This window comes from Pseudomonas sp. EU05-FHT14B02 (assembly GCF_058791055.1).
Genome location: NZ_JBYTDD010000008.1, coordinates 115,344 through 172,188 on the forward strand (window position 1 = coordinate 115,344; position 56,845 = coordinate 172,188).

A 56,845-nucleotide genomic window follows, 5' to 3' on the forward strand; every position below is an offset into this window, starting at 1 on the left:
ACACCGATCTGAGTGTTGATGATCTGGTTAAAGAAGCCCTCAATCGCGGTGAAGGCGAGCTTGCCGATACCGGCGCACTGGTTGTTCGTACCGGTCACCGTACCGGCCGTTCGCCAGTCGACCGTTTCATCGTTGAAGAACCAAGCACCCAGGCTGCCATCGCCTGGGGCCCGATCAACCGCAAGTTCCCGGCCGACAAGTTCGACGCCCTGTGGGCTCGCGTTGAGGCATTCAACAACGCGCAAGAGCATTTCGTTTCCCACGTGCATGTAGGTGCGGCTTCCGAGCACTACCTGGCCGTGAAGATGACCACCCAGACTGCCTGGCAGAACCTGTTCGGCCGTTGCCTGTTCATCAACCCGGCTCAGTACAACCCGGCGGGTCGTGACGAGTGGCAGGTCCTCAACGTTGCCAACTTCGAGTGCGTGCCAGAGCGTGACGGCACCAACTCCGACGGCTGCGTGATCATCAACTTCGCACAGAAGAAAGTGCTGATCGCCGGCATGCGTTACGCCGGTGAAATGAAGAAAGCCATGTTCTCGGTGCAGAACTTCCTGCTGCCGGCTGCCGACGTACTGCCAATGCACTGCGCCGCCAACATCGGCGAAGAAGGCGACGTGACCCTGTTCTTCGGCCTGTCCGGCACCGGTAAAACCACCCTGTCGGCCGACGAAAGCCGTTACCTGATCGGTGACGACGAGCACGGCTGGGGCGAAGGCGTTGTGTTCAACATCGAAGGTGGTTGCTATGCCAAGTGCATCGACCTGTCTGAGAAGAACGAGCCGGTTATCTGGAAAGCCATCAAGCACGGTGCGGTATTGGAAAACGTCGTTATCGACGACGCCAAGCACGCTGACTACGCCGATGTCAGCCTGACCCAGAACAGCCGCGCCGCCTACCCGCTGGAGCACGTTGCCAAGCGTTCCGAGAAGAACCTCGGTGGCGAGCCTAACGCTGTGATCTTCCTGACCTGCGACCTGACCGGCGTACTGCCGCCAGTGTCGATCCTCAACGAAGAGCAAGCGGCTTACCACTTCCTGTCCGGTTACACCGCCCTGGTCGGTTCGACCGAAATGGGTTCGGGCAGCGGCATCAAGTCGACCTTCTCCACCTGCTTCGGCGCGCCGTTCTTCCCGCGTCCAGCCGGCGAATATGCTGAGCTGCTGATCAAGCGCATCCGCGGCTTCGGCTCCAAGGTCTACCTGGTCAACACCGGCTGGACCGGTGGTGGCTACGGCGTCGGCAAACGCTTCAACATCCCGACCACTCGTGCCGTGATCGCAGCGATCCAGAGCGGCGCGCTGATCGGTACCGAGACTGAGCACCTGGACACCATCAACCTCGACGTGCCAGTGGCCGTACCGGGCGTTGAGACTGGCCTGCTGAACCCACGCAACACTTGGGCCGACGTAGCCGCCTACGACGAAGCCGCCAAAGCATTGGCCAGCCTGTTCATCGAGAACTTCAAGAAGTTCGAAGTGAGCGACGCGATCAAGGCTGCTGGTCCAAAGCTGTAAGCGCTGGATTGAGCTAACGAAGAAGCCGCCCCTCGGGGCGGCTTTTTTGTGCGCAAAATTCAGTTTTCCGCGGGCAAGTCAGAATGCGTCGGGCCGTTACAGGCCTTCGAGCTCATCCGTGTCCCAGCGTTGGGCCTTGATGGCCCGGTAGAGCATGCCGATGGTCAACGGTACCTTCTCGCCGCGACCCTTGGCTTTTCGCTTTAGATTCACGTCAAAGCCGTCGGGCTGGAAATAGCGATAACTGTCGAAATCCACGAAGTCGATGGCGAAGTAGTCCTCCAGGGTTTCGATCAAATGCCGGGCGTCTGCACCGTTGCAGCCCAGGTCGAAATTGATCGAGGTGCCGAGGCTGATGGTTTTGCGTTCGGGGAAGCCGAGTTCTTCACGCAATAGTTGCATGAGTTGCTGCATCAAGTGGTCGTCGGGGAGGTTGGGGGCGAGGTTCATTGCGTAGGCTTCGCTAATCGAAATGCAGGCGCCATATTATCCTTCTCACGTTTCGATAACCCCAAAGCCCCCGCTAGTGTTGGCCATTGGCTGACAACTTCTTTGAAGCTGTCGATGATGTTTTCTGCATCCGCACGACCGACCCGAAAATACTCCGCCACTTCTTGGGCCAGCTCCAGATCCAATGCGTTATCGGTATCGGTGATGTTGAGCTTCAAGCCGTCGGCGTGGGCCACCGGGTTCATGTCATAGGCGGCAGACAATCGCCACCCCCGACCCGGATCAAGGATAAAACCGTGGTTACGCAGGTGATCGTCGCTGTTGGAGACCAGGATGTTGAACACAATCCGAGACCACAACTCTCGAAGGTCAGCGTTGGTTTGCGAGCCGTGTTCCATGAGCACTTCGGCTAATTCAAGGTAGCTCGCACCGACGGAGGCATCGTCACCGTCCACGCGATCAGTCATGGTCATGGCCGAGGCAAAGTGCAGTCGGCCACCCCGTGCGGTGCGATCGAAGCGCTTGACCATGAAGCAGTGATGATCGCTGGCGTAGCGTCGGGCGATACCGGTCGCGACTCGCAGGCCACAATGATTGGCCAAGGCATTCACCACGAGTTCCCAGGCGCCAATGTCATAGTCGTCGCGGGTGCTGGGGAACTTGGCAATCCACAAGTGGCCGTGCTCGTCGGCAACGCTGGCCTTGGGGCGGGCACCACCCAGTGAGCCTCCGGGTGCGATCAGCATTCTCAGCCACTCGCGGCCGTCGAGTGAGGTGTTGTCCGGGTCGTTTTCCAGAGCTCGGCTTGCTTGCTCCAAAGCCCGCAGCTCAATGAACGGTGGAGCGGCCACGCCATTGCGATCATCGAGAAAGTTGCCTTGGTCATTGAGCTTGTAGCGGATCGCGCCAACCCGATAGAGATCATGTACGCCTAACAGGAAATCCGACTCGTAAAGCTTGCTGCCTTTGGCAGCCAGACCGTCGCGAATATCGCGCTCCAGTCGCCGCTTCATCAACAATTGACCCCATCGATCCGGGCTTGAGTCAGCGAACACACCAAATCGGCTTTGATGTTGCCCCGGGAACTGACGCCCTTCATAGAGCCCGATTCGAGGGTCCAGGGGTGTGAAGTTCAACTCAGGATCAGCCAGCGCAGCCGTGTCGTACTCAAACTCGAAGACTTCTGTGGAGCGGGCCTTTCGGGCATGCAGGAATCCGAGACGTCTGGGCCCATTCAAGGATTCCCAATCGGCATACACCGCAATCTGCGTCATTTCTCACCTGTCGTGGACTTGGTTTTTTTCTTGGTCAACAGATTGGAAAGTGAGTGGGTATTGAAGGGGAAGTCTGCGGATAGATCTGCTGTGGTGGCGCTTTCAATCACTCCAGTGCCTTTTTCAGGTATTGGATCATTTGTTTTCACTGCACTCATTCTGCGTGCTCGCTGGCTTGAGCCTGCGGTGGAGGTGGTCCTGGATTTCAGTTGTGCGTCCTGCAGTTGACGGCCCACTTCATCAGCTGCCGCGAGTTTGCTCAAGTCTTTTTCCAGCCCCAGAACCTGCATGACAGACAGGTAGGCGCCGATGGTCACCCCTGAGCCACCTGATTCCAGGGAGCGCAAGGTTGTCAGTGACATGCCCGCCCTCTCGGCGACTTGTTTGGCGGTGAGTTTGCGGCGCAGGCGAGCGAGTTTCAGCCGCTCGCCGAACTCGGAAAGTAGTCTGGAAGTGGCGGGCAAGAGTGGAGCTGTCTTCTTGGCCATGTGCCAATATTCCTTCATTAAGGCGCTATAACTGCCAGAATAATAGCACTTAAAGGAAAGGGTGAGCTGCGATTGGGGTATTGAAAAAGACACCATTCTCTTGACGCTGATTTCCTTAAGGATTGCCTTATAACTGCCATTATTCCAGCTGTTTTATATTGAAACAGCCAGAATAATTCCACTTTGGCGCTCTGATGATTGGCGTGAGGCTGGGGCTTTCCAGTTGAGCATGCGTTGCTGGGCGACTTTGAGCAGGTCGCAGCCGTCCTGGGTCAGCAGGTAGAGGGCGTGGGTGATGTGCGGGATGTCTTCGAAGGCGCCGTGTTTGAAGCATTGGCAGTGCAGGGTTTTGAGGAGTTCGCTGGAGGCCCGTATGTGCTGCAGGGCCGCTTCGAGGATATCTTGCGGGTTGGCTTCTGTATCGATGATCAGGGGTGGGGAGTCGGTGAGGTTGGTGTGGAGTGGTAGATAGCGTTCGTTGGTGAACGGATTCCATTTGTTCATTGTGAGAATTCTCAAGTGCTTTAGAAAAAACCGCCATTATCGTGACCAAGCGATGGGAGGCGGACTGTGTTCGGGTTGGTCAAACCGGTGAGAACTCACATTGCCGGTACGCCCGAAGACGTCCTGAACACAGCCACCATATAGCGTGCAGACACTTGAGGTGTCGCAGCATACATTGGAAGCGAAATGAGTTCCCTATTCGGGTGACCAAACCCGGTCGCTGATTTGGCAGCGACAGCTCGGACTATAGGGTTGAGTGACTGGTCATCGATAGCCGACAAGGTGTTTTCTTTTGTAGGACCTAGCCGAAGCTTTCATAGGTCGTTGCTGACGGAGTTATCCACAGTGCACCGCGTTATCGTTCATCGCTGGCAAGCCAGCTCCTACAGGGGGACATGGCGGGGTTTCAGTCGGTGAATTTCGGCAAGCGCTGCCGGGCGATGTCGAGCATGTCGTTGCCGTCCTGGGTCAGCAGGTACAGGGCGCTGACGATCTTGGGGATGTCGCTCGCTTGGGCCTGGTTGAAGCAGGTGCAATAAAGGGTTTCGAGGAGGTCGCTGGCGGCGCGGATGCGTTGTCGGGCAGCGTCGAGGATCTCGAAGGGGTCGGCCTCGGTATCGATGACCAGCACCGGGGTTTCGCTGTAGCGGGTCTTGAGCGGCTGGTAGCGGGCTGTCAGTGAGTCGGGGTTTTTCATTGAGTGGGTCCTGTGCGAAATCGGCAAGTGTTCCCGGCAGGCCGAGACACTGTTTTCAGCCGCGCTGGAAACTATAGGAGGGTATGGCGTTGCGGGACAAGACGGCTGAGATCGACAGGCTTTGTAAGGGTTTTGTCATAATTAGAGGAAGGGGACTACACGTTGGTGGTGGGTTTTCAACGTGAAATGGCCGGGGGTAAAAATGCTTACAGCGTTTTCAGTCGCTTCGCACTCAATCTCGGTAGAGGGGGCCTCGGACAATGTCAGGTGTTTCGAGTTTTGCGGTGGGTCTGTTGGCCTCTTCGCGAGCCGTCAGCTCCCCGATTCCTCAAGCCTTTCCAGCCATCCGCTGTATCATCCGGTATCGTTTTTGCCCCCGACCTTTTCTCGACTCGCTGCGATCGCCGGCCAGGCTTTTGACTCCGCAGCAGTCAACGGAGTGACAGCTTATGCACAACACCCTGGAACAGGTTTTCGGTTATCCACAATTTCGACCCGGTCAGGAGGCGGCCGTCAGTGCCGTGCTGGCCGGGCGCTCGGCGGCAGCGATTTTCCCCACCGGTTCCGGCAAATCCCTTTGCTACCAATTACCGGCGTTGTTGCTGCCGCACCTGACGCTGGTGGTCTCACCCTTGCTGGCGTTGATGCAGGATCAACTGGCGTTCCTGCAACGCCACGGCATCTCGGCGGGCAGCATCGATTCGGCCCAGAGCCGCGATGACGCCAGCGACGTCATGGCCCGGGCAAAATCCGGCGAACTGAAGATTTTGATGATCTCCGTGGAGCGTCTGAAGAACGAGCGCTTCCGGCATTTTTTGCAGCAAGTACCGATCTCGCTGCTGGTGGTAGACGAGGCGCACTGCATTTCCGAGTGGGGGCATAACTTTCGCCCGGACTACCTCAAGCTTCCCGACTATCAACGCCAGTTCAACATCCCGCAGGTGTTGCTGTTGACCGCAACGGCGACTCCCAAGGTCATCGCCGACATGCAGGCGAAATTCGCCATCGCCGTCGACGATGTGGTGACCACCGGTTTCTATCGCCCGAACCTCAATTTGCTGGTGGAGCCGGTTCGCGGAGAAGACAAGCGCCGACGCCTTGTCGAGTGGATGAGCCAGCGTCCGGACCAGCCGAGCATCGTCTATGTCACTTTGCAGAAAACCGCCGAGCATATCGCCGAACACCTGAACCGCAACGGCATTCAGGCCGAGGCTTATCATGCCGGGTTGCCCCATGAGCAACGGGAAGCGATCCAGCGTCGCTTCATGGGCGGGCAGTCCAATTGCATCGTCGCCACCATCGCTTTCGGCATGGGCATCGACAAAAGCGACATCCGCAACGTGGTGCATTTCGACCTGCCCAAATCCATCGAAAACTACAGCCAGGAAATCGGCCGCGCCGGGCGTGACGGGCAGCCGTCGGACTGCCTGGTGTTGGCCAACCGCGACAGCCTCAACGTGCTGGAGAACTTCGTCTACGGCGACACACCCGAGCTGGATGGCATCCGTTGCGTGCTTGACGAGATGCATGCCGCCGCAACCGACGGGCAGTGGGAGTTTCTGCTGGGGCCGTTGGCAGACCAGAGCAATATTCGCCAGTTGCCGCTCAAGACCTTGCTGGTGCAACTTGAATTGCGCGGGTTGATCGCCCCGCGCTACGCGTACTACGCCGAGTACCGTTTCAAGTATGTGGAGGAGCCCGAGGTGCTATTGGCGCGTTTCGAAGGCGAGCGCAGGGATTTTGTCGCTGCGATCATCCAGACCTCCAGCCGCGCCAGGACCTGGGCCACGGTGAATTTCGAGGCGCTGTACGAGCAGCATCAGGCCGAGCGCAGTCGGGTAGTCAAGGCGCTGGATTACTTCCAGGAGAAAGGTTGGGTGGAGCTCGAAAGCAAGCAGATGACCGAGGTCTACAGCGTGCTGCAAAGCGGGTTCGACAACGTTGCGTTGAGCGAGGAACTGCACGGCTATTTCACTCGGCATGAGCGCACCGAGATCGCGCGGATTCACGCGATGCTGGACCTGTTCGCCACCGACCGTTGCCTGGGTTATCGCTTGGCCGAGTATTTCGGTGACCACAATGCCCCGCAGCAATGCGGACATTGTTCGGTGTGTCATGGGCAGGTGGCACTGTTGCCCGCACCACCGGAGTTGCCGGCGCTTGTGGATAGAGACTTCGAGTCGTTGTGCGGCGAATTTATCCGCCGGCATGAGCAACACACGGGCGGCGTGCCTTCGGCTGAGCGGGTGACACGGTTTTTGTGTGGGATCAGTGTACCGCTGTTCACCAAACTCAAGGCCCGGACGATTTCGGGGTTTGCGGCGCTGGAGGATTATCCGTATGCCGAGGTGCGGGAGTGGCTGAGCCGTGTCTGACTGGGATTTCAGTGCCTGGCAGGGCTACATCCATCCGCTGAATGTTGCTCATCACAGGAATAAATTTCAAAAAATGCCGGTGGCTGACTATGGTGGTGGCTGTCTTCGGATCGTCAACAAGAGAACAAAAACATGAGCCAGACACCGTCGAATATTCAGCGCGCCGCCGTCATCGGCGCGGGCACCATGGGCCGTGGCATTGTCATGTGCCTGGCCAACGCCGGAGTGGCCGTGCAGTGGGTCGACAACAATCCGCAAATGCTGGAGCAAGCGCTGGCCACCGTGGCGGACACCTATGCCCACAGCGTACGTCAGTGCCGCATTGATCAGGGCGAAGCCGATGCCCGTATCGCGCGGGTTACGGTGGCGGATGGTTATGTGGCTATCCGCGATGTCGACCTGGTCATCGAAGCGGTGTACGAAAACCTTGAGCTCAAGCAGAAAATTTTCCGCGAGCTCGATGGCCTGCTCAAACCTGAGGCGATTCTGGCCAGCAATACTTCGGCGCTGGACATCGATGCCATCGCCGCGGTCACACGTCGGCCGCAGCAAGTGCTGGGCCTGCACTTCTTCAGCCCGGCGCATATCATGAAACTGCTGGAAATCGTCCGTGGCGCGCAGACTGCACCGGCGGTGCTCGACGCGGCACTGGCGCTCGGCCAACGCATGGGCAAGGTCAGTGTGGTGTCGGGCAATTGCGATGGTTTCATCGGCAACCGCATGCTCAATACCTATGTGCTCGAAGCGCGAAAAATGCTGCTCGAAGGCGCTTATCCCTACCAGGTGGACGCAGCGCTGCAAGCCTTCGGTTTTGCCATGGGGCCGTTCCGCATGTTCGACGTGGTGGGCGTCGACCTGCAATGGCGCTCGCGCCAGTTATCCGGGATTGGACAGGATGCTCCGGAGGTCCAGGTGGATAACCGTTTGTGTGAACAAGGGCGTTTCGGCCAGAAGAGTGGCAACGGCTTTTACCACTATGAACCGGGCAGTCGTCAGGCCGAACACGATCCGCAGGTCGACGCACTGGTGCTTCAAGTCAGTGAGGAGCTGGGGTTCCAGCGCCGCGAGATTGGCCCGGAGGAGATTCTCGAGCGCTGCTTGCTGGCACTGGTCAACGAAGGCGCGAAGATCCTTCAGGAAGGCATCGCCGGGTCGGCTCACGATATCGATCTGGTCTACCTCAACGGATACGGTTTCCCGGCGGACAAGGGCGGGCCGATGGTCTGGGCGGATCAGCAAGGGTTGGCGGACATTCACCGGCGCTTGATCGACCTTGAGACGCGTCAGGGTGATCACTGGAATCCGGCGCGGGTGATTGGGGAACTGGCGGTGGCTGGTAAGGGCTTTGCTGACAAGTGATTGATGAGGAGCCTGCAAAGGCTTGCTCGCGAAGAACGATAACGTGGTTTTCGCCTTAGACTGGCGAACCCACTCAGGAATCAACGCTGATGCCCCAACGCACCGACTACCCCCACTTTCAGCCCATCACCACCCGCTGGCACGACAACGATGCTTACGGGCACGTCAATAACGTTACCTACTACAGCTTCTTCGATACGGCGGTGAACACTTATCTGATCGAAGTCGGCGGCCTGGATATCCATGATGGTGACGTGGTGGGGTTCGTGGTGAGCTCCTCCTGTGATTACTTTGCTTCCATTGCTTTCCCGGACCGCATCGAGATCGGTCTGCGGGTGGGCAAGCTGGGCAACAGCTCGGTGCAATACGAACTGGCGGTGTTCAAGCAAGGGGAAGATGAAGCCTGTGCGGCGGGGCGCTTCGTGCATGTGTTTGTCGATCGCGCGTCGAATCAACCCGTGGCGATTCCTTCAGGGTTGCGTGGGGCGCTGGAGCATCTGGTGGTTGAATAGGGCAAAAAAAATCGCAGCCCTTGGGCTGCGATTCTTGATGTACTCACCAGCGAGGCGCTCGAGGCCTTAGTCGCGGTAGTACTTGTGGTGCTTCTTGCGGTGGCCATAGGCATGACCACGGCCCGGATGGCCGTCACGGTAGTAACGACGATCACCATGGCCGCGATACGAACGACGATCGTCGTCGTCATCATGATCGTACTCTTTGCCCATGTAGTTACCCAGCGCGCCACCGGCACCGCCGCCTGCTGCGGCGCCGATCAGGCTACCGGTGGTGCCGCCCATGCTGCGGCCGACCACGTTACCGCCTGCTGCGCCCAACGCACCGCCAAGGGCGGCTTCGCCACGGCTGTGTTTGTTTGCGCCGACGGCGCTACCACCCGCGCCACCCAGGGCCGCGCCGATGGTGGAACCTGTACTGCCGCCTAACGACTGACCGACGACCGAGCCTAGAACCCCGCCCAATGCGCCGCCTACACCGGCTTCGGTGGTGCCGCCAGCAGACGCGATACCGCTGACCAGGCCAAGGGACAACAAGAGAATCGAGGAGAACTTCATGGAGGAACCTCAAGGGGATGACGGCGCGATCCTGAGGCTCTGGAATGGACGTGACAATCGAAATCCGACGAATAACACGACCTGTATACAATATTGCAAGTTACTGTTTTTTGGACGGAACTTAACGTTTTTTTGCCGGTCTTTTACTACTTCACAAAGGCCGTTTTCATGAGGAAACGGCCTTTTTTGTGGGCGATTGGAAAGTGCTGGATCCGGAGTTTTTGGTGATTGGTCTGGCTTCATCGTCGGAACGCCGCCCGGAGCAAGCTCGCTCCCACAGGGATTTCAGTCGAACGCAGATTATGTGAACAACAGAAAAAAACTGTGGGAGCGAGCTTGCTCGCGATGGGGCCAGTTCAGACAACGTATTACGCCGACCTGGCCATGATCAACCCGGTCTCACTCGCCGCTTCCAACCGGATCGCCACGAATTTCGACGTCGGCGTATGGCTGTCATCGCCAGTGCTTTCCAGCGGCACCAACGGGTTCACTTCCGGATAGTAGGCCGCCGCTTGCCCGGCCGGGATATCAAACGCCAGCAACGTGAAACCTTTTACCCGACGTTCAACGCCATCGTCCCAGAGCGAAACGATGTCCGCCTTTTGCCCCGGCTTGAAGCCCAGGCGAATGAGGTCGGCTTCGTTGACGAACAGCACATCCCGCTGACCCTTCACGCCGCGATAACGGTCGTTGAGACCATAGATAGTGGTGTTGTACTGATCGTGGGAACGCATCGATTGCATGATCAGGTCCGGCAGCACACCGGTGGCGCGGGTGCGTTCGTGCACCAGGTCTTTGGGCAGCGCGTTCGAGCGGAAATTGGCCCGGCCCGAAGTGGTGCTCCACTTGCGGGCGCCGGCACTGTTACCCAGGTAGAAGCCGCCCGGGTTCTTGATCTTTTCGTTGAAGTCCTTGAAACCGGGAATGGTTTCGGCGATCAGGTCGCGGATGCGGCTGTAGTCGGCCACCAGCCAGTTCCAGTCCACCGGGTGGCTGCCCAGGGTCGCGGCAGCGATGCCGGCCAGGATCGCCGGTTCCGAGCGCATCTGGTTCGACAGCGGCTGCAACTGGCCATTGGAGGCGTGGACCATGCTGAACGAGTCTTCGACGGTGATCGCTTGCGGACCTTGGGTCTGGATATCGATGTCGGTGCGGCCCAGGCACGGCAGGATCAGCGCGTCCTTGCCGTGGGTCAAATGGCTGCGGTTGAGCTTGGTGCTGATCTGCACGGTCAGGTCGCAGTTTTGCAGGGCCTGGAATGTGCGCGGGCTGTCTGGCGTGGCCTGGGCAAAGTTGCCGCCGAGGCCGATGAAGACTTTAGCCCGGCCTTCAGCCATCGCATGAATCGCTTCGACCACGTTGTGGCCGTTGTCGCGTGGCACCTTGAACTGGAAGCGCCGCTCCAGGGCATCGAGGAACGCGACAGGAGGGCGTTCGTTGATGCCCATGGTCCGGTCACCCTGCACGTTGCTGTGGCCACGCACAGGGCACAGGCCGGCACCCGGCCGGCCGATGTTGCCGCGCAGCAGCATCAGGTTGGCGATTTCCTGGATGGTCGCCACCGAATGACGATGCTGGGTGATGCCCATGGCCCAGCACATGATGACGTTCTTGCCCTTGACGTACATGCGCGCCGCTTGCTCGATTTCTACCAGGCTCAGGCCGGACTGCTCGACGATCTGCTCCCACGGGGTGTCGTCGATGACGGCCAGGTAATCCAGCACGTTGACGCTGTGCTCGTTGAGGAAGTCGTGGTCGAACACCGCCGGGTCGCCGGTTTTCTGCGCGTCGCGCTCCCACAGCAGGAGGAATTTCGCCATGCCGCGCATGATCGCCATGTCGCCGCCCAGGGCCGGGCGGAAGAACGCGGTGTTGGTCGGCTTGTCGCCGTTGGTGAGCATTTCGATCGCGTGCTGCGGGTGCTGAAAACGCTCCAGGCCACGCTCCTTGAGCGGGTTGATGCACACCACTTGCGCGCCGCGCTTGACCGCTTCGCGCAGTGGTTCGAGCATCCGTGGGTGGTTGGTGCCGGGGTTCTGACCCCAGACGAAAATTGCATCGGCGTGTTCGAAGTCGTCGAATGTCACGGTGCCTTTGCCGACCCCGACGCTTTGCGACAACGCGACACCGCTGGCCTCGTGGCACATGTTCGAGCAGTCGGGGAAGTTGTTGGTGCCGTAGGCGCGCACGAACAGCTGATAGAGGTACGCCGCTTCGTTACTGGCCCGGCCCGAGGTGTAGAACTCGGCCTGATCGGGGCTCGACAGGCCGTTCAGATGCCTGGCGATCAGGGCGAATGCGTCGTCCCAACTGATCGGCTTGTAGCGATCAGTCTCGGCGTCGTAGCTCATCGGCTCGGTCAGGCGGCCCTGGTATTCGAGCCAATAGTCACTTTGTTCCAGCAGAGACGTGACGCTGTGTTTGGCGAAGAATTTGGCATCGACACGGCGTTTGGTCGCTTCCCAGTTCACCGCCTTGGCGCCGTTCTCGCAGAACATCACCATGCCTTTTTCCGGAGAATCGCCCCAGGCGCAACCCGGGCAGTCGAAGCCACCGTTCTGGTTGGTCTTGAGCATGATGCGCAGGTTTTTCAGCGCGTTGTCGCTGGTCAACCAGGCCTGGGCCACGCTGATCAGTGCCCCCCAGCCACCGGCCGGGCCTTTGTAAGGCTTGAAGCGAGGGACGGGTTTCTGGTCGGCTTGACGGTGTTGACTCACGCTTGATTCTCCAACGTTGGGCTGTAGACCCGCGGCGCATTCTTCTGTGGCAGATGGATGAGATTGAGGTTGTGGCGACGGGCCCATTGCACGGCAAGGCCCGTGGGCGACGACAGGCTGACCAGGGTCTGGATGCCTGCGCGCAATACTTTCTGGATCAATTCGAGGCTGCAGCGGCTGGTGACAATCGCCAGGCCACCAGTGGTAGGGATCTTCTGGCGGATCAATCCGCCGATCAGTTTGTCGAGGGCGTTGTGCCGGCCGATGTCTTCGCGGCCCAGCAACAACTCACCCTTGTCGTTCATGAACACTGCCGCATGCACGGCGCCGCAATGCTGGCCCAAGGGCTGGAAGGCGCCGATGCGTTCGCGCAGGCCATCAAGCCATTCGACCGGCGGCAACGGGGCGCCAGGCAATACCTGAAGGTCCGGCAATGCCTGCTCAACCGCTTCTACGCCGCACAACCCGCAACCGCTGGTGCCTGCCAGTTGTCGGCGCTGCTGCTTGAGGTTCCAGAACGCGCGGTTGGCGATGGTCACTTGCGCGTATTGCGCCGACCCCGAGCCGCTGAGTTGCAGGTCGTAGATGTCCGTGGCGTCCTGGATGATGCCGCTGCCCAGGCTGAAGCCGACGATGAAATCTTCCAGGTCCGTGGGCGTGACCAGCATGACCGCCTGGCTGATGCCGTTGAAGGCAATCGCCAGCGCGACTTCCTCGGCCAGCGCGGTGCTGGCTGATTCGGAGTAATCGAGATTGCTATAGCTGTACGTCTGGCTTGCGGCGGGCGCGGGCGTTTCGAAGGCAGGCGCCGCGCATGCAGGGCGCTTGGTGTTCATGGCATCACCGACGGTTTGATCAGCTTTAAGACTAGGCGTGACACCTTGTCGCGTCTAATCGCTAATACTGATCTACCGATAGATGCCGTCGATCAACCGCCAATCAGCGATTGCTGATAGAGGGCAAAACAGGCTTCTGCCAGCGCCGAGCGCGGCGCGCTGCGACGCATGATCAGCCCCAGGCGGCCAAGGGTCTGGGCGTTTTCAATCGGCTGCAGGCGCAAATGCTCGGTCAGACCTTCGAGGCCGCCCTCCAATGGCATCACGGCGCAGCACAAGCCACCGTGCACGGCTTGTAACAGTTGGTGCACGGCATCGGTCTGCAACAACGGCTGCGGGGTCAGGCCACGACTGTGGAAGTTATGGTCGATGGACTGGCGAAAGTGCATGCCACTGGTGAGCATGCCAAGCGGCAGTTCGATCAACGATTCCCAGCTCAATGGTGCTTCGCCAAAGGTGAAGAAGCGTTGGTCGTAGAGCAGACCCATGCGGGTTTCGCTGAAGGACAGAGAGTCGAAGTGTTCGGCATCCAGGCGTTCCAGGTATGACACGCCGAGATCCAGGCGATTGTTCGCCAGTTGCTCGAGGATCTGTTCGGAACTCAGGGCCGAGAGTTCGAAGCGCAGGTTCGGGTGTTCGGCATGCAAGCGTTGCATCAGTGGCAGCGGATCGAAGCTCGACAACGGCACTACGCCCAGGCGCAAGGTGCCAACCAGATTGCCGCGACAGGCGGCCGCCTCGGCGTACAAGCCGTCATAGGCAGCCAGTACGGTGCGCGCCCAGGCCAGCACCCGTTCGCCCGGTGCAGTGAAGCCTTCGAAGCGTTGGCCGCGATTGACCAGCGGCAGGTCGAGTTCTTCTTCGAGGCTGCGCAGGCGCATGGACAGGGTCGGCTGGGTGATGTGGCAGCGTGCGGCGGCCTGGCCGAAATGGCGGGTTTCGTCGAGCGCGATGAGGAATTTCAGCTGCTTGATGTCCATCTGCGCTCCAGGGGTTGGGAAGGTGCGGATTCTATCGCAAGCGGGGTCATTGGTCGGGTTGGATTCGTAGGTGACGACCGTGGTCTAGGCTCTGATGTCTGGAACCCGAAACCCAAGGAGAGTGCACCATGAGTCTTTTGAGCTTTGTGAAGGAAGCAGGCGAAAAATTGCTGAATTTGCTGACGCCAGGTAACGCCAATGCCAGTGTGCAGTTGAAGGAGCACATCAGCAAGGTCGGCCTGGGCAACCCGAATGTGCAGGCGACGGTCGATGGCGACAAGGTCACGGTGACCGGTGAAGTGGCGAGTCAGGAAGAGAAGGAAAAGATCCTGCTGGCGGTGGGCAACATCGCCGGGGTTGGCAGTGTGGATGATCAGATTACTGTGACCGGGCCGGTGGCCGTGGCCGCGAAGTTTGTGGTGGTCGAGAAGGGCGATACCCTAAGTGCGATTTCCTTGCGTGTGTATGGCAATGCCAACCTGTACAACAAGATCTTTGAGGCCAACAAGCCGATGCTCAAGGATGTGAACAAGATCTATCCGGGGCAGTCATTGCGGATTCCTGAGTAAGTCGTCAAACCGCGAGATGGCCATCGCGGGCAAGCCACGCTCCCACAGGATCTGAGTCGATCACGAAGGTTGCGAACGACGCAGATCCTGTGGGAGCGAGCTTGCTCGCGACAGCAGGAAACTCGGTCTAGAGCCCTGCAATCAAATCCCGATAATCCCCAACCGCCGCGAACTCCGCCGTATCCTTCGGTCCCTTGCGGCTGTCCGGCTCTCGCACTGCCAGCAAATGCGCCACGCCAAAGTCCCGTGCACTGCGCAGGATCGGCAAGGTGTCGTCAATGAACAGGCTGCGCACCGGATCGAAATCGATATCGGCTTGCAGCGCATCCCAGAACTGCGGATTTTCCTTGGGAAAGCCGTAGTCATGGGAGCTGATCAAACGCTCGAAGTAGGGCGCCAGTTCGATTTTTTCCAGCTTCAACGACAGCGCATCCCGATGGGCATTGGTGATCAGCACCACGCGCTTGCCGGCCCGTTTGATCGCCGACAGAAAGGTGTCGGCATCCGGGCGCAGGGCTATCAGATGCGCGGTTTCCAGTTTCAGGTCTCGCACCGACAGCTTCAGTTCGGTGCTCCAGAAGTCCAGGCAGTACCACTGCAACTGGCCGGCATTGCGCTCGAACAACGGCTGCAATTCCATCTCGGCCATGGCCCGGCTGACCCCGTGCAGTTCGGCGTAGCGCTGGGGCAGGTGCTCCATCCAGAAGTGGTTGTCGAAATGCAGGTCCAGCAGTGTGCCGTCCATGTCCAGCAGTACGGTATCGATGTCGGACCAGGGTAATGAAGGCATGGCAACGTCTCGGGCAGTAGAAAGATTTCTGGCGTAAACAATCGGGAAAGCCGCGTTATAGTAGCGCGTTCACGCCAAGGAGCTTTGCATGCGCCAGAAACCCACCATACTCGCCCGCGAAATTGTCGCCACCAGTCGATTGTTCTGCGTGGAAGAGCTGAAGCTGCGCTTTTCCAATGGCGTGGAGCGCACGTATGAACGCCTGGTCGGCAAGGGTGCCGGGTACGGCGCGGTGATGATCGTGGCGATGCTCGATGCCGAGCATGCGGTGCTGGTCGAGGAGTATTGCGGTGGCACGGATGAATATGAAATGTCATTGCCCAAGGGTTTGATCGAGCCGGGCGAAGACGTGCTGGCGGCGGCCGAGCGCGAGCTCAAGGAAGAGGCCGGTTTTGGCGCGCGGCAACTGGAGCACCTGACCGAGTTGTCGCTGTCCCCCGGATACATGAGCCAGAAGATTCAAGTAGTGCTGGCTACCGACCTCTACGAAGAGCGTCTGGAAGGCGACGAGCCAGAGCCGATGCGGGTGGACAGGGTCAATTTGCGTGAGCTCTCGGCGCTGGCGCAAAATCCGCAATTTACCGAAGGTCGCGCCTTGGCGGCGCTGTACCTGGCCCGAGACCTGTTAACTCAGCGCGGGGCGTTCCAGCCATGAATTTCCCGCATCCGTTGATGGCACCGGTCATTGGGCTGGCCTTGCAGGCCGGTGAGGCGATCCTGCCGTTCTGGCGCACAGGCACGGCCGTCACGGCGAAGGCTGATGACTCGCCGGTGACCGCTGCCGATCTGGCTGCGCACCACTTGATTCTGGCCGGGTTGACGGCGCTTGATCCGAGCATCCCGGTGCTTTCCGAGGAAGACGCCAACATTCCCCAAGACGTGCGGGCCGGATGGCAGCGCTGGTGGCTGGTCGATCCGCTGGATGGCACCAAGGAGTTCATCAGCGGCAGCGAAGAGTTCACCGTCAACATCGCCCTGATCGAAAACGGTCGGGTGGTGTTCGGTGTGGTGTCGATGCCGACCAACGGGCGTTTCTACGTCGGTGGTGCGGGACTCGGCGCCTGGCGTGGCGATAAAGGTGGCACGCCCGTGGCGATCAAGGTGCGTGATGCGCTAGCGCCCGGCGACTCGTTCACCGTGGTGGCCAGCCGTCGTCATTCGAGCCCGGAGCAAGAGCGATTGCTGGCCGGGTTGAGCGCCAGCCTTGGCGAGCTGCAACTGGCCAATATCGGCAGTTCGCTGAAATTTTGCCTGCTGGCCGAAGGGGCGGCGGATTGCTATCCGCGCCTGGCACCGACTTCCCAGTGGGACACGGCGGCGGCGCAAGGTGTGTTGGAAGGTGCAGGTGGGGAAGTGCTGGAATTGAGCGGCGAGCCGTTCAGCTATCCGGCGCGGACGTCGCTGTTGAATGCGTTCTTCCTGGCATTGCCGGCGAAGGCGGCCTGGCGGGAGAAACTGCTGGAATTGGCCCGCTCCTGAAATCACCTTCACTTTGTGGCGATGGGGCAAGCCTCCTCGCCACAGGTGTTGAGTCAACCAGTTTACCGGTGCAGCACGTACTGTCCGACAAACCTCACCGCATCCTCATCACGACCTTCGTTGACGACCCGCGTATGCAGCGTCAACCGAGCTCGGCTGTATCGCTGGAAGGTGGTCAGGAATTTCTTCCAGATCACCGGGTTCGGCGCCTGGCAGATGGCGTTGGCATCCCCCGTCACCGGCAGCGGATAGCTGATCTGGCCTTCCTGAATCACGATGTGCCCGTCGGTAATGCCTTCTTCCTTGAGGCGCAAATGCAGCCAGCCCCAACCGGCCAGGACCGCGCCGCAATACAGGCTGCCGCCGAACATGGTGCTCTTGTGGTTGACGTTGGCTTCCAGCGGCAAGTGCAGGCGCAGTTGCTGGTCATGCCAGTCGAGCACTTTGAGGCCCATGTCCCTGGTGAGGGGGATGTCGTGATGGAGAACGGATTCCAGTTGTCGACTGTCGCGGCTCATTCAGGGGCCTCTCGCTTGAAGTGGATGATTGGACGGTAGCTCAGTCGAGATCGTCGGGGTGGGCCGAGGCGCCACTGTCGGCGAAACTCAGACCGTGCTTGCGCAGTTTGTCGTGCAGGGTCTTGCGCGGAATGCCGAGGGCTTCGGCGACGCTGCGCACGGAGCTGTGCGAGCGTGCCAGTTCGGCGGCGATGAGTGTTTTTTCGAAGTTCTCCACTTGCTCGCTCAAACCGCCGTTGACGACTTCGACCCTGTTGCCAGCGCTGCCTTCCGGCGTGCTGCTGTCGAGGGCCAGTTCCAGCCCGAGGGCAAAACGTTCGGCCGCATTTTGCAGCTCGCGTACGTTGCCGGGCCAGGTGTGGCGTAGCAGCAGGGCACGTTGCCCCGGTTGCAGTTCATGGGGCGGCAAGCCGTGGCGGGCACTGGCTTCATCGGCAAAGTACTGGAACAGCATCAGCGCATCTTCGCCCCGTTCGCGCAGCGGTGGAATTCGCAGCGGCGCAACGTTCAGGCGGTAATACAGGTCGGCACGGAAACGCCCTTGATCCGCTGCCTGGCGCAGGTCTTCCTTGGTGGCGGCGATGATGCGGATGTCCAGTGGGATCAGTTGATTGCCGCCCAGGCGTTCGACCACTCGCTCTTGCAGCAAACGCAGCAATTTGACCTGCACATCCAGGCTCATGCTTTCGATTTCATCGAGGAACAGCGTGCCGCCATTGGCGAATTCGAACTTGCCGATGCGGCGTTTCTGCGCGCCGGTGAAGGCACCGGGCTCGTGGCCGAACAACTCGCTTTCGACCACTGATTCGGCCAGTGCACCGGCGTTGATCGCCACGAACGGACCATTGCGACGGCTGGATAAGTCGTGCAGCGCCCGGGCCACGACTTCTTTGCCTGCGCCAGTTTCGCCAAGGATCAGCACGTCGGCCCTGGTCGCCGCCAGGGCACCGATCTGCTCGCGCAGGCGCAGCATCGAAGGTGAGTGACCAACCAGCCGCGTGCTCAGCTCGTTGCGGTCGCTCAAGGCCAGCCGCAGGCTGCGGTTGTCCAGTACCAGCCTGCGCAGGGCCAATGCACGGCGCACGCTATCAAGCAGGGCATCGCTGGCGAAGGGTTTTTCCAGAAAGTCATAGGCCCCGGCGCGCATGGCCTGCACCGCCAGCGGCACATCGCCGTGGCCGGTGATCAACAGCACTGGTAGCTCAGGATCCTGGGCGTGCAGTTCGGTCAACAGCTCAAGACCGTCCATGCCTGGCATGCGGATGTCACTGACCACCACCCCTGGCCAATCACGTTCAAGTTGCGCGGCCAGGCCCTTGGCTTCGGCCAGCGGCAGGATTTTCAGGCCGGCCAGATCCAGTGTCTGGCTCAAGGCCTGGCGCAAATGAGGGTCGTCGTCGATCAACACGACCTGAATGCGGTTGTCGATGGTCATGCACTTCGGTCCTCGGACGGTTGCAGGCTCACGCCCGGTGCGCCTGCGCGCAGCTTAAGTGTAATCAGGGCGCCGCCCTCCTTGTGGTTGGCGAACGACAGTTCACCACCGAAGGCGCGCATCAGGGTTTCGCAAATCGCCAGCCCCAAGCCGAGGCCCTGGGTGCGGGTCTTGGTGGTGTAGAACGGCTCGCTGGCGCGCCCGAGGGCTTCCATGCAAAAACCGGGGCCGTTGTCGCGAATGTACAGGTTGACGCCATCGGCCGTGGATTGGGCACTGAGCCAGAGTTTACGTGGCGGGCCTTTTTCCGTCAGGGCATCCAGGGCGTTGGCCAGCAAATTGCCGAGTACCTGGCGCAGGCGTGTTTCCCCAGCTTCGACCCACAGGGTGGCGGCGGGCAAGTCGCGGATCAGCTCGACTTCCATGCTGCGTCGACGCTTGGCCAGCAAGGCCAGGGCATCGTCCAGCGCCGGTTGCAGGGCGACGCTTTCCGGGGCATGCCGGTCGCGCCGGGCAAAGGCGCGCAGGTGGGCGATGATCGACGCCATGCGACCGGTCAATTCGCTGATTAGCTTGAGGTTGCCACGGGCATCGTCGGTGCGCTGGTGATCGAGCAACACTTCGGCGTTTTCCGCGTAGCTGCGAATCGCTGCCAGCGGCTGATTGAGTTCGTGGCTGATACTTGCCGACATAGTGCCCAGTGCCGACAATTTGCCGGCCTGCACCAGATCATCCTGGGCGCGTACCAGCTCCTGCTGTGCATGTTCACGTTCCAGCACTTCCTGTTTCAGGCGCCGGTTCAGGCCTTCGAGATCGCTGGTGCGCTCGGCAACCCGGCCTTCCAGTTCGCGGCGGGCTTTGGCTTCGAAAGCAATGCGCTCAAGATAATGGCGGCGGCGCTGCATCATCAGGCCAAGCAGCAGCATCAACACCAGCAGTGCTGCGCCACCGATAGCCACCACCGTGCGTACCGGGCGGTCGATCAAGGTGCGCGGGGCGAGGATGCTGACGTCCCAGCCGGTTTCGGCGATCTGCTGGGTCTGGGTCAGCCAGGCGTCTGGGTTGAGCTTCAGTGGTTTTGGATCGCGGGTTGGATAGGGCTGGATCGCAGTGATGGCCTTGCTTTCGTCCTCGCTCAACGGGCGGGTCGAGCGGAATCGCCACTCCGGTCGCGAGGTGAGAATGACGACGCCGTTGTGGTCGGTCAGCAGCAGTTGTTCCGGGGTTTTGCCCCACAGGCTTTCGGTGTGGTCGAGGTCGACCTTGACCACCAGCACACCAACTATTTTTTCACCGTCACGCACGCCAGCGGCGAAGAAGTAACCGCGCTTGGCCGAGGTCGTGCCCAGGCCGAAAAAACGCCCGAGCCGCCCGGCCATGGCTTCGCTGAAATACGGCCGGAAGGAAAAATTGCGCCCGACAAAACTATCGTGTTTGTCCCAGTTGGAGGCGGCCAGGGTCTTGCCAGTGGTGTCCATCAGGTACATGACTTCGGCACCGGTCTGGGCGGCGATGTTTTTCAGCAGGCGGTTGGCGTTGCCTTGAGTGACGCCATCGTCCGGTGCGCCGAGCACGGCGCGCAGGGCCGGCAGGTCGCCGAGGATCTGCGGCAACACTTCATAGCGATGCAGGGTACCCAGCAGGTTGGCGACGTAGAGGTCGAGGGTCTGACGATTCTGACTGGCCAGCTCGCTGCGGTAGTAACGCTCGGCAAGATGTTCCAGCGGCCACAACAACGGCGCCAGGCACAGTGCCAGCAGGGCCAGGCTGCGCCAACGGGGTCTGGGAGGGAGGGTCGGTTTCATGAGCAGCATGCGCCTGTGGGTACAGACGCATTATGCCTAGGCTTGCCCGCCTTGGGTCAGCTGCATCTTGATCGGCGAGCTTCAGCCGACCTTTCAGGCAAAGACGTCGGCATTTTTGAAAAATACCCCGGCCTGATCTTTCGCCGACAGCTGCGGCGTGCCTTGCAGTTGCCAGTCGATTGCCAGGTCCGGGTCGTCCCAGCGAATGCTGCGCTCGGCAGAGGGCGTGTAGTAGTCGGTGGTTTTGTAAAGAAACTCGGCAAACTCGCTCAAGACCACGAACCCGTGGGCGAAACCTTCCGGAACCCAGAGTTGGCGATGATTGTCGGCAGACAGGCACACCGCGACCCATTTACCGAAGTGAGGTGAGCTGCGACGGATGTCTACGGCGACGTCCAGCACTTCACCGACCGTGACGCGAACCAGTTTTCCCTGGGTATTTTCCAGTTGGTAATGCAGACCGCGCAGCACGCCCTTCTGCGAACGGGAGTGGTTGTCTTGAACGAATTCAGTGTCCAGTCCGGTGGCCTCTTTGAAAGCCCTGGCGTTGAAGCTCTCATAAAAGAAACCACGTTCGTCACCAAAGACCTTGGGTTCGAGGATCAGAACACCGGGCAGGTCGGTGGTCACTACATTCATGGCGGCTCTCCAGCAGTGTGCGTTTAATGGCCGCCATTCTTGCGCAAAGCGCCGACTGGGGCGAGTGCCCAAGTAAAAATCTACCGGCCTGTTCCAGCCCCTGAAAATGACCATTACCGGTTCCGGGGGGTTGCGTATCGCCCGAACCAGTGGCGATATAGGCGCCTAATAAAATTTCAGGGGTTGTTGTATGCCGCTCGCCACGTTGATTCATCGCGCCAGTTTGCCCAGCCCGCAGGTGTCTGCGGAGCAAGCGCTAGAGCTGCTGGAAGAACATTACGGGTTCAGCGGCAGGTTGCAGGCTCTTGGCAGCCAGCAAGACCTGAACTACCGCGTCGACAGCGAGCGGGGACGTTTCGTCCTGAAAATCTGCCGTGGCGACTACTCGGTAGTGGAGCTTCAGGCACAGCATGCCGGCCTCAAGCACTTGGGCGAGCATCCCGATGTCCATGTGCCGCGTGTCATCCCGGCGAATAACGGTGCAGACCTGCTGTCGCTGGAGGTGGGTGGCCAGGCGGTGCACGTTCGCCTGCTCGATTACATTGAAGGCCAGCCACTGACGAGCCTCGGCCATTTCAACCCGACGGTGGTGTCCGGCTTCGGTCGCCTGTGCGGTGAAATGGACCTGGCCCTGGCGGATTTCGACCATCCGGGGCTGGTGCGAACCCTGCAGTGGGACGCCCGCCATGCCCATGCCCTGATCGCGCATTTGCTGCCGGTGATCAAGGATGAAGCCCAGCGCAAACTGATCGTCGAAGCGTCCGGGCAAGCCGAGCGGCATTTGCAGCCACTGCAGGACAAACTGCCGGTGCAGGCCATTCACATGGACATCACCGACGACAACGTGGTGTGGCAGCGCGATGCGCAGCGCCATTGGCAATTGCAAGGCGTGATCGATTTCGGCGACCTGGTGCGCACCTGGCGCATTACCGATCTGTCGGTGACCTGTGCCGCGCTGCTGCATCATGGCGAGGGCGATCCGTTCTGTATTTTGCCGGCAATCCAGGCGTATCACGCGGTCAACCCGTTACAACACGAAGAGCTACTGGCGTTGTGGCCGCTGATCGTCGCCCGCGCGGCGGTGTTGGTGCTCAGCGGCGAACAGCAGGTCAGCATCGATCCGGGCAATGCCTACAGCCGCGACAACCTTATCCATGAATGGGAAATCTTCCGTGTGGCCACGTCGGTGCCGTTGGCGCTGATGGAAGCAGCGATCCTTACCGCCGTTGGCCAGAACCTGCCCACCATCGGCAGCGAAGGCTTCGCGCCGCTGTTACCGAGCCTGGTGGGACGTGAGTTCGCCTTGATCGACCTCGGTGTGCTCAGCCCGCATTTCGAGGCCGGGAACTGGGAGAACGAGGGGGTCGATCAGCGCCTGCTGGATGAAGCGGCCGCAGCACATGGCCTGGCGGCCAGTCGTTATGGGCAATACCGTCTGTCCCACACCCGCCCGGACAGCGCCGCTGAACCGGACACCTGCCCGCTGCACGTCGAGTTGCGAGTGCCTCAGGGCACGGCGGTCGAAGCGCCGTTTGCCGGGGTGGTGCACCAGCCATCGGTGGGCGTGTTGCAACTGGATGGCCCGCAACTGAGTGTGCGGCTTTGGGGTGTCACGCCGTCGCTGCATAGCGGCGCGGCCCTGGTCAAAGGCCAGGTGCTGGGTTCGGTCAGCGGGCCATTGATCGTGCAGTTGTGCCGTGGCGCGTCGATCGATGCGCCATTGTTCTGCACGCCATCACGCGCCGCCGCCTGGCAGGCGTTGTGCCCGTCACCTGCGGCGCTGCTGGGGTTGGCGTGTGACGCCGAAGCCGAGCTCGACGGAGCGACTTTGCTGGCCCGGCGCGATGCTAGCTTCGCCCGCACACAAAAACACTATTACGTTGATCCACCGCGCATCGAACGCGGCTGGCGCAACCATTTGATCGACATGCAGGGCCGCTCCTACCTCGACATGCTGAACAACGTAGCGGTATTGGGCCACGGCCATCCACGCATGGCGGCAGTCGCCAGCCGCCAGTGGTCGTTGCTCAACACCAACTCGCGCTTCAACTACGCAGCCGTGGCCGAGTTCTCCGAACGTTTGCTGAGGCTGTCCCCTGACGGCATGGACCGAGTGTTCCTGGTCAACAGCGGCAGCGAGGCCAACGACCTGGCGATTCGCCTGGCGTGGGCCTATAGCGGCGGTCGCGACATGCTCAGCGTGCTGGAGGCCTATCACGGCTGGACGGTGGGCGCGGATTCGGTGTCGACCTCGATCGCTGACAACCCCAAGGCCTTGAGCAGCCGCCCGGACTGGGTGCATCCGGTGACCGCACCAAACACCTATCGCGGTGAGTTCCGTGGCCCGGAAAGCACGCCGGATTATGTGCGCAGCGTCGAACACAACTTGGCGAAAATCGCCGAGCAGAAACGCCAACTGGCCGGTTTCATCTGCGAACCGGTGTACGGCAATGCTGGCGGGATCTCGCTGCCACCAGGCTATTTGAAACAAGTCTATGCCATGGTCCGGGCCAGGGGTGGCGTGTGCATCGCCGACGAAGTGCAGGTCGGCTACGGGCGCATGGGCGATTTCTTCTGGGGCTTCGAAGAGCAAGGCGTGGTGCCGGACATCATCACCATGGCCAAGGGCATGGGCAACGGCCAGCCACTGGGCGCGGTCATCACCCGTCGGGAAATCGCCGAGGCGCTGGAGGCCGAGGGTTACTTCTTCTCTTCCGCTGGCGGCAGCCCGGTCAGTTGCCAGGTCGGCATGGCCGTGCTGGATGTGATGCAAGAGGAAAAACTCTGGGAGAACGCCCAGGTCGTTGGCGGGCACTTCAAGAAGCGCCTCGAAGCATTGATCGATATTCATCCGCTAGTGGGTGCAGTGCACGGTTCCGGTTTCTATCTGGGCGTCGAGTTGATCCGCAACCGTGAAACCCTGGAGCCGGCCACCGAAGAAACCACCGCACTGTGCAATCGCTTGCGTGAGTTGGGGATCTTCATGCAACCGACCGGCGATTACCTGAACATCCTCAAGATCAAGCCGCCGATGGTCACTTCGCGCCAGAGCGTGGATTTCTTCGTGGACATGCTGTCGAAGGTGCTCGCAGAAGGGCTGTAAACACATCCCCCCTGTAAATGCGGGCCCATGTGGGAGCGAGCAAGCCCGCTCCCACATGGGGGTGGTGTTAATTCGATTGATATCGGCTTTTTATCGATTGTTTTTGTAATGGTGGATGTAAGGTGCTTTAAAAGCCGATATTTATCGGATATAAAGTGGCCAGTCCACGGCGTGTACCAATGCGCTTCCATTTCTGTCAGGTATCAATGTCACTCCGGAGTCCTGAGCCATGACCACGTTGAACAGCACCCCTCGCGCCGACGGTTTCTATATGCCAGCCGAATGGGCACCTCAAACCCAGACCTGGATGATCTGGCCCGAGCGCCCGGACAACTGGCGCCTGGGTGGCAAACCGGCACAAGCCGCTCATGTGGCAGTGGCCAAGGCCATCGCCCGTTTCGAACCTGTGACCGTGGCGGTTTCCGCCGGCCAGTACGAAAACGCTCGTGCCCGTCTGGACGTGCCGAATATTCGTGTGGTGGAAATGTCCAGCGACGACGCCTGGGTTCGCGACTCCGGTCCTACCTTCGTCATCAACAACAGTGGCGAAGTCCGTGGCGTGAACTGGGACTTCAATGCCTGGGGCGGTTTTGACGGCGGCCTGTATTCGCCGTGGAACCGTGACTCGCAGGTTGGTGGCAAGATCCTCGAAATCGAGCGCAGCCCCCGCTATCGCACCGAAGGCTTCGTGCTGGAAGGCGGTTCGATTCACGTCGACGGCGAAGGCACCCTGATCACCACCGAAGAATGCCTGCTCAACCGCAATCGCAATCCGCACATGAATCGAGCGGAAATCGAAGCGGTCCTGAGTGCAAATCTGGCTGTGGATAAGATCATCTGGCTGCCGGATGGCTTGTTCAACGACGAAACCGATGGCCATGTGGATAACTTCTGCTGCTACGTGCGCCCGGGTGAGGTGCTACTGGCCTGGACAGATGATCCGCAGGACCCGAACTACCCGCGCTGTCAGGCGGCGCTGAAAGCGCTGCAAAGCAGCACCGATGCCAAGGGGCGCCCGTTCACAGTGCACAAGATGCCGATCCCGGGTCCGCTGTTTGCGACCGAGGAAGAGTGTGCCGGTGTCGATCCGGTTGATGGTACGCAGGAACGTAATCCTACTGTTCGTCTGGCCGGTTCCTACGTGAACTTCCTGATCGTCAACGGCGGCATCATCGCGCCGAGCTTTGACGACCCGCAGGATGGTCCGGCAAAGGAAATCTTGCAGAACCTGTTCCCACAGCATGAAGTGGTAATGGTGCCTGGTCGCGAACTGTTACTGGGGGGCGGCAATATTCACTGTCTTACCCAGCAACAACCCGCGCCGCACAAGGAGTGAGTGCGGTCGTAACAGCTTGAGTTGATTACGAAAACCCTCAGGCGGTCGATCAGCCTCCCGCAATGCACAGAGCCCGCGGCCCTACAGGCCTGCGGGCTTTTTTGTATCTGCCGGGCCACATTTCAGAAACCTTGGCACAGCTCTTGTATCTCCGCTGTTGTAACTCGGGGGAGGGAGGACTTCTATGTTCTGTCATAAACCTTGGATAAGTTAGCCGCTCACAAACCGGGAGAGAGCGCTGAAATGAACGCCGAAGTGAACGTAGTGAGCGACAAGGCGTTGCATCCCCTGGCAGTAAATAGCGAATCGCTCCAGATCCTGGCGCACTGGTTCAAGTCCAATGGAATGCGTCAGATCAGCGAAACTGATCCGCGCCGGACAATGATCGAGCGTTACCCTGCTGGTTTATTCAGCGAGGCGGAACTGGATGCGTTGTGGGATGTGATGGAAGGATAAGAAAAACAACAACGGATTGAACAAAAAAACGCTGCCGGGATGGCAGCGTTTTTTTTCGCGCAGATTTGTGCAATCACCACGATCCCCTGTGTGAGAGAGCTTGCTCGCGATGGCGTCCGTTCAATCAATACAAATGTCGACGGACCCATCGCTATCGCGAGTTTCCACAGGGTTTTGTGTCGCAACCATTTGACCGATTCAAGCAACAGACTGAAAGCCAATCCGGCGTTTTTCCGGGTCCGCTACAGGCACTAACCTGCCGACATCGAATTTTCCTGAATTTCTGTCGGAGCTTTCCCATGATCCTGCACTACATCTACGACCCATTATGCGGCTGGTGCTACGGCGCCAAACCGCTGCTGAAGGCCGCCCAGGCTGTGATGCCTGTGATTGCCCATGGCGGTGGCATGATGATGGGGGCCAATCGGCAAAAGGTTTCGCCGCAACTGCGCAGTTACGTCATACCCCATGACCGGCGCATCGCCGAATACAGCGGGCAGCCATTCGGTGAAGACTATTTCGAAGGTTTGTTGCGTGATCACACCGCTGTGTTCGACTCGGCGCCACCCATCGCTGCGGTGCTGGCTGCCGAGCAAATGGGAGGTCACGGGCTGGAGTTGTTGGGGCGTTTGCAAAGTGCTCACTACGTGGAGGGGCGCCGCATCGCCGACGAATCGGTACTGTTTGAACTGGCCCACGGCATGGGGCTGGACCGTCAAACCTTCGAAAGAGCCTTCAGGGCGGCCGACACCGAAGGCCATATCAGGAACAGCCGGGCGCTTTTGGCCAAGATCGGCGGGCAGGGCTTCCCGACCCTGGCGCTTGAGCACAATGATCAATTCACCCTGATCGATATCGGGCCTTGGCTGGGCAAACCCCAGGCATTTGCGCAGTGGCTGAGTCAGTCGCTGCCCGATCAGGGATCATCCATTTCCGTAGCAGCCTGTGGCCTCGATGGCTGCAGTAATTGAACATTCCTGCTGCGTAAAGCAATTTCTTAGACGGTTTTCGCCTGTTTTTAGAAGATTCATGAAATTGACACATTGTTAAGGGCGCAGCTACGATTCGGCCCAACGCCTGTGGCCAACCGCCACGATCAAAAATTATAAAAAGGCCCGCCGCGAGAAATCGTGGGCGGGCCTTTTTGTTTTCGTCATGAAAAAAGAGCGCGATAGCGCCGTTTAGGCCGTTCGACACAGCGCGTATCAACCGGAAATAAGGAAAAGAACAAAATGTTGAACAAGCGAATCAGTCTGATCGCTCTGGGGATGTTGAGTGCGACACCGGCCATGGCGAACGACCAAGCCGAATCCAAGGGTTTTGTTGAAGACAGCAGCCTCAAAGTGCTGCTGCGCAATGCTTACATCAATCGTGACTACAAAGACGGCAACCCGGATAAATCCGAGTGGGGCCAGGCGGCCATCGGCACGTTCTCGTCCGGCTTCACCCAAGGCACCGTGGGCGTGGGTGTGGACGCTTTCGGGTTGTACGCTCTGAACCTGGAGCGCAACGAAGACCGTAGCGGCGCGCAAGGTATCGATTTCTTCAAAAAGGGCGACAGCGGCCAGCCGGCTAACGATCTGTCCAAGGGCGGCGCGGCGATCAAGTTCCGCCTGTCCAGCACCACCCTGACCTACGGCGACCAGATGCCGGCCCTGCCGGTGCTGAACTACGACAATTCGCGCCTGCTGCCGGAAAGCTACACCGGCACTCTGATCACCTCCAAGGAGATCAAAGGCCTGCAACTGGACGCAGGCCGCTTCACCGCCGAATCGCGCAAAAGCGCCGAAGGGCGTGACAGCGGTGGCTTGAAGTCGATCAACGTCTTGGGCGGTAGCTACCAGTTCACCGAGCAATTCAAGGCTGCGCTCTACGCTTCCGACGTCGAAGACGTATTGAAGAAACAATACGTGAACGCCAACTACGTGTTCCCGATCGACAAGGACCAGTCCCTGACCCTGGACTTCAACGGCTACCGCACCAAGCTGGAAGATTCCTACGTCCGCGAAAACGGTATTACCGGCGACGACAACAAGATCTGGAGCCTGGCGGCCACCTTCATCACCGGCCCGCACTCGTTCACCCTCGCACACCAGCGCAGCACCGGCGACAGCAACCTGGGCTACGCCTATGGCGGCTACCAGAAAGATCAAGGTCGCGTCGGCGACGGTGGCAACACCATCTACCTGGCGAACTCCTACTGGTCCGACTTCAACGCCGAAGACGAACGCAGCTGGCAAGTCGGCTACGGCCTGGACTTCAGCACCTTCGGTGTACCGGGCCTGAGCTACAACGTGGCCTACGTGCGCGGTGACAACATCACCACCTCCACCAGCGAAGGCGGCACCGAGCGCGAAATCTTCAACCAGTTCAAATACGTCGTCCAAAGCGGCCCGGCCAAAGACCTCAGCGTGAAACTGCGCAGCTCGGTCCTGCGCGTGTCGCAGAAGTCGAGCGAGTACAACGTCAGCGGCAACGAAGTGCGAGTGTTTGTGGATTACCCGATCAACGTCTTTTGATGATGGGGTGTGGTTTCGAGGCCTGATGCAAGGCTGAGAAAAAAGAAAAAGCCCCGACTGGTTCGGGGTTTTTTCAATGCGAAATCATTACACCACGTAACGAATGAAGTTCCCGCCCCCACCTTTATCCCATCCTGCCAACGCCATACATTCACCTCCAACGCCTCTCCCATCATCCCGACGGGAAGGTCACTGGAGTTGCCCTCATGCCTTTCGTAACTGTACGCATCACCCGCGATGGCGTTACCACTGAGCAGAAAGCTCAGGTGATTGCCGAGATCACTGAAACACTGGAGCGCGTCCTCAATAAACGCCCTGACCTGACCCACATCGTGATCGAGGAAGTCGACACCGATAACTGGGGTTACGCCGGCATCACCACCACCCAGTACCGCAAGCTACTGGCGGAGACGGAAGGGCAGTCATGACGTCGTCCGTCACCATCGATTTTATCTCCGATGTGGTGTGCCCCTGGTGCGCACTGGGGGCGACGGCGCTGGAGCAAGCGATCGAGAACGTGGCCGGGGAAGTCTCGGTCGAGCTGACCTACAAGCCGTTCGAGTTGAACCCGGACATGCCGGCCGAAGGTGAGCAAGCGGTCGAGCACCTGATGCGCAAGTACAGGAGAACGGCCGACGACGTCGCCGCCGGCAAAGCCATGCAGATCGCTCGCGGCGAGGCCATCGGCTTCAAGTTCGATCTGGAGAAGCGCACGCATTTCTACAACACCTTCGATGCGCACCGATTGTTGCTGTGGGCGTTGCAGGAAGGGCGGCAAGTCGAGCTGAAGAAGGTGCTGCTACGGGCCTATTTCAGCGAAGGCCAGAACCCGAGCGATCACTCGACGCTGGTGCGTCTGGCGACTGAAGCAGGGCTGGATGCGGCAGGTGCGAGAGAGGTGCTGACGTCCGACGCATTCGCCAGCGAAGTGCGTGAGCTTGAAATCTATTACCGCCAGCACGGCATCAACTCGGTCCCGGCCATGGTGCTGAACGGTCGCCACCTGGTGTCCGGTTCGCAATCGGTCGAGTACTACGAACAGATGTTGAGACAAATGGCGAACGCCCCGGCCGAAGCCTGATTACAGATTTCTACCCCACTTTTAATTGTCAGAGGTCTTCATCATGAGCATTTCGAAAAAAGTCATCGTTATCACCGGCGCATCCCAGGGGCTCGGCGACGGTATGGTCAAAGCCTTTCGTGAACTCGGTTACCGGATCGTCGCCACTTCGCGTTCGATCAAGCCGTCTACCGATCCGGACATTCTCACCGTGGCCGGTGACATCGGCGAGCCGGAAACCGCCCAGCGCGTCATCCGTGAAGCCATCTCCCGTTTCGGTCGCATCGATACCCTGGTCAACAACGCCGGGATCTTCATCGCCAAGCCGTTCACCGCATATACCGCAGAGGACTACGCCAATGTGTTGTCGGTGAACGTCAATGGCTTCTTCTACATCACTCAGCTCGCCATCGCCGAGATGGAAAAGCAGGGCAGCGGCCACGTCGTCAACATCACCACCAGCCTGGTGGACCACGCCATCGACGGCGTGCCATCGGTGTTGGCTTCACTGACCAAGGGCGGCCTCAACGCGGCAACCAAATCCCTGGCCATCGAATACGCCAAGCGCGGGATCCGGGTGAACGCGGTCAGCCCCGGCATCATCAAGACCCCGATGCACGGCGAAGAAACCCATGCCGCACTGGGCAATCTGCACCCGGTCGGACATATGGGCGAGATCGATGATATTGCGCAAGCGGTCGTGTATCTGGACGGCGCCAAGTTTGTTACCGGCGAAATCCTCCACGTGGACGGTGGTCAGAGCGCGGGACATTAAAAGCGCCTTTCCAAACCCCGGAAACAACCAAGCCCCTGCATTTCTGCAGGGGCTTTGTTTTGTAGGGTGCCGGCAGGAAAAGCACGATGAATCAATCCGCTACGAGGAGCGCTTCACCAGACCGTACATCTAGATTATGATCGCGCAGCCGCCTGACCGTAATCCTCTATACTACGGGCCATTCCCCCGATCGCTACCCCGATTCTACCTCGTTTGGCAGCAAATGCCGCGTTGGGCCTCCCGCACTGGCACCAGTTATCCCAAGCGTATTGCGAATACTAGAAAAGATGATCTTTATAAAAAATAATAAGCTTTTCTCCTGCTTATACTTGCTGGCAGTCGTCATAACCATCGGCGTGGTGTACTCACTGGGCTTCCGGGAAGCGGCAAGCCAGATTGCGATCGCGCCCGAGCGCCTGAGAAACTTTACGTTCCCCATCTGGGAGCAACACGCTTTTTCGCAGCACGGTTTCCTCGTCTTCTATTCGATGGAGGACTACGCAAAAAAGATCGCGTATTCCAACCACTCCACTGCTTATCTGTTCTACATGTACGCCCTCTATAAAGTGGAAATGTATGTGCAGGCATTACCGATGAGAGTGACAGGGGCTTTCCTGAACATCATTTCGCTGGCAGGCGTTACGTTCTTTTTTCTGTCCCGCCTGGTGGAAAAGCGCCTGGCATTCGGTCAGGGCCTGCTGATTCTGTTATCGGTCGTATTCATGGTGTCGATGCCGGGATTCTGGATTTCTTCGGCCAGATTCAACGTCGACAATACGTTCCCATTGATATTTGCGTTCCAGGCGCTGGCTGCGTTTTTGATCTGGAAAAATCGGGAACGATCCGGAGCGGTCATGACAGTGATCGTGTTGTTTGCCGTGTTTTCTCCGATCTCGGCGGCGTTGCTGGGTGCCGCCTTGCTGGTTTGGGCATGCCGCAGCGACGGTCTCGACAGACGGATGTGTCGTCTGGCATTGGTGGCCCTCGTTGCGGCCGTTGCCTTCTATCTGCCGTCCCCACTGATATCGAAGGCACTGGGTTTCACCTCGTCCAACAGCGGCTGGCTGTTTCGCGCTGGTCTGGATGGCGACACCACTTATTTCACCAACATCGTGAAGTCGGTACTTGTTCCGCAGTTCCCGCGGCCATTTCCGACCATTGCCGTGCCGATCCTGTTCCTGGTGGCCCAGTTAGCCTGTTTGCGCATGATCAAACGGCGTGAACCTGCCAGCGTTGCGGCACCGGCGGGGACCTCCCCGTTGGCCGGCATCCGCATGTTCTACTACCTGCTTTTTTCACAATACGTGATGACCAGCCTGCTGTGGCCGCAGGCCGTTGCCATTCATCCGTACCTGTATGACTACCTGCTGATGGCACCGGTTTTCGTCGCGATTGTTCTGAATTTTGCGTTCAAACCTTCACCGGCTGCGTTGCGTTTCTGGGCGCTGACGCTGTTGTTCTGCATTTCCTTTCATCTCCAGCAGGTCGCGCAGGCAAAATGCCAGGGGTGTTACTTCCCGGGCGCCTGGGACGCGAGCAGCAAGCAGCCATGAAGATCGTCGCCATTCTTCAGTCGAACTACATACCCTGGAAGGGCTATTTCGACATGATCGCTGCGGTCGATGAGTTCATCCTCTACGACGACATGCAGTTCACCAAGAACGACTGGCGCAATCGCAACCTGATCAAGACGCCGCAAGGCGTCCAGTGGCTCAGCGTGCCTGTCGGGCAAGGCATCAGTCGCCGCATTCGCGATGTCGAGCTGGCGCCCGCCTGGCAGGCCAAGCACTGGAAAACGCTGCAGAGCAACTATCGGCGAGCGCCGTTCTTCGATGAGGTTGCCCAGTGGCTTGAGCCGCTCTATCTGGTGGAGACCCACACGGGTCTGTCGTCGATGAACCGGAAGTTCATGGAAGCGATTTGCCGATACATCGGTATTGAAACCCGCATTACGAATTGCTGGGACTATATGTCTGCCGGCGACAAAACCCGGACTGCCCGCCTGGTGGACCTTTGTCAGCAGGCCGGTGCGACGCAATACCTGTCGGGACCGGCGGCAAAGGACTACATCGAGGCGCCGCTGTTCGACGACGCCGGCATTGCGCTGCAATGGTTCGATTACGCCGGTTTCCCCGAGTATCCGCAACTCTGGGGGGAATTCACCCATGGCGTCACCGTCCTGGATCTGCTGTTCAATTGCGGCAAGGACGCGCGCCGTTACATGAGGCATGTCAAAGCATGAGGCTGTCCATCGTCGCCACGCTTTACCGCTCGGCCAAGTTCGTCGAGGAGTTCCATCGCCGTGCAAGCCAGGCGGCACAACAATTGGTCGGAGACGATTACGAGATCGTACTGGTCAACGACGGCTCGCCCGATTCAAGCCTGGAACTGGCCGTCCAGTTGAGCGAAGCCGATCACCATGTGGTGGTCGTCGATCTCTCGCGCAACTTCGGCCATCACAAGGCCATGATGACGGGCCTGCGACATGCCCGCGGTGAACGTGTCTTCCTGCTCGATAGCGACCTGGAGGAAGATCCGGCATGGTTGCTCTCGTTCAGCGAGCAGATGGAGCGCGAAAAGGTCGATGTGGTCTACGGTGTCCAGCAGCAGCGAAAAGGCAAGCACTTCGAGCGCTGGACCGGGCAGGTGTTCTACAAACTCTTCCGTTTCCTCAGCGGGCTGGATATGCCCGACAATATCGTCGTCGCCAGGCTGATGTCGCGCCGCTATGTTGACGCACTGATTCAGCACGACGAGCGCGAGTTGTTCATGGCGGGTCTGTGGGTCATCACCGGCTTCGATCAGCGTGCGCAGGTCATCGACAAGCGCAGTCGCGACGAGACGACCTACACGCTGGGAAAGAAAGTGGCGCAACTGGTCAATTCGATTACTTCCTTCAGCAGTGCACCGCTGGTGGGAATCTTCGGCGTGGGCTGCGCGATCTTCCTGCTGTCGGCCGCCTACACGAGCTTTCTCGTCGTCAACTGGCTGCTCCTGGCGAACCCACCCAGCGGCTATACGTCGCTGATGGCTTCGATCTGGCTGCTCGGCGGCCTGATCATCGCATTCGTCGGCGTGGTCGGGATTTATCTCGCCAAGATCTATTCCGAAGTCAAGCAGAGACCCTACACTATCGTCCGCCATGTCTACCGTCAGGCTGAGGCGCGGAGCATCGAATGAAAAAACTCATTATTTTTGGTCTCACCGACGCCGCCGAGCTCGCACTTTATTATTTTTCCAACGACTCCAGCTATCAGGTCGAGGCGTTTGCCGTCGATCCCGCCTACATGCCGGCCGACAAGAGCTTCAAGGGATTTCCGGTGGTGGCATTCGATGAAGTCACCCAGATCTACCCGCCAGACCGGTATGTCTTTTTCGTCGCGCTCGGCTATTCCAAGCTCAACCAGATCCGCAAGGAAAAATATCTGGCAGTCAAGGCGCTGGGCTACGAAATGGTCAGCTACATCAGTTCGCGAGCCACGTTGCTGACAGAGGACATCGGCGAGAACTGCTTCATCCTCGAAGACAATACCGTTCAGCCCTTTGTGCGCATCGGCAACAATGTGACCATGTGGAGCGGCAATCATGTCGGACATCATTCGCATATCGAGGACCACTGTTTCCTGGCCTCGCACATCGTCGTATCCGGCCGTGTGACGATCGGGGAAAGCTGTTTTCTCGGCGTCAACGCGACCCTTCGCGATCACGTCACCATCGGCGAGAAATCCATCATCGGCGCCGGCGCCCTGATTCTTGGAGATGTCGCTGCCGAAGGCGTATACGTTGGACAAGCCACCGAACGGTCGCGCGTGCCGAGTACCCGCGTCAGGAACATCTAAAGAACCTCATCATTGGCGTGAAGAAATCCCATGTGGAAAAAACTAGGAAAGGTATTCTGCGCAGAAGGGCAGAGCGATTGGTTGTATTCTCACGCGATGATTCCCATTGCTGAGCAGATGGACGGCGACCTGTATCGCATCTATTTCTCATCACGTGACAAGACTAATCGCGGCCACGGTGGCTTCCTCGAGATCGATATGCGGGACCCGACCAAGGTCTTGCGCGTCCATCCGGATCCGGTCCTCGAACCGGGCGACCTCGGATGTTTCGACGACAGTGGCGCCTTGCCCAATTCGATCGTCAACGTCGGTGGCCGCAAACTGCTGTACTACACCGGGATCAACCTGGGCGTGACGGTAAAGATCCGCAATTCCATCGGCCTGGCCGAATGGAACGAGGCCACCCAGCGCTTCGAGAGGCTGTTCCGCGGTCCCGTCATCGACCGCACCCGCGATCTTCCTCATTTCGTCGCCACCCCTGAGGTGCAGTTCGAGGCCGGACGATTCAGGGCCTGGTTCACCTCCTGTGTGCGATGGGAGCAAGGCCCTTCGGAAGCGAAGCACTTCTATCATCTCGAGTATGCTGAGTCCGCCGACGGGATCGAGTGGGACCGCAACGGCACGGTTGCCATCGAGTTCCGTGACGAACACGAGTACGCCCTGGGTGTTCCACGCGTGCTCAAGGATGCGGATATGTACCGGATGTGGTTCTGCTCCCGGGCCACGAAGGACTGCCCCCACCTACCGGATCCGCTACGCGACCTCGTCCGATGGCGTGCAATGGACGCGACACGATGAGCAGGTGGGAATCGACGTATCGGAATCGGGTTGGGATTCGGAGATGATCTGTTACCCGTTCGTCTTCGATCATGCCGGTCGACGCTACATGCTTTATAACGGCAACGGCTATGGCAAGACGGGTTTCGGGATTGCTGTCTGGGGAGACGAGTGATTCTAATGCAGCGCTGGCGGCCCGTGATCAGGCCCATTCTCCGTTACGCAGTCGTCGGCGTCGCCTGCAATGCCATCGGTTATGCGGCCTACCTGGCATTGACGTGGCTGGGCATCCCATTCAAGCTGGCCATGAGCTTCCTGTACGTGCTTGGCATCTGCATCAGCTTCCTGGGCAACCGCAACTGGGCGTTCGAGCATCGCGGCAACGTCGTGGGGACGGCATGGCGCTTCGGCTTGGCGCACGCAGCCGGCTACTTGCTCAACCTGGCCTTGCTAACCGTGTTTGTCGACAAGCTGGGATATCCTCATCAGTGGGTCCAGGCCGCTGCCATTTTCGTTGTAGGAGGTTTCTTGTTCGTCGTCTTCAAGTTATTCGTCTTTCGTCATGACCAACCGGATGGGAACCAGGCGTGAAGATCTGTTCTGAATGCGAGACGCCGTACGCCTCGGAGCAATGGACATGCCTCCAGTGTGGACATCAGGTGGCTCGAAAGAACGGTTTTGCCGCGTTTGCGCCAGAACTCGAGGACAAGCAAGAGGGCTTCAAGGCCGACTTCTACGAGACCTACGCGCATCTTGAAAGCGGCCATTTCTGGTTCCGGGCGCGTGGCAGGTTGATTACATGGGTGCTGATGAAATATGCGCCGCGCATGCGTTCATTTCTGGAAATCGGGTGCGGTACCGGCTTCATTCTGAGTCGGGTCGCCGTGGCGTTTCCGAAGGCCAGGTTGCTTGGCAGTGAGATGTTCTCGACCGGACTGAAGTTTGCCTCCTCTCGCTTGCCCAGTGCGGAGTTCGTGCAGATGGATGCGCGCGATATCCCTTACATCGACGAGTTCGAAGCGATTGGCGCGTTCGATGTCATCGAGCACATCGAGGCGGATACCGTGGTGCTCCAGCAGATGCACCGTGCCCTGAAGCCCGGGGGAATCATGCTGTTGACCGTGCCCCAGCATCAGTGGCTGTGGAGCCAGGTGGATGAATATTCCTGCCACGTGCGGCGCTACGATGCCGCCGACCTGCATCGCAAGGTGGAAGAGGCGGGGTTTTCCGTCGTGCGCAGCACATCGTTCGTCTCGTTACTGCTGCCGGCGATGATGATTTCACGCGGCGCCAAGAAGCAACAGCGGGGCGATACGAGCGAGACCGCCGAATTAGCGGTACCCAAGGCGCTCAATGTGCTGTTTGGTTTCGTGATGTGGCTGGAGTGTTTGCTCATCAAGGTGGGAGTGAGTTTTCCGGTCGGTGCTTCCAGGCTGCTTGTCGTCCGGAAAAAGAGTTGATGCCCCCCGACTTTGCATAACGACGTGAGTCTAGTTCGACCCGATTAAAATTTGCGTGCGAAGGCTCAAATGATGGAAGACAAAACGATCCAGTTCAATCGCCCCTACATGACGGGGAAAGAACTTTATTACATCGCTGAAGCCAAGTTCGGCAATATCCTCGCCGGTGATGGCCCGTTCACCAAGCGGTGCCATGAGTGGATGATCGAACGTACCGGTTCGAGCAAGGCCTTGCTGACCCACTCGTGCACGGCAGCGCTGGAAATGTCCGCGTTGTTGTTGGACATCCAGTCGGGCGACGAGGTCATCATGCCCTCGTTCACGTTCGTTTCCACGGCCAATGCTTTCGTTTTGCGCGGTGGCGTTCCCGTGTTCGTCGATATCCGTCCGGATACCCTGAACCTGGATGAGACGCTGATCGAGGCGGCCATCACGCCACGCACCAAGGCAATCGTGCCGGTTCATTATGCTGGCGTGAGTTGCGAGATGGATACGATCATGGAGATCGCCCAGCGTCACAACCTGAAAGTGGTCGAGGATGCGGCGCAGGGGGTCATGGCCGCTTACAAGGGGCGGGCTCTGGGCAGTATCGGGGACTTTGGCGCCTTCAGCTTCCATGAGACCAAGAACGTCATTTCGGGCGAGGGCGGCGCATTGCTCGTCAATGATCCTGCGTATGTGTTGCGCGCAGAAATCATCCGCGAAAAAGGCACTGACCGTAGCCGTTTCTTCCGCGGCGAGGTCGACAAATACACTTGGCAGGAAGTCGGGTCGTCATTCCTTCCAGGGGACGTGACTGCCGCGTTTCTCTGGGCGCAGTTGGAAGAGGCCGAACACATCACGCAGGCGCGGCTTGCCATCTGGCAGCGGTATCACGAATTGCTGGCGCCGCTGGAAACCAGCGGGGCGCTGCGCCGTCCTATCGTCCCGGCCGACTGCCAGCACAACGCGCACATGTACTACGTGCTGCTGCCCGCAGACGTGCCGCGACAACCGGTGCTCGATGGCCTCAAGCGAGAGGGAATCAATTCGGTCTTCCATTACGTGCCCCTGCACTCCTCGCCGGCTGGCCAGCGTTACGGTCGTGTCCATGGCGCCATGGACAACACGGTGAGCCTCTCGGAACGCTTGCTGCGACTGCCACTATGGGTAGGTATGTCGGTCGAGCAGCAGGAACGTGTGGTGGAAGTCTTGCGGGGCGAACTGTGTCGCTGATTCGATAAGCACTCTTGCCGGAGTTCGGCACGATCCCGAGTCCGAGTTTTATCGCAGCAGTTTTCGGCTCGGCGCGTTCTTTGTAGCCCAGGAAGGCCAAGCACTCCGCCAGTGTGCGTGCTTGTCGCGTGAGAAACCGCCTCGGGCAAGTTGGTTTCGTTCAGTTTGAACAGCAGGGAGGGGGTGGCAGCGAGGTGCCAGTCAAAAAGGCTGTCGCCAGCTCCAGTCAACTGAGAAGCTGTGACCAAATCCGGTGTGAAACCCCAGAAACGAAAAAGGCCCACCGTAAGGTGAGCCTAAGTCGTTGTTCTGTATGGTGCGGCACCAGGAATCGAACCCGGGACCTACTGATTACAAGTCAGAGGGTTCAATGATACCCACTGATTTACGAATCTCTATCAGCCTATACAGAATGGGGCTTTCAGCCTATTCTTGCCTTTACGGGGTTACACGAAAATTCACCATTTTCGGTCTGAAACGTAACCCCAGCGTAACCCCGTAACTGGCGAGGAAGACATGAGCAACGAAAGCCATATCTCATTCAGCAAGGAACGACTGACCGCATTGCCGACACCCGAGTCCGGCAAGCGCGCCACTTATCACGACACCAAGATTCAGGGCCTACAGCTTCGAGTGTCGTTCACTGGCGTAAAAACCTTTTCCGTCTATCGCCGGATGAAAGGAGGCCAGCCGGAGCGGGTCACGCTCGGCCGCTTCCCAAGTATGACCGTCGAGCAGGCTCGCAAGCAGGCCACGGCCATCAATGCGGAGATTGAGGCCGGCGCTAATCCGGCAGCCGTTCGCCGCGCCATCCGCGAGGAGCCGACCTTTGCCGAGATGCTGGCCGAGATGCTGGAGAAGAAAAAAAAGCGCGATGGCTCTCCGATCACCGAGCGTACAAAAAAGGACTACCTGGATACCGCACGGCTTCACATGGTGGCCATCGCCAACAACAAGCTGTCGCACATCACCCGATCTGAGGTGAAGGCGATTCACAGCAAGGCAAGCAAGAAAAGCGCACGCCAAGCGGACAAAGCCGTCGCCATCATTTCGTCGGTTTTCAACTACGCAGCCGAACATGAACATTTCAGCGATACAAACCCGGCCAGCCGCATTCAGAAAAACATGGTGGTGTCGCGTGACCGCTTCGCCCAGGCCGCGGAGCTACCCTATTTGTTCGCCGCCATCGGCGAGTCAAGTTTAAGCGACTTCTTTTTGCTGGCGCTGCTCACTGGTGCGCGCCGCTCGAACGTACAAGCAATGGCCTGGCGCGACCTCGACCTAGAGACCCGCGTCTGGCGCATCGAAATGACGAAGAACGGCACACCGCAGAACGTCACTTTATCGCCCGAGGCCGTGGCCGCACTCAAGGCCCGCAAGCGCACGACCGGCACATCTCCTTTCGTGTTTCCGGGTGAGGGTAAGACTGGCCATCTGGTCGAGCCAAAAAAGGCTTGGGCGGCCGTCCTACTGCGCGCCAGCCTGCGCCGCCTTATCGACCATCTGAGCGAGCTCGGCAAGCTGTCTACCAAGGAGCGCAAACAGGCCAGCCAAGAGATCACAACTGCGCCAACCGCCGCAGAGAAGCGTTATCGGTCGATTGCCGCTGCGCTAAAAGTCGACCCGGCGCTCTATGACATGACTGACCTGCGCATCCATGATCTGCGGCGCACCCTTGGGAGCTGGCAAGCCAAGACCGGCGCATCGTTGGCGATCATCGGGAAGTCGCTCAATCACAAGACGCACCAAGCCACGGCGATCTATGCCCGTCTCGACCTCGACCCGGTGCGCCAGTCTGTCGAGACGGCGACGAATGCCATGCTAGAAGCTGCGGGGATCAAACAGGCTGCTTCAGTGGTGTTGATTTCGAACCAGAGCCGCAAATAACCGAACCACCACCCGCTTGACTGGACACTTTTAAAAGAAGCTCCCTGAGGGTGTTATGGTTTTTTACGAAACTGAGCTGGAAGGTAATGGGCTTGAAGTGAATTTGGAAAGCCCCGAGTTCGAAGGGGTTGCGATCGACTATTACAACTTCACCAAGATTGTGGAACCGGACCAGTACGACGGGCTTCCTCTGAAAGATTTCGGAAGCGGTTTTGAGGTCAGGAAAGAAGGTGGTGTCTTCTTGAAGATACCGGATGAAGCGGTATTGGCTGCCCTAGCGACAGATGAGCGGAAAGTGCTTTTTCGGCATCCCAAAGGGCGGCCTGCTGAGCCGGTACTCGCCTTCCCATTCACATTACGGGAACTCAAGGTTTTTCTTGATTGGGCAGCAAATGTTGGCCATGAAGTGCCCATCAATGGAGACGCGCTGCTTGAGGTGATTGAGGCACAGAAGACCCAGCCGACGCTGGATGCCTCTAGCTCCGCCATTGCTCCGAATCAGTCCGACGCATCACTGGGAGAGTATTACCGCAAGCAAAATCGGGACTTTGCCGAGAGGAATCAAGAGCGACATGAGGCTAGAGACATCGAGCACCAGCGATGGCGCAATACCGCCGATGAGATTCAGCGACTACGGAAAAAGCCCGCCAGCCTTCGAGAGCTTGCGGTTCTGGTGAAAGAGCGTCTCAACCTACCTGACTCACAAAATACGATCCGCAAGCGCCTCGGCAAACAAAGCTTGGGTAACGGGTAGGGGATAAGTGGATAGTGGGCTGGATACGTCGGCCTTATCCAAAGAAGCCAACAAAAATCGGCTCCGATCTATACATCGATACGGAGCTGTCCCAATGCGAACCAATATTGACGCCATCAAAGCCGAGATCCTCGCAGCACTTGGCTGTAACCCGCTCAACCCACCCGTTCAAGTAGACGACAAGCAAGCCGCCCACGCTCTTGGCGTTAAACCGAACACTCTCGCAGTGTGGCGTTCGACCGGTCGCTACAACCTGCCTTTCCTCAAGGTAGGCCGTCTGGTGAAGTACCGCGTCAGCGACCTTGCCACGTTCCTGGCCAGCCGCACCGCCAACCATACCGGCGAGGAGCGCGCGTAATGAAAAAGAGCCGCCTCCAATCCCAGCAGAGCAGCACGTCGCAAGGCCAGCCTGACACCGAACCTCCAAGCAAGATCGTCCGCATTCTGGCCGTTCTGCGGTCGGGTATCAGCCTTAACCGCTTCGAGGCTGAGCGCATTGGTGACCATTGCCTGCCTAGCACTATTTCGGAGTTGGGCCGCTGTCACGGCCTGATCATTGATCGCCATTTTGAGCGCGTCCCGAACCGCTTTGGCGACCCTTGCCTGGTGAAGCGCTATAACCTGCCGTCCAGTGAGCACGACAAGACGGACAAGGTGCTGGCCTACCTGAAACACAAAACCCGTGTCACCACTGAGGGTGAATCCAATGACTAACCCGCGCACCCGCCTGGCCGTGCTGGCCCCGGCTTGTCTGATGAAAGTCGCCGTCTGGATTCATCGTCACCCGCAGGTCGTCGAGTTGTTGATGCTGGCCACTGTTGTTGGCCTGATCGCGCTGGAGGACAAACTGACCAAAGCCCTGGCACTCTAATGACCGTCACCGTCGAGAAGTTGCTCGCCCGAGGAGACGAAATCAGTATCGAGAATGGCCAGCTCGTCATTCGCCCCTCCAGTGGTATGCCTGTACCTCAGGATTGGTGGGACAAATATTCACCAGCTCTTCTGCGCGAAATCCTGCTCGCACTTGGGATGGAAGCATATGAGTATGGCGGCTATTCGACGGGGTTGTATGGCCATCACAAGGCGGCTGGCGTGACGGTACAGTTTCCGTCGTTTGTAGATGGCATGAAAACCCATGCCATCTTCAACGCGAACCTGAATCGTGACCGTACCACCAAGGCAGGGGCAAAAGGCTCGCCTTTGCCGAAAGGGCACTTTCGCGTTAGCTCGCGCAGCCATCTCTTTAAGTTCTGGCAATCAACCGGGCTTTCCACGCCCAAGCGTCTTTCTTCGCTCCATGATTATCTGGGCAACCTGCGGCGCATCCTGTTTACAGCAGATATCGTAGCCGGCCGCAAAAATCGGCTGGACACCGGGACTCTGCGCCCGCTTTCCATCACTACTGCTGAGGTGCGCAAAGCCTTTCAGCCGGACAACGGACGGACACCCTCCGGACAAGTGACGGACAACTGCCGGACAGTGGTGCCGGACAAGGATTCGGCTCCAGCCCAGCAAAATCAGGGATTTCAGCCAAAACCAAGTACGTGTACAGAAAACCACGTAAAAACGGTAATCAGTACATGCGTGTACACGGTAGCTACTGAGCCTGACCGTCCACGCAAACAACCGGCAGAACAAACAGAGGAGGAATGGCTGGCTGAATGCTTTCCAGCCGATAGCTACAACACAACGGACCTGTAAGCCCCGAAACGCCCACTCACCTTGGGAGGTACTGCGGCCAGCCCTTCATGCCTGAGCCGCAGCCTCGCGCGCGTACTGCTCTCGAAACTCGGGATGCCAATCGCGGATCGCTAGAAACCAGACGAGTATTGGCAATCGATGAGAGCTATTGGGCGAGGGAGACGAAAGGCATCGTCGATGCGCTCCTATACTGATGCGGTTCAGTATCCAAGGAGCTACCGTCGAAGTGGGCGTACATGCCAATCTGGCAGTAATATCTATGAACAGTATTGATAAGTTGAGCTCATGAGATTCCATCCAGATGGTCCCTCCATACCGGATATCCTTCTAGAACGCTGTGATGCTGGTCGTGTCGTGTTTCTGTGCGGTGCCGGAGTTTCGTTGCCATCTGGAATGCCGACCTTTGTCGGCCTCACTCGATACGTCATAGAATTCTTCGACCCGCCAGGCGACTCAGAAATCATGGCCGCGTTTCGACCATGGCTGGACGGTCAATCTGCAGCGAATGTCCCACTCGACCAAATCTTCAACCTCCTCCACCTTGAATACGGCAAGGATGAAGTCAACGCATTGGTCACCGAGCGGCTGAGTGCTCCCTTGGAAATCAAAGATTTTGGACGTGAGCACAGTCTGATCAAGCGTATTTCTTCGAGCCAGAGCGACGTGCCGCAGATTGTCACGACGAACTTCGACCGATTGTTCGAGGCAGGGCAGGAGGGAGAGCATTTGGTCCGGCATGTGCCGCCTGCTTTTCCCGACTTGAGCTTTGGATCGAAGATAGAGGGGATCACGTATCTACACGGGCGACTGGTAGACGCAGCCTCTGAAAGTCATCCCTACGTGCTGAGCAGCGCGGACTTCGGACGCGCCTACCTCTCAGAAGGGTGGGCCACCAACTTCATCAGGCACCTCCTTGCGCGATATACCGTGGTTTTGGTCGGCTATCAGGCGGAAGACCCACCAATCAAATATCTTCTTCAGGGTCTCAACCATGACGGCCAGTATGACCGGTCTAGGCTCTATGCCTTTGACCGTGGACTTCCTGAGGAGATTGAAGCTAAGTGGCGTGACCGAGGTGTCACAGCCATAGCCTATTCCCATCATTCGGACTTGTGGAAGAGCATGGAAGCTTGGGCAGACCGGGCCGACGATCCGCGCAGCTGGCGGGCATCCATAATTGCTAAAAGCCAGCAAGACCCGAAGGATCTGCCCCCTCATGAGCGTGGCCAAATTGCTCATGTCCTTCGCACAGTACAGGGGGCAAGATCGTTCTCGGAGGCTGATCCGACACCGCATCCTGAATGGATATGTGTGATGGATGCTAATGTCCGATCGGGGAAACAGAGTCGCAGCTATGGCACTGACGCAGAGACCTTCGACCCTGTGGCCGCTTATGGGATTGATGACGATCTGGGGGAGATCTCTGAGTCTGATCGCAGACAGGGTGTCAGCAACGACAATCTCCTAGTCTGGCGCGACGAAGACGACAATCCGCATGAATTTCATCGGTTGGGTGGGCGACAGGCCGAAGGTTTCGAAGCGATGCCGACAAGGCTTGGCCACCTTAGCACCTGGCTCAGCAAGTCTATCGATAGCCCTGTGCTGGCCTGGTGGGCAGTTCGGCAGAACGGACTGCATCCGCGACTGCTGCAACAGTTCGAGTGGCAAGTGGAACGCTCGGAGGCTCTCCACGAGCGCGCTCGTCATATCTGGAGCTTGATCCTCGAACACCACAGAGATTCTCGCGGTCGTCAGTGGAACGGCGACTGGTTCGACTTGAAGAGACGGATTGATGCGGAAGGTTGGACTGCCAGTATCCTACGAGAATTCCGGAGATTTGCGACGCCGCGACTGGAGATCAAACCACCGTATGGCTTGAGGCAGTCCAGACCTCCCTGTGTACCCTGGGAGGAAACTCATCTCGAGGACCTCGGTCAGTTCGAAGTCGTGTTCCTTGATCGGCACAACGAAGATGTAGACGTCCCCGACGATCTATTGCCAGAGGTATTTGGCATCCTGGAGGAACAGCTAACTGTCGCCTCAGGGTTGTTGGGGGATATCGAGACCGTCTACTTCCGTACACCGACCTGTTATCCCGACCGTGATGCCGGTGGAAGAGGGCGCGTCACAATGGCCGCGGAGGTCGTGACGTGGTTCGTCCAACTTTTTGACCGATTGGCTGCCAAGTGGCCAGAGCTGGCAAAGGCACATGCAACGACTTGGCCTGCGACAGATCGGTATTTCTTCCGCAAGCTCAAGCTGTATGCGTTCAGCAAAGTAGATGCCTTCGAGGCTGACCATGTTGCCGAAGAAGTCTTGTCCTTAGATCAGGAAACATTCTGGGACATCGATGTGGTCCGAGAACTTCTTTTCCTATTGGTGGACCGATGGAGAGAGTTCTCTCAGGAGAACCGGAATCAACTTACTGATCGTATCTTGACGGGCCCCGATCAACTTTCCCATTTGAGAGACGAGGAATTCCATAGGCTGCGGGATGGGTTTGCCGCCAGCTACGCTCGGTATCTCGAACTACAAGGTTGTGAGCTGATGGCAGATCGCAGTGAACGGCTTGCCGAGATTATCAGTGGTATTCATGGATGGAGCGACGGTTGGGCGACCTCAACGGTGATTAAACAGGGCTCACAGGTGGGCTGGGTTAGTACGGACGAGAAACCAGATGCAGTCTTGCACCTTCCAGTAAACGAGGTAATTCCCAAGGCAAAGGAAGAGCTGAAGCGTGACTTTGGCTTCTTCACCGAGAAGCGTCCCTTCACTGGTTTGGTGAAAGCCAATCCGCGAAAGGCGTTGTCGGCGTTGACGATTGCAGGAAGGGCTGACGACTACCCAGAGGTGTTCTGGTCGTCCATGATCAATGAACTTCCCGCAGACATCACGCCCAGGCTGAGACGGGCATTCCTGAACCGAGTAGCGCGACTCCCCCATGCGTTTATCGCCGAGCTGCGCCATACCTTGGGCCGATGGCTCGAAAAGAACTTGGCTACGGTTCTCGAGTTTGATGAAGGTCTCGGCTGGGCGGTCTACGATCACATCGTCGATGGGATCTTGAGCGGTGGTGCAGATGCCGCGGAGAGCGGTCTTGGCGAAGTCCGCCAAGCTGGAAAAGTCATTCAACAATCCCGGCGCACATACGACCATGCGGTCAATGGCCCCGTGGGCATGTGTGCCAAGGCCCTTTTTCATGCAGTGCCCGGAGAGATACAGGAGGCCTGTTCACTAATCCCAGATCACATCAAGTCTCGTGCCGAGCGTCTCTTTGCGGCGCCAGGTGAGGGTTCAGATCATGCCGTGTCGATAGCGTGTAGAAGGCTGAACTGGCTCATGTTTGTAGATCCTTCCTGGACTGAGGAGCGCCTAATTCCAATGTTGGCGTTCGAGCATCCCGCTTCGGAACCAGCATGGAGTGGGGCTCTTCATGGCGGGCAGGTACCTCGGGCTCCGTTGCGAGAGATTATCAAACCGCTCCTACTTGATCTGGTCTCGTGGGTCGAAGGATTGTCATGGGATCGCGATCTCTCAACGGTAGCCGCCGAATGGCTGGGTGTCATGCGCGTGTTTTACCCAAACAAGCCGAGCGGTCTTTCACGAAGCGAAATGCGTTCGGTCTTTCGAGCGATGTCTGACGATACTCGGAACCGGTTCATTTCCTGGTTGGGCCAAGTTGGACAGAGCAACGAGAAAGGCTGGGCCAAACACGTCATTCCCTTAATCAATGAGGACTGGCCTAGAGAACGCCGATACAGGACCTCTGCATCGATGAGAGCGTGGGTCGGCCTGCTTGATGACACCGGCGATTGCTTCCCGGCAGTCTATGAAGCAGTGAAGAAGTTCTTGGTACCGGTGGAGACAAACGAGCGCCCGTTCTATCGGTTCACCCGAGAAATCCGTGATAAAAAGCCGATTACCGCTCTGTTCCCTGAAGCGACGCTGGATATGATGAACAGAGTTACACCCCAGATCCTCACCCGTCCGCCATACGAGTTATCGAAGGTGCTAGCACTGATAGCGGAAACCGAACCTGACCTGACATCAGATCCGCGTTATTTGCGCCTTATCGATCTTGTCGAACGAAGCTAGAGCTCCGTCATCATGACCGACAACCCGTGAATCACCTCCGACTTTTCCTAGGCACTCGATAACTCCTTCTAGCCAGTTGCTGCCTGTGGTGAGAGGCAGAAACCAAAGCTGCCGTTGGCGGCAGGCAGAAACCGGTCAATGGCTTCCTGTCGGAACCCGCTGAAATCGACCCGCAGTGGCCATTCGCTTACTTGCGAATGTCCGTTATGGGTCGACAGCTGTTCTAAGCGACAGTCAGCAATCGATCCAAAGCAACCTTCGTGGAGGGCTGCTGACGGCCAAATGGGGGTATCTCGTAGACGTCAAAAAGCTCAGAGCCGATTCAAACTGCTCGACGAAAGCCCCGAAAACCGGGCTTCTGAGGCGTGACCAACTCGGCGATTTACTTTCGAATGCCTACCCCGTGACTACGCAGCCTTTGCCCACTCCATGTTGACAGCTGTAAAGAACCGGGCTAGTTAAAAAGCAGGATTTAACAACCCATGCGATAAAGGAAATCGACCATGAGTATCAAACCTGGCCCTAAAAGAACCAACGAAGATGGCACTCCGGACAAGAGGCAGAGAGTCACGCCCGAAAAGCAAAAAGATCATCCCGACCTGAAACCCCATAAGCATAAAAAGGGGGAGTAGGATCGAAAAGCAGCTCCCGAGAGCTGCTTTTTTATTTGTGTACGAATAGGCCTGTCCGTCATCACCGCAACGATGATAAATCGCGCCGTGTAGTGAATGAAAAGACATGGGATTAGGGGCGGCGCCTTATCCAAATGCTCTAATGCAAGGCGAGCATAGATCATCTTTGCGGTGACGCCGGAGTGGCACACATGACTTTGTCAGTCACCGCAAGGTGTTTGCTAGGGACGATTCGCTCCATGGAAATCTTCCTGATAGCCGTCGCTTAAAGCGATGGTGTCCACCTGATTTTTTGTGGACACCATTTTTAACCTTTTAAAGCAGATGCCCCTAGGCTTGGTTACGTTCTGCGGTACCGGCAAAACTCACATGAATGGTACACCTGAGCACCCAGGGTGGATTAGATCCATCTCCGGGAAACTCGATCCTTTCATATATCGGTGGAACAGAAGCGCAAACATAGGATCATTAGCAGATCTTTCCCTCAGATCCCCAAAACGCTTGCTGCGCTCTTCAAGCGCGTCGTCGCACTCCGCCTTGATCTGCCGCTGAACCTCCTCATCGTCAACTGGCTTTGGCAAAACAACAGGTATCCAGTAAAAAGATTCGGCAAGAGTTTTTTTCACACGCCCCTGCGTAACTCTTGCGTACATATCATCGTGAAACTTTCGCTCATCAGGAGAAAGATTCATGACGCGGATCTCTGTCTCGACTTTGCTCACCATTGCGGCGAGAAATATCTGCTCTTGGCTTATGGCTTTCCTAAAATCTGAAGTAGTAGCTAGCTTCAAACTCGCGTCACTGATGCTCTGAGTGAAATTCGATACGCCCTTCGTGAAGTCTCTGAGGTAGTGCGATACAGGTTTTTGTCTAGAGGTAGGTTTCGCAATCGGCTCTGACGTTGCGGTGGTAGATTTGAGAGCAAAAGCTTTGACCCGCCGGATAGCTTCGGCAGGACTATTGAAGACCACACTCGCCGGTATCCGCAGAACGCTATAGCCGTTGGCCACAGAGAATTCGTCCCGGATACGGTCACGCTTCACCTGCTCAGGGGATGAGTGATATGTCGCACCATCAATCTCGACGATGTAGTTGCCGTTGAGCACAAAGTCGAAGCGATAGTTCTGAAACGTAAACTGCATTTCCATGGACAGTCTTGGGGAAATGAGTGTGCCCTTATTCGGATAAAGATCAAACTCCTTGACCATGGCCTGTAGGAACTGCTCTTCGGCCGGAGACTCGCAGCCTTTGAGGAACAGATCGAGCCAGTCGCTGTCCTCAGGTGTTGCGTCGACCCATGTGCGGGGCGGAGGGAGTTCTTCAATCTTGGGTGATTTGGAATCTACGAAAATTACCCAAGCTAGGCAAAGTACAACGATCAAGACATATGGGAATATAAAGCATAATGGCAATATGACTGTGATCAAGCCAAGCCTAATCCAAAACTTGTTTTCAAATTTCCCGCTCACACAACGCCTCCTTGCTGAGATACAAATTCTGAGAAACCTGTCGGATCATGTTCTGGTTTACAAGAACATCTGCGAAAATTCTTCACTTAGGGTTCGTCAGTAGTGAAAGATGTCATCGTGTTAGCCTTGCCGTTCAGACCTTACTGTAGTCCGCCTCCTATGGCGCGAAGGCTGATAGATACCCTAGGGCATGGAGAATCGTTAGCTGCTACCACAAGGTACCTAGGTACGCGCCCGCTGGTGAATACGTCGGGCCACACAACGTGGCAGCAAGATAACGTCGCTCACGCGAAAACAGGGTATGCGTCCGCGGCCATCACGTCTTGAGTTACTAAACCTGTTAGCACCGAATCTTCGTCACCGAGTTCCTGCTGAGTCAGGCAAATGCGCTCACTGGCCGGCCGCTTAGCCATAAAAGGAGGACTCGTGGGCAGGCGAGTCGCCCCGCCATTTCCTTTCGCGCGCGTATTGGTCCAGAAACTCTGGATGGTAATCGTGGAGCGCTAGAAAAATCAGAACGACTGAGCCCTAGAGTCTACAACGTCGATGCGAGCGCGGTTATCTGCATTGCCAGAAGACCCAAGCAATTCAAGCTCGCCGCCGGCAACCTAGCCAAAGCAATTGGAGTCACGTTCCAAACCAAGTAGCCTCTGACAGCAAGCACCTACCTGCCTGGAGTTTGGAATCCTCATGGATGACAGCTATGAAATTGGTCACAGATTGATTGTAGTGGTCCCCGATAAAACCGCAGAAGCGATGCGCAAAGCGCAGACGGCACCCTCAGCTTCTGAAGAAAGCTTCGCAACAAAAATCGCAAAATCAGTATTCACTTTGTACACGGAACCCTTCGCTATCACTCTCGGTAAACAAGCCGTAGAACTGATAAAGACGATCATGGAGGCGCTCGATAAAGGTGCTGATCTCACCACTCTAAGCAATACCGAAACTAAGAAGCTGAAGCTCATATTCCCGCCCGGACATCCTCGAGAAAATGTTGTTTACGCCCAGCACCCTGCAAATCCTTCGGTTTACTACACCGCAAGCTCGTTTCACCGTCAGGCGTTTGAACATAAATTCGCGGAAGTTATAACGCTCCTATCGAGCCTAGGAGCGAATGAAATCAAGGTTGAACATGTCGTCGGCTGGGATCAGGACTTTTCTGCTGGCCTTGGCATAGCAGTCCCATCTCAAGACTCTGCTTCGTTAGGTGTTGGCAAAAAGGGCGCGGAGAGCTCCGCGGTTCTATTTGATGCAAAACTGGAAGGACATAACACCCCGTCAATTCCGGAGAATCTGACTTGGTATCCTCATGAAGCGCTTTGGCAGGCTGTTGCTACCGCTCGCGTAAACAACGGGCTGAAGAACTTCAATCTTTCACTCACGTATTCCGATGATTACGGGTTGAATGCTGGTTTTAAGGCCACCATCAAGGGGACAGGGTTGGATCTGGGAGGTAAATTTGAAGAGCACCAATCTACCGTCTGGAAAATAACCGGTACGTTCGGTCCTGCGAGCTCGCAGAAAGGGCCAGATGTCTGACTCGCTGTAGATGTACTTCAACGTACTGAAGAAAGCCTAATCAGGGGCTTTCTTCAGCCTGCCCAGGCGAATCCATCGCAAATCCGCGCGCGTACTGTTTAAGAAACTCCGAGCATCCTTGGGTTGGTTGTCTTTTGGCTCGCGAATGTGAGAGCCGTCGGTAGCGCATGGCGCAGGCCTTTTGTGGGCTACGAAAATTGCTTTTCACCACAGCCCAACGATTCCTCGCGGCCAGCTCGGTAGATCGTTAAGCGTAAAAGACTGATCCGAATAGGACGCTGTAAGGCGAGCTGATGTCCCAGCTTAGCGTCGACCTGCGCGACTCCAGCAGAGGAAGACGACTGGGTCGACATCGCTGTCGATTTACCAGAAACGTAACCCCGGTGTAACCCCAGTTCAGAAATGAAAAAGGCCCGCATCGCTGCGAGCCTTATTCTATATGGTGCCGGCACCAGGAATCGAACCCGGGACCTACTGATTACAAGTCAGTTGCTCTACCATCTGAGCTATACCGGCGTGTCAGGGCGACGATTATAGCGATTGGCTGGCTTCTGTAAACCCCTGAATTATGACTATTTTTGCGCTGGCTTCAGGTCAGGCTCGCAGCAGGGTTTTCTTGAGTTTCTGGATGGCTTGCCAGGTTCGACTGTTTTGCATCGCGCGCAACTGTGCTTCGGCCTGTTCGGCGCGTTGCAGGGCGGCGGCGAGTTGGTGTTCGGCGTCGCTGACAGGGTGGCTGAACTTGTGGCCTTTGCAGAATTGGAACTCGTCCAGGTTACACGGCGGGATGTCGAAGGCGGGTTTGAGGTTCAGGTGTTCTTCGGCGAGGTAGTAGGTGTTGATGCCGTCGAACAGGATGGAGTGGTAGCCAGCGTCGGTGACGAGGGTTTCCCAGGCCTGGTCGCGGGCCCAGGGGGTTTCGATTAGGATCACCCATGGCCGCCATTGGCTGAAGTCCATGCCGCGCAGGACGGTTTCTTCGTGGCCTTCGACATCGATTTTCAGGAAGTGAATGGCGCGGCCCTGGGCGTGTTGTTCGCAGATGGAGGCCAGGGTGCGGGACTTGATTGTTTGGTTGCGCACGTCCATGCCGGCGTCTCGGTGCAGTTTGGCCATGGCCGGGTCGAGGGTCGAGAGGCCGGTGCCGGCGATGCCGTAGAAGGTCAGTTCGTCAGCACTTTCCCCGGCCGCGCACTGCAGGTTGATGTCTTTGGGACGTTGCTGGCTCAGGGCTTCGAAATAGTTGGGCATCGGTTCGACGTTGATACCGGTCCAGCCGTTGTCGTAGAACGCCTTGGTGACGGAGTCATGGGTGGGATCGTTTGCCCCGACGTCGATATAGAAGCCGTTCTCGACGGTTTTGAGGGCGCGCCACAGGCGTATGTCTTCGAAATTCTGTGCGTAGGAAATGAACGTCACTGGCGCATCCTGTCGGAGGAATGTTCTTGTTCGTGGCCGCGCTGCCGGCGCCCTTGCGTGTGTGTATATCAAGAGTAATGAAAGGGTGCAATTTCCCCTGTCTGCGATCCGGGATTAGGCATTTATGTCGTTTTGATTAAATGCTTATGCACAATGCCATTGGCAGCGCACTGGGTTTAGGCCGAAATTGTGGATCCGTTCTCGTTTGTTCGCAAATACCTGTTTTTTCGATTTTTTATGCGAGTGTATAAAAAATGAACAGTATGGATTTGGCCCTGAAACAGGCGTGGATATTGGATCCACGATTATTTCATCAACAGAGTTATCCACAGGTCGGATGTATTTAAGCGCGTTCGGCCAGGAGCAGGAAATTACGCGGCGTGAGCGGGGTTTCGCAGAAGGTGCCGACACGGACGCTGTAGCCCTGCTCGGTGAGGAAAAGTGCCCGGTCAAGGACCAGCCAAAGCTCCAGTGGGCGTCGGAAAAGTCCGCGTAGTAGTTCAAGGTTGCGCACTTCGGCCAGTCGCTGCCAACCGGCGGCGTCGAGGGCTGGCCAATCTTGCGGGCCGACTGTGGATAACTCTTTGAGAGTGGCCAGATGATTGCAGTAATCGGCGAAGGGTTTGTCCAGCCAGGCGCTGGGCAGGGAAGGGGTTGGCAGGTACTCGTCCATGCCGCGCAGTTGCCGTTGCAGCAAGTCGAAGCCCAGACGCCGGGCCATGGAGGTGTCGCGTTGACGTCGCACGCGGGCGCCGGCGGTAACGGTTTCGCTCATGGGCAACGCGAGGTCGTCGAGGGAAAGCTGTAAGCCGGAGTCTTGGGCGGCCGAGGAAACCGGTGAGTATTGGGCAAGACTGATCCGGTTGTAGCAGCACGGCGCGATAGCGAGCTGTTTGCAGCCTGTGACGCTGGCGAGTTGGATCAGCCGAACATGCAAATCACCGCAGGCGTGAAGGGCGACGGGCGTGTGATGCGCACTCAATAAAGACGTAGCGTCTGTCGCGAGCACATCCTGTTCGATATGCAGCGCATGCAGGTGATGGCGTTGGCTGAGTGCCTGGCCGCTGGCTACCAGTGCCGGGTCGTATTCCAGGCACGTCAGTTGTTGCCCCGGTTGCAGCAGGCGGCGCCCGAGATGTCCCTTGCCCGAGCACCAGTCCAGCCAATGCTGCGGTGTATCGGAAAACTGTAATCGACTGGCGAACGCTTCGATCTGTTGCCATTTGCGCCCCGGTACATCGACGTTCAACCGATGGCCCGCCGCCTCGAGTGTGCGAGCCGGCAACTCATCCACGGCACTCAAGGCAACGGACATTGTTGCCAGGGAAGCAAAGGGCTCCGGTGCATTCAGAAGGGCAGGTTGGTTGTGAGCGTTTTCCGCGTCTTCCAGCGACCGCTTGCGTAGCCATGCGGCCAGCTCCGGGTAGGACGCTTCCCAGGGAAGATGCCGATGAGTGAACGGTCGGGGTTTCCACAGTGCCTGATGCTCTGTCAGAAAAGCATCCAGCGCAGTGAAACGGGCGAGCAGGGCCTCGCCCGTCAACACGCCGCTATCAACGCCCTTGGCAGGCATCGACGCGCAACCAGCGCTCCAGCAGCTTGAAGCCACGCACCAGCACGTAAGCCATTACCAGATAGAACATACCCGCGGCGAAGAAGATCTCCACCGGGAGGTAGGTCCGGGCAATGATGGTGCGGGCCATGCCGGTCAATTCCAGCAGGGTCACGGTGCTGGCCAGGGCGCTGGCCTTGAGCATCAGGATCACTTCGTTGCTGTAGGCCGGCAGGCCGATGCGCGCGGCGCGCGGCAGGATGATGTAGAACAGCGCTTTGGGTCTGGACATGCCCAGTGCCCGCGCCGCTTCAATCTCGCCCGGTGGAATCGCCTGGATGGCGCCCCGCAGGATTTCCGCAATGTAGGCCGCGGTGTGCAGGGTCATGGTCGCTGTGGCGCACCAGAACGGATCGCGCAGGTACGGCCACATCGAACTGTTACGGATCGCGTCGAACTGCGCCAGGCCGTAGTAGACCAGGAACAGCTGAACCAGCAACGGCGTGCCACGGAAAAAGAAGATATAGCCGTAGGGAAATGCCCGCACCCACCACAGGCGCGACGAGCGGGCGATGCCCAGTGGAATGGCCAGCAGCAAACCGGCGATTACGGCGATGGCCACCAGTTCCAGGGTCAGGGTTGCGCCCTGGGCCAGTTTCGGCAGCCACTTGATGATGACTTCCCAGTTCATTGGTTGCTCCTCGCGAAGCCGCGAGCGGCACGTTTTTCCAGGAAGTGCATGCCGGTCATCGCCAGCACCGTCAGGCTCAGGTACATGAACGCGGCCACCATATAGAAGGTGAACGGTTGCTTGGAGACGGTCACGCCGATTTGCGCATGACGCATGATTTCTTCCAGGCCGATCACCGACACCAGCGCAGTGTCTTTCATCAGGATCATGAACAGGTTGCCCAGGCCGGGCAGGGCGATGCGCCACATCTGCGGCATGATCAGCTTGGTGAAGATGCGCCATTTCGACAGGCCCAGGGCCACGCCGGCTTCACGATGGCCTTTGGGGATGGCGAGGATCGCACCGCGAAACACTTCTGTGGCGTAGGCGCCGAAGCACAGGCCCAGCGCAATCACGCCAGCGGCGAAGGCGTTGAGTTCGAGGTCGGGGTTGCCGAAGAACTCGCCCAGGGCACGCATCAGGTTGACCGTGCCGAAGTAGATCAACAGCACCCAGAGCAATTCCGGGATACCGCGAACCAGGGTCGAATAAGTGCCGCCAAGCCATTGCAGCGGCTTGTACGGGGAAGTCTTGGCCAAGGCGCCGAGCAGACCGAGTACCAGCCCCAGGCACAGGGCCGAGAGTGCCAGTTTCACAGTCATCAGCGCGCCAGCGGCGAGCGCCGGGCCGAATCCGTAGAGGTCGATAATCATGGATTTCTTTTCAAATCGCGGCAGGCAAGGCCGAGAACCGGCGCCATCAGGCGCCGGTCAGGCAGGTCAGTATCAATAGATGCTGAACGGGAAGTACTTGTCGTTGATCTTCTTGTAGGTGCCGTCAGCGACGATTTCTTTCAGCGCGGTGTTCAGCTTCTCGCGGATCGGGTCCTTCTTGCGCACGGCAATACCGATCTTGTCGCTCTCTTCCACTGGGTCACCCTTGAACTCGTAGCTACGGCCAGCGTCGCTTTTCAGCCATTCGTAGTTGACGTACTTGTCGGCCAGGATGCCGTCCAGGCGGCCGGAAGTCAGGTCGAGGTAGGCGTTTTCCTGGGTGTCGTAGAGCTTGATGGTGATGTCGTCACCATAGTTGTCTTCCAGGAACGTGCCGGCCAGGGTCGCGCGCTGGGCGCCGATGATCTTGCCTTTGAGCGCGGCCTTGTCAGTTTTGAAGTCGATGTCTTTCTTGGCGATGAACTGCAGCTTGTTGGAGTAGTACGGGTCGGTGAAGTCCACCGCTTGCTTGCGCTCGTCGGTGATCGACATCGAGGAGATCAGGAAGTCGAACTTCTTGGCGTTCAGGGCCGGGATGATGCCGTCCCAGTCGGAGGTCACGACGGTGCACTCGACTTTCATCTTGGCGCACAGGGCGTCGCCGATCTCTTTGTCGAAGCCGACGACATTGCCACTGGCATCTTTATTGTTAAACGGCGGGTAAGCCGCTTCGATGCCCATCTTCAGGGTTTCGGCCATGGCACCGGCGCTGAACGCCAGGGTGACGGCGGCAGCCAGGAAGACCTTTTTGTAGTTCTGCATGTGGGTAGCTCCGTTAGCGGTTGCTGGACATGAATTGTTTGCAGCGCGCCGAAAGCGGGTTTTCGAACACCTGCTGTGGCGATCCTTGCTCTTCTACCAGGCCCTGGTGGAGGAACACCACTTCACTGGAGACCTGACGGGCGAAGCCCATTTCGTGGGTCACGAGCAGCATGGTGCGGCCTTCTTCGGCCAGCGCGCGGATGACATTAAGTACTTCCTGGACCATTTCCGGGTCAAGCGCCGAGGTGGGCTCGTCGAACAGGATGACCTTGGGCTGCATGGCCAGGGTGCGGGCGATGGCCGCGCGTTGTTGCTGGCCGCCGGACAACTGCGCCGGGTAGGCATGGCGCTTGTCGGCGATGCCAACTTTGGCCAGCAGGGCTTCGGCCACTTCGATGGCTTCGGCCTTGCTCTGGCCGAGCACGCGGCGCGGGGCTTCGATGATGTTGTCTAGCACGCTCATGTGCGGCCACAGGTTAAAGTTTTGAAACACAAAACCGATTTCGCTGCGCAGGCGATTGATCTGCTTGCCGTCGGCGGCCACCAGTTCACCGTTCTTCGCGGCCTTGAGCTTGAGTTCTTCGCCGGCGACCAGGATCTGGCCCTGGTGCGGGTTCTCCAGCAGGTTGATGCACCGCAGGAACGTGGACTTGCCGGAGCCGGAGGAACCCAGGATCGAGATCACATCGCCGTCGCGGGCGGTCAGCGAGATGCCTTTGAGCACCTCCAGCGAACCGTAGCGTTTGTGCAAGTTGCGGATTTCAAGCGCGGGCGTGGCCTCAGCCATGTGCGTTCCTCATATATGTTGCGCTCCTGCTGTTGGCGGCCTTCCTGGCGAGGCGGCCAACCTAGCATAGCGTTTCAATGGCAGCCAACAGCGCTACGGACGGTAATCGGCTGGTGTGTGGCAGGTTGTCGCATCGACGCAGCAGACTGTCGCCCCATCAACAACCGAACAGCCGTTTGAACCTTGCCTGTCGATAAATAGCGCGGTGGCTGCCGCAAAAAAAGGCGCGATGTTGCCAGCTTTGACAGGGGGTTGGAAGCGCTATCCGGCCAAATGCACCGCTTGTGCACTTTTAATGTGCGCGGAGCCCTTTACAGGTGTGTTTCCGGTGCGCTGATGTATCCGCAAAAGTGGGTCGCAGGGTAACGCTTTGGCAAAGTGCCATTAAATTCAATGGGTTGCGATGACTGTCCGGTCGAGACGAGATCGCCGGGCTAGAGGGTTTTGAAATATTTTGGCGCAATTATTGCGTGCAGAATCCACAACGCCCTGTTGGCTTCTTTTTACGAGAAGGTTCGCCGAACGGGATGCACGCATTCGCTTCTCCTTACAAAGGTAGTTTTAATGAGCAGTACCCAAAGCTCTAATGGCCTCGAACAGGGGCTCAAACCGCGCCACGTGACCATGCTGTCGATTGCCGGGGTTATCGGCGCCGGCTTGTTCGTTGGCTCGGGTCACGCCATCGCCGCTGCAGGTCCGGCTGTTCTGTTGGCTTACGCCGCCGCTGGCATGTTGGTGGTGCTGGTGATGCGCATGCTCGGCG

54 protein-coding genes and 1 tRNA gene (2 of these 55 only partly in view) are annotated in these 56,845 nt (G+C 58.2%); 33 read left to right on the forward strand and 22 right to left on the reverse strand.

Going from position 1 to position 56,845, the window contains the following annotated elements:
* A protein-coding gene (locus AC3WTM_RS10300; RefSeq protein WP_102670687.1) for a phosphoenolpyruvate carboxykinase crosses the window boundary here: on the forward strand, positions 1–1,517 show its 3' portion. It extends 25 nt beyond the left edge of the window; 1,517 of the gene's 1,542 nt are visible here — the last part of the coding sequence; its start codon lies off the left edge, out of view; its stop codon occupies positions 1,515–1,517.
* Positions 1,518–1,613: 96 nt separating this feature from the next.
* On the opposite strand, the gene AC3WTM_RS10305 is transcribed toward AC3WTM_RS10300, so the two are convergent.
* The 5 genes from AC3WTM_RS10305 to AC3WTM_RS10325 form a co-directional block, all read right to left on the reverse strand.
* Positions 1,614–1,967, reverse strand: coding sequence for a DUF1493 family protein (locus tag AC3WTM_RS10305; RefSeq protein ID WP_102670688.1), 354 nt, complete (start codon positions 1,965–1,967; stop codon positions 1,614–1,616).
* Entirely contained in the window at positions 1,964–3,241 is a 1,278-nt protein-coding gene (locus AC3WTM_RS10310) for a type II toxin-antitoxin system HipA family toxin (protein WP_102670689.1), read from the reverse strand. The genes AC3WTM_RS10305 and AC3WTM_RS10310 overlap by 4 nt, the downstream gene beginning before the upstream one ends.
* Positions 3,238–3,729, reverse strand: a complete 492-nt coding sequence (locus AC3WTM_RS10315) for a helix-turn-helix domain-containing protein (RefSeq protein WP_102670690.1) — start codon at positions 3,727–3,729, stop codon at positions 3,238–3,240. Before AC3WTM_RS10315 ends, AC3WTM_RS10310 begins: the two co-directional genes overlap by 4 nt.
* Before the next feature lie 153 nt (positions 3,730–3,882).
* Complete coding sequence (locus AC3WTM_RS10320) at positions 3,883–4,233, reverse strand: hypothetical protein (RefSeq protein ID WP_102670691.1); 351 nt, start codon at positions 4,231–4,233, stop codon at positions 3,883–3,885.
* Between the two features lie 406 nt (positions 4,234–4,639).
* Positions 4,640–4,930 (reverse strand): hypothetical protein, encoded by a 291-nt coding sequence (locus tag AC3WTM_RS10325; protein WP_102670692.1) that lies wholly within the window; start codon positions 4,928–4,930, stop codon positions 4,640–4,642.
* 449 nt (positions 4,931–5,379) lie between these two features.
* Between AC3WTM_RS10325 and AC3WTM_RS10330 the strand changes: the two genes are divergently transcribed.
* The 4 genes from AC3WTM_RS10330 (at position 5,380) to AC3WTM_RS10345 (ending at position 9,176) form a co-directional block, all read left to right on the forward strand.
* Positions 5,380–7,305: a RecQ family ATP-dependent DNA helicase gene (locus AC3WTM_RS10330; RefSeq protein ID WP_102670693.1), complete on the forward strand. Its 1,926-nt coding sequence runs from the start codon at positions 5,380–5,382 to the stop codon at positions 7,303–7,305.
* Positions 7,298–7,441, forward strand: coding sequence for a hypothetical protein (locus AC3WTM_RS10335; protein WP_158247448.1), 144 nt, complete (start codon positions 7,298–7,300; stop codon positions 7,439–7,441). The genes AC3WTM_RS10330 and AC3WTM_RS10335 overlap by 8 nt, the downstream gene beginning before the upstream one ends.
* Positions 7,438–8,664, forward strand: a complete 1,227-nt coding sequence (locus AC3WTM_RS10340; RefSeq protein ID WP_102670694.1) for a 3-hydroxyacyl-CoA dehydrogenase — start codon at positions 7,438–7,440, stop codon at positions 8,662–8,664. The genes AC3WTM_RS10335 and AC3WTM_RS10340 overlap by 4 nt, the downstream gene beginning before the upstream one ends.
* Positions 8,665–8,753: 89 nt before the next feature.
* Complete coding sequence (locus AC3WTM_RS10345) at positions 8,754–9,176, forward strand: acyl-CoA thioesterase (protein WP_102670695.1); 423 nt, start codon at positions 8,754–8,756, stop codon at positions 9,174–9,176.
* A 66-nt stretch (positions 9,177–9,242) separates the two neighbouring features.
* Here AC3WTM_RS10345 and AC3WTM_RS10350 read toward each other — a convergent pair whose 3' ends face one another.
* From AC3WTM_RS10350 to AC3WTM_RS10365, 4 genes are all read right to left on the reverse strand, one after another.
* Positions 9,243–9,734: a glycine zipper domain-containing protein gene (locus AC3WTM_RS10350; protein WP_057712453.1), complete on the reverse strand. Its 492-nt coding sequence runs from the start codon at positions 9,732–9,734 to the stop codon at positions 9,243–9,245.
* Positions 9,735–10,102: 368 nt separating this feature from the next.
* On the reverse strand, positions 10,103–12,451 hold the full coding sequence (locus AC3WTM_RS10355; RefSeq protein WP_102670696.1) for an FdhF/YdeP family oxidoreductase: 2,349 nt from the start codon (positions 12,449–12,451) through the stop codon (positions 10,103–10,105).
* Positions 12,448–13,287 carry a formate dehydrogenase accessory sulfurtransferase FdhD gene (gene fdhD, locus AC3WTM_RS10360; RefSeq protein WP_102670697.1) on the reverse strand — a complete coding sequence of 280 codons (840 nt, stop codon included), beginning with the start codon at positions 13,285–13,287 and terminating at the stop codon, positions 12,448–12,450. Before fdhD ends, AC3WTM_RS10355 begins: the two co-directional genes overlap by 4 nt.
* A gap of 92 nt (positions 13,288–13,379) precedes the next feature.
* Entirely contained in the window at positions 13,380–14,267 is an 888-nt protein-coding gene (locus tag AC3WTM_RS10365; RefSeq protein ID WP_102670698.1) for a LysR family transcriptional regulator, read from the reverse strand.
* Positions 14,268–14,395: 128 nt separating this feature from the next.
* On the opposite strand from AC3WTM_RS10365, the gene lysM reads away from it, so the two are divergent.
* Positions 14,396–14,836, forward strand: a complete 441-nt coding sequence (lysM, locus tag AC3WTM_RS10370; RefSeq protein WP_102670699.1) for a peptidoglycan-binding protein LysM — start codon at positions 14,396–14,398, stop codon at positions 14,834–14,836.
* Between the two features lie 127 nt (positions 14,837–14,963).
* On the opposite strand, the gene yrfG is transcribed toward lysM, so the two are convergent.
* A complete protein-coding gene (gene yrfG, locus AC3WTM_RS10375) occupies positions 14,964–15,626 on the reverse strand; it encodes a GMP/IMP nucleotidase (RefSeq protein ID WP_102670700.1) in 663 nt (220 codons plus the stop codon).
* A gap of 88 nt (positions 15,627–15,714) precedes the next feature.
* Between yrfG and nudE the strand changes: the two genes are divergently transcribed.
* Positions 15,715–16,281: an ADP compounds hydrolase NudE gene (gene nudE / locus AC3WTM_RS10380; protein ID WP_090452543.1), complete on the forward strand. Its 567-nt coding sequence runs from the start codon at positions 15,715–15,717 to the stop codon at positions 16,279–16,281.
* Complete coding sequence (gene cysQ, locus AC3WTM_RS10385; protein ID WP_102670701.1) at positions 16,278–17,105, forward strand: 3'(2'),5'-bisphosphate nucleotidase CysQ; 828 nt, start codon at positions 16,278–16,280, stop codon at positions 17,103–17,105. The genes nudE and cysQ overlap by 4 nt, the downstream gene beginning before the upstream one ends.
* Before the next feature lie 62 nt (positions 17,106–17,167).
* Here the strand turns inward: cysQ and AC3WTM_RS10390 are convergent, their stop codons facing one another.
* The 4 genes from AC3WTM_RS10390 to rfbC all read right to left on the reverse strand — a co-directional run bounded on the left by AC3WTM_RS10390 (position 17,168) and on the right by rfbC (position 21,502).
* The gene (locus tag AC3WTM_RS10390) at positions 17,168–17,623 is read right to left on the reverse strand and encodes a YiiD C-terminal domain-containing protein (RefSeq protein ID WP_102670702.1); all 456 of its coding nucleotides are present in this window, start codon (positions 17,621–17,623) and stop codon (positions 17,168–17,170) included.
* A gap of 40 nt (positions 17,624–17,663) precedes the next feature.
* A complete protein-coding gene (locus tag AC3WTM_RS10395; protein ID WP_102670703.1) occupies positions 17,664–19,058 on the reverse strand; it encodes a sigma-54-dependent transcriptional regulator in 1,395 nt (464 codons plus the stop codon).
* Entirely contained in the window at positions 19,055–20,863 is a 1,809-nt protein-coding gene (locus AC3WTM_RS10400) for a sensor histidine kinase (RefSeq protein ID WP_102670735.1), read from the reverse strand. The genes AC3WTM_RS10395 and AC3WTM_RS10400 overlap by 4 nt, the downstream gene beginning before the upstream one ends.
* A gap of 93 nt (positions 20,864–20,956) precedes the next feature.
* Positions 20,957–21,502, reverse strand: coding sequence for a dTDP-4-dehydrorhamnose 3,5-epimerase (rfbC, locus tag AC3WTM_RS10405; RefSeq protein ID WP_102670704.1), 546 nt, complete (start codon positions 21,500–21,502; stop codon positions 20,957–20,959).
* Between the two features lie 190 nt (positions 21,503–21,692).
* On the opposite strand from rfbC, the gene AC3WTM_RS10410 reads away from it, so the two are divergent.
* The 23 genes from AC3WTM_RS10410 (at position 21,693) to AC3WTM_RS10520 (ending at position 46,479) form a co-directional block, all read left to right on the forward strand.
* Positions 21,693–24,605: an aminotransferase gene (locus AC3WTM_RS10410; RefSeq protein ID WP_102670705.1), complete on the forward strand. Its 2,913-nt coding sequence runs from the start codon at positions 21,693–21,695 to the stop codon at positions 24,603–24,605.
* Between the two features lie 229 nt (positions 24,606–24,834).
* Positions 24,835–25,941, forward strand: coding sequence for an agmatine deiminase (aguA, locus tag AC3WTM_RS10415; protein ID WP_102670706.1), 1,107 nt, complete (start codon positions 24,835–24,837; stop codon positions 25,939–25,941).
* 243 nt (positions 25,942–26,184) lie between these two features.
* Positions 26,185–26,397, forward strand: coding sequence for a hypothetical protein (locus AC3WTM_RS10420; protein WP_007972820.1), 213 nt, complete (start codon positions 26,185–26,187; stop codon positions 26,395–26,397).
* A 299-nt stretch (positions 26,398–26,696) separates the two neighbouring features.
* Entirely contained in the window at positions 26,697–27,368 is a 672-nt protein-coding gene (locus tag AC3WTM_RS10425; protein WP_102670707.1) for a DsbA family protein, read from the forward strand.
* 261 nt (positions 27,369–27,629) lie between these two features.
* Positions 27,630–28,916 carry an OprD family porin gene (locus AC3WTM_RS10430; protein WP_102670708.1) on the forward strand — a complete coding sequence of 429 codons (1,287 nt, stop codon included), beginning with the start codon at positions 27,630–27,632 and terminating at the stop codon, positions 28,914–28,916.
* Between the two features lie 206 nt (positions 28,917–29,122).
* The gene (locus tag AC3WTM_RS10435) at positions 29,123–29,344 is read left to right on the forward strand and encodes a tautomerase family protein (protein ID WP_102670709.1); all 222 of its coding nucleotides are present in this window, start codon (positions 29,123–29,125) and stop codon (positions 29,342–29,344) included.
* Positions 29,341–29,997, forward strand: coding sequence for a DsbA family oxidoreductase (locus tag AC3WTM_RS10440; protein ID WP_102670710.1), 657 nt, complete (start codon positions 29,341–29,343; stop codon positions 29,995–29,997). The genes AC3WTM_RS10435 and AC3WTM_RS10440 overlap by 4 nt, the downstream gene beginning before the upstream one ends.
* A gap of 43 nt (positions 29,998–30,040) precedes the next feature.
* The gene (locus tag AC3WTM_RS10445) at positions 30,041–30,751 is read left to right on the forward strand and encodes an SDR family NAD(P)-dependent oxidoreductase (protein WP_057712436.1); all 711 of its coding nucleotides are present in this window, start codon (positions 30,041–30,043) and stop codon (positions 30,749–30,751) included.
* 329 nt (positions 30,752–31,080) lie between these two features.
* Positions 31,081–32,304, forward strand: a complete 1,224-nt coding sequence (locus tag AC3WTM_RS10450) for a hypothetical protein (RefSeq protein ID WP_102670711.1) — start codon at positions 31,081–31,083, stop codon at positions 32,302–32,304.
* Positions 32,301–32,993 (forward strand): WbqC family protein, encoded by a 693-nt coding sequence (locus AC3WTM_RS10455; protein WP_102670712.1) that lies wholly within the window; start codon positions 32,301–32,303, stop codon positions 32,991–32,993. Before AC3WTM_RS10450 ends, AC3WTM_RS10455 begins: the two co-directional genes overlap by 4 nt.
* Entirely contained in the window at positions 32,990–33,931 is a 942-nt protein-coding gene (locus AC3WTM_RS10460) for a glycosyltransferase family 2 protein (protein WP_102670713.1), read from the forward strand. The genes AC3WTM_RS10455 and AC3WTM_RS10460 overlap by 4 nt, the downstream gene beginning before the upstream one ends.
* Complete coding sequence (locus AC3WTM_RS10465) at positions 33,928–34,590, forward strand: acetyltransferase (RefSeq protein WP_102670714.1); 663 nt, start codon at positions 33,928–33,930, stop codon at positions 34,588–34,590. Before AC3WTM_RS10460 ends, AC3WTM_RS10465 begins: the two co-directional genes overlap by 4 nt.
* Before the next feature lie 30 nt (positions 34,591–34,620).
* Positions 34,621–35,388, forward strand: a complete 768-nt coding sequence (locus AC3WTM_RS10470) for a hypothetical protein (RefSeq protein WP_207238449.1) — start codon at positions 34,621–34,623, stop codon at positions 35,386–35,388.
* 159 nt (positions 35,389–35,547) lie between these two features.
* A complete protein-coding gene (locus AC3WTM_RS10475) occupies positions 35,548–35,958 on the forward strand; it encodes a GtrA family protein (protein ID WP_090452568.1) in 411 nt (136 codons plus the stop codon).
* A 68-nt stretch (positions 35,959–36,026) separates the two neighbouring features.
* Positions 36,027–36,827: a class I SAM-dependent methyltransferase gene (locus AC3WTM_RS10480; RefSeq protein WP_256586044.1), complete on the forward strand. Its 801-nt coding sequence runs from the start codon at positions 36,027–36,029 to the stop codon at positions 36,825–36,827.
* Between the two features lie 72 nt (positions 36,828–36,899).
* Entirely contained in the window at positions 36,900–38,042 is a 1,143-nt protein-coding gene (gene rffA, locus AC3WTM_RS10485; RefSeq protein WP_102685555.1) for a dTDP-4-amino-4,6-dideoxygalactose transaminase, read from the forward strand.
* A gap of 516 nt (positions 38,043–38,558) precedes the next feature.
* A complete protein-coding gene (locus AC3WTM_RS10490; RefSeq protein ID WP_102670717.1) occupies positions 38,559–39,929 on the forward strand; it encodes a tyrosine-type recombinase/integrase in 1,371 nt (456 codons plus the stop codon).
* Between the two features lie 55 nt (positions 39,930–39,984).
* Positions 39,985–40,683, forward strand: a complete 699-nt coding sequence (locus AC3WTM_RS10495; protein ID WP_102670718.1) for a hypothetical protein — start codon at positions 39,985–39,987, stop codon at positions 40,681–40,683.
* Positions 40,684–40,777: 94 nt separating this feature from the next.
* A complete protein-coding gene (locus tag AC3WTM_RS10500) occupies positions 40,778–41,041 on the forward strand; it encodes a helix-turn-helix domain-containing protein (RefSeq protein WP_102670719.1) in 264 nt (87 codons plus the stop codon).
* Positions 41,041–41,397: a hypothetical protein gene (locus AC3WTM_RS10505; protein WP_102670720.1), complete on the forward strand. Its 357-nt coding sequence runs from the start codon at positions 41,041–41,043 to the stop codon at positions 41,395–41,397. Before AC3WTM_RS10500 ends, AC3WTM_RS10505 begins: the two co-directional genes overlap by 1 nt.
* The gene (locus AC3WTM_RS10510; RefSeq protein WP_158247449.1) at positions 41,390–41,554 is read left to right on the forward strand and encodes a hypothetical protein; all 165 of its coding nucleotides are present in this window, start codon (positions 41,390–41,392) and stop codon (positions 41,552–41,554) included. The genes AC3WTM_RS10505 and AC3WTM_RS10510 overlap by 8 nt, the downstream gene beginning before the upstream one ends.
* Positions 41,554–42,384 (forward strand): hypothetical protein, encoded by an 831-nt coding sequence (locus tag AC3WTM_RS10515; protein ID WP_102670721.1) that lies wholly within the window; start codon positions 41,554–41,556, stop codon positions 42,382–42,384. The genes AC3WTM_RS10510 and AC3WTM_RS10515 overlap by 1 nt, the downstream gene beginning before the upstream one ends.
* A 462-nt stretch (positions 42,385–42,846) precedes the next feature.
* Positions 42,847–46,479: an SIR2 family protein gene (locus tag AC3WTM_RS10520; protein ID WP_256586043.1), complete on the forward strand. Its 3,633-nt coding sequence runs from the start codon at positions 42,847–42,849 to the stop codon at positions 46,477–46,479.
* 997 nt (positions 46,480–47,476) lie between these two features.
* Here AC3WTM_RS10520 and AC3WTM_RS10525 read toward each other — a convergent pair.
* Positions 47,477–48,580, reverse strand: a complete 1,104-nt coding sequence (locus AC3WTM_RS10525; protein ID WP_102670723.1) for an endonuclease domain-containing protein — start codon at positions 48,578–48,580, stop codon at positions 47,477–47,479.
* Between the two features lie 690 nt (positions 48,581–49,270).
* Here AC3WTM_RS10525 and AC3WTM_RS10530 point away from each other — a divergent pair.
* A complete protein-coding gene (locus AC3WTM_RS10530) occupies positions 49,271–50,119 on the forward strand; it encodes a hypothetical protein (RefSeq protein WP_102670724.1) in 849 nt (282 codons plus the stop codon).
* A gap of 440 nt (positions 50,120–50,559) precedes the next feature.
* On the opposite strand, the gene AC3WTM_RS10535 is transcribed toward AC3WTM_RS10530, so the two are convergent.
* The 7 genes from AC3WTM_RS10535 to AC3WTM_RS10565 all read right to left on the reverse strand — a co-directional run bounded on the left by AC3WTM_RS10535 (position 50,560) and on the right by AC3WTM_RS10565 (position 56,082).
* A tRNA-Thr gene (locus AC3WTM_RS10535) sits at positions 50,560–50,635 on the reverse strand.
* A 78-nt stretch (positions 50,636–50,713) separates the two neighbouring features.
* Positions 50,714–51,538, reverse strand: a complete 825-nt coding sequence (locus AC3WTM_RS10540) for an FkbM family methyltransferase (RefSeq protein ID WP_102670725.1) — start codon at positions 51,536–51,538, stop codon at positions 50,714–50,716.
* A 343-nt stretch (positions 51,539–51,881) separates the two neighbouring features.
* A complete protein-coding gene (locus tag AC3WTM_RS10545; RefSeq protein WP_102670726.1) occupies positions 51,882–53,111 on the reverse strand; it encodes a methyltransferase in 1,230 nt (409 codons plus the stop codon).
* Positions 53,092–53,781, reverse strand: coding sequence for an ABC transporter permease (locus tag AC3WTM_RS10550; protein WP_008046525.1), 690 nt, complete (start codon positions 53,779–53,781; stop codon positions 53,092–53,094). Before AC3WTM_RS10550 ends, AC3WTM_RS10545 begins: the two co-directional genes overlap by 20 nt.
* The gene (locus AC3WTM_RS10555; RefSeq protein ID WP_102670727.1) at positions 53,778–54,473 is read right to left on the reverse strand and encodes an ABC transporter permease; all 696 of its coding nucleotides are present in this window, start codon (positions 54,471–54,473) and stop codon (positions 53,778–53,780) included. Before AC3WTM_RS10555 ends, AC3WTM_RS10550 begins: the two co-directional genes overlap by 4 nt.
* 72 nt (positions 54,474–54,545) lie before the next feature.
* A complete protein-coding gene (locus AC3WTM_RS10560) occupies positions 54,546–55,295 on the reverse strand; it encodes an ABC transporter substrate-binding protein (protein WP_015093061.1) in 750 nt (249 codons plus the stop codon).
* Between the two features lie 13 nt (positions 55,296–55,308).
* Positions 55,309–56,082: an ABC transporter ATP-binding protein gene (locus AC3WTM_RS10565; RefSeq protein WP_007972784.1), complete on the reverse strand. Its 774-nt coding sequence runs from the start codon at positions 56,080–56,082 to the stop codon at positions 55,309–55,311.
* Positions 56,083–56,646: 564 nt separating this feature from the next.
* Between AC3WTM_RS10565 and gabP the strand changes: the two genes are divergently transcribed.
* Positions 56,647–56,845, forward strand: partial view of a GABA permease gene (gabP, locus tag AC3WTM_RS10570; RefSeq protein WP_102670728.1) — the beginning only. The gene runs 1,193 nt beyond the window's last position; only the first 199 of its 1,392 coding nucleotides appear in the window; its start codon is at positions 56,647–56,649; its stop codon lies beyond the right edge, outside the window.

Excerpts from the sequence above, each read along its gene's own strand:
- AC3WTM_RS10420 (WP_007972820.1), top strand. The coding sequence starts at position 26,185 with ATGAACGCCGAAGTGAACGTAGTGAGCGACAAGGCGTTGCATCCCCTG.
- AC3WTM_RS10305 (WP_102670688.1), bottom strand. The coding sequence starts at position 1,967 with ATGAACCTCGCCCCCAACCTCCCCGACGACCACTTGATGCAGCAACTC.
- AC3WTM_RS10555 (WP_102670727.1), bottom strand. The coding sequence starts at position 54,473 with ATGATTATCGACCTCTACGGATTCGGCCCGGCGCTCGCCGCTGGCGCG.
- AC3WTM_RS10440 (WP_102670710.1), top strand. The coding sequence starts at position 29,341 with ATGACGTCGTCCGTCACCATCGATTTTATCTCCGATGTGGTGTGCCCC.
- fdhD (WP_102670697.1), bottom strand. The coding sequence starts at position 13,287 with ATGAACACCAAGCGCCCTGCATGCGCGGCGCCTGCCTTCGAAACGCCC.
- AC3WTM_RS10505 (WP_102670720.1), top strand. The coding sequence starts at position 41,041 with ATGAAAAAGAGCCGCCTCCAATCCCAGCAGAGCAGCACGTCGCAAGGC.
- AC3WTM_RS10315 (WP_102670690.1), bottom strand. The coding sequence starts at position 3,729 with ATGGCCAAGAAGACAGCTCCACTCTTGCCCGCCACTTCCAGACTACTT.
- AC3WTM_RS10455 (WP_102670712.1), top strand. The coding sequence starts at position 32,301 with ATGAAGATCGTCGCCATTCTTCAGTCGAACTACATACCCTGGAAGGGC.
- AC3WTM_RS10345 (WP_102670695.1), top strand. The coding sequence starts at position 8,754 with ATGCCCCAACGCACCGACTACCCCCACTTTCAGCCCATCACCACCCGC.
- AC3WTM_RS10520 (WP_256586043.1), top strand. The coding sequence starts at position 42,847 with ATGGCCGCGTTTCGACCATGGCTGGACGGTCAATCTGCAGCGAATGTC.
- nudE (WP_090452543.1), top strand. The coding sequence starts at position 15,715 with ATGCGCCAGAAACCCACCATACTCGCCCGCGAAATTGTCGCCACCAGT.
- AC3WTM_RS10410 (WP_102670705.1), top strand. The coding sequence starts at position 21,693 with ATGCCGCTCGCCACGTTGATTCATCGCGCCAGTTTGCCCAGCCCGCAG.
- AC3WTM_RS10500 (WP_102670719.1), top strand. The coding sequence starts at position 40,778 with ATGCGAACCAATATTGACGCCATCAAAGCCGAGATCCTCGCAGCACTT.
- AC3WTM_RS10310 (WP_102670689.1), bottom strand. The coding sequence starts at position 3,241 with ATGACGCAGATTGCGGTGTATGCCGATTGGGAATCCTTGAATGGGCCC.
- AC3WTM_RS10445 (WP_057712436.1), top strand. The coding sequence starts at position 30,041 with ATGAGCATTTCGAAAAAAGTCATCGTTATCACCGGCGCATCCCAGGGG.
- AC3WTM_RS10425 (WP_102670707.1), top strand. The coding sequence starts at position 26,697 with ATGATCCTGCACTACATCTACGACCCATTATGCGGCTGGTGCTACGGC.
- AC3WTM_RS10470 (WP_207238449.1), top strand. The coding sequence starts at position 34,621 with ATGTGGAAAAAACTAGGAAAGGTATTCTGCGCAGAAGGGCAGAGCGAT.
- AC3WTM_RS10465 (WP_102670714.1), top strand. The coding sequence starts at position 33,928 with ATGAAAAAACTCATTATTTTTGGTCTCACCGACGCCGCCGAGCTCGCA.
- lysM (WP_102670699.1), top strand. The coding sequence starts at position 14,396 with ATGAGTCTTTTGAGCTTTGTGAAGGAAGCAGGCGAAAAATTGCTGAAT.
- AC3WTM_RS10390 (WP_102670702.1), bottom strand. The coding sequence starts at position 17,623 with ATGAGCCGCGACAGTCGACAACTGGAATCCGTTCTCCATCACGACATC.
- yrfG (WP_102670700.1), bottom strand. The coding sequence starts at position 15,626 with ATGCCTTCATTACCCTGGTCCGACATCGATACCGTACTGCTGGACATG.
- AC3WTM_RS10515 (WP_102670721.1), top strand. The coding sequence starts at position 41,554 with ATGACCGTCACCGTCGAGAAGTTGCTCGCCCGAGGAGACGAAATCAGT.
- AC3WTM_RS10565 (WP_007972784.1), bottom strand. The coding sequence starts at position 56,082 with ATGGCTGAGGCCACGCCCGCGCTTGAAATCCGCAACTTGCACAAACGC.
- AC3WTM_RS10330 (WP_102670693.1), top strand. The coding sequence starts at position 5,380 with ATGCACAACACCCTGGAACAGGTTTTCGGTTATCCACAATTTCGACCC.
- AC3WTM_RS10460 (WP_102670713.1), top strand. The coding sequence starts at position 32,990 with ATGAGGCTGTCCATCGTCGCCACGCTTTACCGCTCGGCCAAGTTCGTC.
- AC3WTM_RS10545 (WP_102670726.1), bottom strand. The coding sequence starts at position 53,111 with ATGCCTGCCAAGGGCGTTGATAGCGGCGTGTTGACGGGCGAGGCCCTG.
- rfbC (WP_102670704.1), bottom strand. The coding sequence starts at position 21,502 with ATGAATGTAGTGACCACCGACCTGCCCGGTGTTCTGATCCTCGAACCC.
- AC3WTM_RS10340 (WP_102670694.1), top strand. The coding sequence starts at position 7,438 with ATGAGCCAGACACCGTCGAATATTCAGCGCGCCGCCGTCATCGGCGCG.
- AC3WTM_RS10365 (WP_102670698.1), bottom strand. The coding sequence starts at position 14,267 with ATGGACATCAAGCAGCTGAAATTCCTCATCGCGCTCGACGAAACCCGC.
- AC3WTM_RS10530 (WP_102670724.1), top strand. The coding sequence starts at position 49,271 with ATGGATGACAGCTATGAAATTGGTCACAGATTGATTGTAGTGGTCCCC.
- AC3WTM_RS10400 (WP_102670735.1), bottom strand. The coding sequence starts at position 20,863 with ATGAAACCGACCCTCCCTCCCAGACCCCGTTGGCGCAGCCTGGCCCTG.
- AC3WTM_RS10430 (WP_102670708.1), top strand. The coding sequence starts at position 27,630 with ATGTTGAACAAGCGAATCAGTCTGATCGCTCTGGGGATGTTGAGTGCG.
- rffA (WP_102685555.1), top strand. The coding sequence starts at position 36,900 with ATGGAAGACAAAACGATCCAGTTCAATCGCCCCTACATGACGGGGAAA.
- aguA (WP_102670706.1), top strand. The coding sequence starts at position 24,835 with ATGACCACGTTGAACAGCACCCCTCGCGCCGACGGTTTCTATATGCCA.
- AC3WTM_RS10325 (WP_102670692.1), bottom strand. The coding sequence starts at position 4,930 with ATGAAAAACCCCGACTCACTGACAGCCCGCTACCAGCCGCTCAAGACC.
- AC3WTM_RS10550 (WP_008046525.1), bottom strand. The coding sequence starts at position 53,781 with ATGAACTGGGAAGTCATCATCAAGTGGCTGCCGAAACTGGCCCAGGGC.
- AC3WTM_RS10475 (WP_090452568.1), top strand. The coding sequence starts at position 35,548 with ATGCAGCGCTGGCGGCCCGTGATCAGGCCCATTCTCCGTTACGCAGTC.
- AC3WTM_RS10350 (WP_057712453.1), bottom strand. The coding sequence starts at position 9,734 with ATGAAGTTCTCCTCGATTCTCTTGTTGTCCCTTGGCCTGGTCAGCGGT.
- cysQ (WP_102670701.1), top strand. The coding sequence starts at position 16,278 with ATGAATTTCCCGCATCCGTTGATGGCACCGGTCATTGGGCTGGCCTTG.
- AC3WTM_RS10495 (WP_102670718.1), top strand. The coding sequence starts at position 39,985 with ATGGTTTTTTACGAAACTGAGCTGGAAGGTAATGGGCTTGAAGTGAAT.
- AC3WTM_RS10560 (WP_015093061.1), bottom strand. The coding sequence starts at position 55,295 with ATGCAGAACTACAAAAAGGTCTTCCTGGCTGCCGCCGTCACCCTGGCG.
- AC3WTM_RS10320 (WP_102670691.1), bottom strand. The coding sequence starts at position 4,233 with ATGAACAAATGGAATCCGTTCACCAACGAACGCTATCTACCACTCCAC.
- AC3WTM_RS10435 (WP_102670709.1), top strand. The coding sequence starts at position 29,123 with ATGCCTTTCGTAACTGTACGCATCACCCGCGATGGCGTTACCACTGAG.
- AC3WTM_RS10395 (WP_102670703.1), bottom strand. The coding sequence starts at position 19,058 with ATGACCATCGACAACCGCATTCAGGTCGTGTTGATCGACGACGACCCT.
- AC3WTM_RS10490 (WP_102670717.1), top strand. The coding sequence starts at position 38,559 with ATGAGCAACGAAAGCCATATCTCATTCAGCAAGGAACGACTGACCGCA.
- AC3WTM_RS10510 (WP_158247449.1), top strand. The coding sequence starts at position 41,390 with ATGACTAACCCGCGCACCCGCCTGGCCGTGCTGGCCCCGGCTTGTCTG.